A 57671-nucleotide genomic window follows, 5' to 3' on the forward strand; every position below is an offset into this window, starting at 1 on the left:
TAAAGAGCAGTGCGACCGGCCTGAGCCTGCTGTCGCGAGGTGGCGTATACTACGCTTTCCTCATGAAGAGTCAACGCTTTTTTCGTTTTCTCTTCCTGACACCGCGCTGCGTTGCCGCTGTTGCCGTGTCAGTGGATGCGCATTATAGGGAGTTCTTCTGGCCTGACAAGCGTAATTTTCAAAAAAGAGCACGACAGCTCATTTTTTAAACCAAAACGCAATCTCATGACGATTTACTGCTCATTATGGTGAGAAAAAAGCCAAACCCCGACATCATCCGGGGTTTGGTATTAAAGACTCGCGTTATTGACGGGCAACGATGGTTTCGTTTTCCACATCCAAAGTAACCGATTTTCCAGGAACTAAGGCACCAGACAATATCTTCTGGGCCAACGGATTTTCGATCATCTGCTGGATAGCCCGTTTCAGCGGGCGAGCGCCATATACGGGGTCAAAACCAGATTTGCCGAGCAACTCCAGCGCAGCATCAGAGATAGACACGGTATAACCACGCTCTTCCATTCGTTTATAAAGGCGCTGCAATTGGATCTGCGCAATTGATGTAATGTGGCTTTGACCTAACGGATGGAATACAACGACTTCATCAATACGGTTAATGAATTCGGGGCGGAAATGATGGCTGACAATACCCAACACCATATCGCGCATCTGGCTGTAATTCATTTCGCCGAACCGCTCCTGAATAAGATCGGATCCCAAGTTGGATGTCATGATAACCACCGTATTGCGAAAATCCACCGTGCGGCCTTGGCCATCAGTCAAACGTCCGTCATCCAGTACCTGAAGCAGAATGTTAAAGACATCAGGATGCGCTTTTTCCACTTCGTCCAGCAAGATAACCGAATAAGGGCGACGACGTACCGCTTCGGTCAGATACCCGCCCTCTTCATAGCCGACATACCCTGGAGGAGCACCGACTAAACGAGACACCGAGTGCTTTTCCATAAATTCGGACATATCAATACGCACCATGGCGTCATCGCTATCGAACAAGAACGACGCCAGCGTCTTGCATAACTCGGTTTTCCCCACGCCAGTCGGCCCCAAAAACAAAAACGAACCGATAGGACGATTAGGATCCGATAATCCGGCCCGGCTACGACGAATCGAGTTCGCGACGGCCTCTACCGCTTCGTTCTGCCCAATAACCCGCTGATGCAGTTCCTGCTCCATGCGCAGCAGCTTTTCCCGCTCGCTTTCCAGCATCCGGGAAACAGGGATACCGGTCCAGCGGGCAAGCACTTCGGCAATCTCAGCGTCTGTCACACGATTACGAAGCAGGTGCATAGTCTTGCCTTCCGCCTGTGTAGCGGCAGCAAGTTGTTTTTCAAGTTCAGGAATTTTGCCGTACTGTAATTCCGACATCCGGCCCAAATCCCCCTGGCGTCTCGCCTGCTCCAAAGAGATTTTTGCCTGTTCCAACGCCGCCTTAATGTTTTGCGTGCCGGTTAACGACGCTTTTTCCGCTTTCCACTCTTCTTCCAGTTTTGAGTATTCGCGTTCTTTTTGCTCCAGCTCAGCATTCAGAATCTCCAGACGCTTCAGGCTGGCTTCATCAGATTCTTTCTTCAATGCCTGCTGTTCCAGTTTCAACTGGATAATCCGCCGGTCAAGGCGATCCAACGGTTCCGGTTTAGAGTCTATCTGCATACGGATACTGGACGCGGCTTCATCAATCAGGTCGATCGCTTTATCCGGCAATTTCCGATCGGAGATATACCGATGTGACAACATGGCTGCAGCAACAATCGCCGGATCGGTGATTTGCACGTGATGATGCAATTCATACCGCTCTTTCAAACCACGCAGAATAGCGATGGTATCTTCAACGGTCGGTTCGGCAACAAACACTTTCTGGAAACGGCGTTCAAGGGCAGCATCTTTTTCAATGAACTGCCGGTATTCATCCAGCGTCGTCGCCCCTACACAGTGCAACTCACCACGCGCCAGAGCGGGTTTAAGCATATTACCGGCATCCATGGCACCATCAGCCTTACCGGCACCGACCATGGTATGCAGTTCGTCAATAAAAAGAATGACGTTGCCTTCCTGTTTGGACAGGTCGTTCAACACGCCTTTTAGACGTTCTTCGAACTCACCACGATATTTGGCCCCGGCAACCAGTGCGCCCATATCGAGTGACAGCACGCGTTTATTCTTCAACCCTTCGGGGACTTCACCATTGACGATACGCTGCGCTAGCCCTTCGACAATCGCAGTTTTACCGACACCAGGCTCACCAATTAAAACCGGGTTATTCTTGGTTCTGCGTTGCAGTACCTGAATAGTACGACGAATTTCCTCATCACGGCCAATAACCGGATCCAGCTTGCCTTGTTCAGCCCGCTCGGTGAGGTCGATAGTGAATTTTTTCAACGCCTGACGCTGATCTTCAGCACTCTGATCATTGACTTGCTGCCCGCCGCGAACCTGTTCAATGGCTTTAGCCACATTCTGTTGCGTGGCTCCCGCATTCTTTAACAGATCGCCTAACGCGCTGTGCGATTCGAATACCGCCAGCACGAATAATTCTGAAGAAATGAATGTGTCGCCCTTTTTCTGCGCCAGCTTGTCACAGATATTGAGCGTCCGTACCAGCTCACTGGACGGTTGAACATCGCCACCGGTGCCCTCAACCTGTGGTAAGCGACTGATTGCCTGTTCAATTTCATTTTTAAGACGGCTGATGTTTGCTCCGGCGGCCGTCAGCAGAGGGCCGACGGTACCGCCTTCCTGGTTCAGAAGGGCACTCATCAAATGCAGCGGCTCAATAAATTGATGGTCTCGTCCGAGCGCGAGGGATTGGGCATCAGCGAGGGCAAGCTGGAACTTGTTGGTAAGACGATCCAGACGCATAACTCCTCCCATACATACTGGTCAAAATTGCTACTGGAGATTAAATGAGGTCATCCCTCAAAAATTCAAGATGATTTTGCCAGTAATAATAGAAGGAAAAACGTTAATCCTCCGGATCGTCTTAATTCAATAGGTTATATCAGCCAAATCAAAGTTGCCATACGTCCGGTCACGCCATCGCGCCGATAGGAGAAAAACCGATGCGCATCACTGACCGTACAATACTCGCCGCCAAACACTTGATTGACGCCAGCAGCCTGTAAACGTAAACGAGCCAGCTGATAAATATCGGCGAGGAATTTACCATTCTGGGGAGCGAAAGCGCAATCGGCCGCTGGGTCTACGTGTAGAAAAGCCTCACGAACCTCGCTCCCTACTTCAAATTTCTGCGGGCCGATCGCCGGCCCCATCCATGCCATAATGTCCGCCGCTCCGGCTCGGAAATGACGTAACGTCTGCTCCAGAATACCGGCTTGCAGGCCACGCCAGCCGGCATGTGCCGCCGCAACCTCTCGGCCATCGGCGGAACAGAACAGAACCGGCAAACAATCAGCAGTCATCACCGCACATACGCGATCCAAACGAGTGGTATAAACCGCATCCCCCGTCAACGCATCAGGCAATGCCTGATCAAGGTTAATCACCTGTGTGCCATGCACCTGCTCCAGCCAGTGCGGCATGGCCGGCAATCCGGCTGCAGCAACCAAATGTTGACGGTTGTTTTGCACATGCTGAAGCTCATCCCCTACATGATTACCTAAATTCAGCGAATCATACGGAGCATGGCTGACGCCGCCAAGACGAGTGGTGCTGCAGGCACGCACCGTCGCCGGTGCAGGCCAGTCGGGTATTAACATCATGTTGCCAGGCGCCATGCCATCACCAGTCAAGTTGATCTTTAAACGCGTCGGTATCCGCTTTCAGTGCGGCAATGAGGTCTACCATATCCTGCGGCAATGCGGCGTGCCACTCCATTTCAATACCACTAATCGGGTGATAAAGCCGTAACATGGTGGCGTGCAACGCCTGACGATCAAAATTGCGCAGCGTCTCGATAAATGTATCGGACGCCCCTTTCGGCAGACGCGGACGACCGCCATATAACGGGTCGCCTATCAGCGGATGATTGATATGCGCCATGTGAACGCGAATCTGGTGGGTTCTCCCGGTCTCCAGCCGCAAACGCAGGCGGGTATGCGCACGGAAATGCTCCATGATGCGATAGTGCGTCACGGCTGGCTTACCCATCAGATGTACCGCCATATGTGTACGCTTGGTGGAGTGACGAGCGATCGGTTCATCCACAGTGCCGCCGGCCGTCATCGTGCCGATGGCTACCGCTTCATATTCTCGGGTGATCTCACGCGCTTGCAACGACTCGACCAGCCTGGTCTGTGCCGGCACGGTTTTCGCAACCACCATCAAACCGGTGGTATCCTTGTCTAAACGGTGAACAATGCCGGCGCGCGGAACATCAGCAATCGCCGGATAATGATGTAACAGCGCGTTCAGCACCGTGCCGTCGGGATTACCGGCGCCAGGATGCACCACCAGATCGCGTGGTTTGTTGATAACCAGGATATCGTCATCTTCATACACAATATCCAACGAAATCGGCTGCGCTTCCCAGCGCGCTTCTTCCTCGATCAGAGCATCAATGGCAACGGACTCTCCACCAAGCACTTTCTCTTTTGGTCTGTCGACCGTATTACCGTTAATCTGTACCCGCTGTTCCAGAATCCACGTTTTTATGCGAGAACGGGAATAATCAGGGAACAATTCGGCCAAAGCCTGATCTAAACGTTGTCCAAGTTGAGATTCGGCCACCGTCGCGGTGAGTTGTACTTGTTGGGACATAGTATGCTGCTTCTTATTAACGTTGGGTTTTAACGGCGATGCCGTTTAAAATAATGTACCATTGTAGCTGGTCTTAATCGGGAGCTTAACGGACAGTTTCCCGGAAAAACACTCTGAGGATAATCAAATCGTCATGACGCGTATGAAATACCTGGTGGCTGCTGCCACGTTGAGCCTGACGCTGGCTGGTTGCTCCAATTCCAAAGATGCGGTTCCCGACCGTCCACCTTCAGAACTGTATGCCACCGCCCAGGAAAAACTGCAGGACGGCAACTTTAAAGCAGCCATCACGCAGTTGGAAGCGTTGGATAACCGTTATCCATTCGGCCCTTACTCCCAGCAGGTCCAGCTAGACCTGATTTACGCCTATTACAAATCCGCCGAGTTGCCGTTGGCTCAGGCGTCGATTGATCGTTTCATCCGCCTGAATCCAACACATCCAAACGTGGACTATGTCCTGTATATGCGTGGGCTGACCAACATGGCGCAGGATGACAGTGCGCTGCAAGGTTTCTTTGGCGTCGATCGTTCCGACCGCGATCCTCAGTATGCCCGTGCGGCATTCAAGGCGTTCAGCCAGTTACTCCAGGGCTACCCGAACAGCCAGTACGCTACGGACACCAGCAAACGCCTGGCATTCCTGAAAGAACGTCTGGCCAAATATGAACTCTCCGTTGCACAGTATTACACGAAACGCGGCGCCTATGTTGCGGTGGTTAACCGTGTAGAGCAAATGCTGAAGGACTATCCTGACACGCAGGCGACACGTACTGCGTTACCATTGATGGAAAACGCCTACCGGGAATTGCAACTGACTGCGCAGGCCGACAAGGTAGCCAAGATAATCGCCGCTAACCCTGCCTGAAGGAATATACCCGAATCCTTTAAATTATCACGGCAACTTCGGTTGCCGTTGTTCTTTGTATGGCCGGGAATACTGGATTTAGCCGCACAATCCCGTCAATACATCTAATAGATAATGGCACACCCCTTATAAGGCGACAAGCTTGCTGCGCCGATTCCCCAAAGCCGCTCACAAATCAATTCAGATGACGGAAAAGCGACCAAAAAAAGTGATCAAAATCACCCACTTTGCATCAGCTAGGGGTATGCTGAAATCACCAAGACGGAAAAGGCAGAGAGGTAAGTTTTTATGACTATCAACATTACCAGCAAACAGATGGATATTACCCCCGCAATACGTCAGCATGTCGAAGACCGTCTCACCAAACTGGATAAATGGCAGACCCAGTTGATTAATCCGCATATCATCCTGTCTAAAGAGCCTCAGGGGTTTGTGGCCGACGCTACCATCAGCACGCCGAATGGCCCACTGGTCGCCAGTGCCAAACACGAAGATATGTATGCCGCCGTCAATGAGCTTATCGCGAAACTGGAACGGCAGTTGAATAAAGTTCAACATAAAGGCGAAGCACGTCGAGCTGATACAGGCATCAAGGATGTCAATTTACAGGCTTCGGCAGAATGACGATGGCGGATGGTGATACGATTCACCTGCCGTTATTGTGATGACAGATTCTGTTAGTTGTCTGAAACGCGCCGCCCGGCGCGTTTTTTATACCTGTCTACAGACGTTTTTACACTATCGATACGCGCTTACATTACCGGGAAGCCGCCCGCATTGTTCACGACTCGCGGTGATTTTGTGTTGACAGGATGAAAAGGCAACAGTTACCTTAATTGATATTCTCAACAAGGATTTTCCTGCATGACGCACCACCTGTTCTTCTTCGTATTTTTCTTTACTCTCCCCAACGCGGGGGCCGATTTGTCGTGTGAGTAAAAATACGAAGACGAACAAAAAAAGCCTCCTCACTCAGGAGGCTTTTTTATTGGACAGCAACCAGGTACACACCATGACCGATAACCCATTACTGGCGCTACGCGAGCGCATTACCGCGCTGGATACACAACTGCTCGACCTGTTGGCGCAACGGCGAGAACTCGCGCTTGATGTGGCGAGAGCCAAGCAGCATTCTCACCGCCCCATTCGCGACAAAGAACGCGAGCGGGATTTGCTATCCCGGTTGGTTGAAGAAGGGAAAAAACGGCAGCTCGACGGTCACTATATTACCCGTCTGTTCCAGCTGATTATCGAAGACTCCGTTCTGACCCAACAGGCGCTACTACAGCAGCACCTTAATGCTGGCGAATCTCACTCTGCCCGCATCGCTTTTCTCGGACCCAAAGGATCCTATTCCCATTTAGCTGCACGTCAGTATGCTGCGCGCCATTTCGACCAGATCGTTGAATGTGGCTGCCAACGCTTTCAGGACATCATCAATTTGGTAGAAACCGGGCAGGCGGATTACGCCGTGCTGCCGATAGAAAACACCAGTTCTGGTTCCATCAACGATGTTTACGACCTATTGCAACACACCGGTTTGTCCATCGTCGGTGAACTGACTACCCCGATTGATCACTGCGTGCTGGTTGCAGTGGATACCCAACTGGACCAGATCCAGACCGTTTACAGCCACCCGCAACCTTTCCAGCAATGCAGTAATTTTATCAACCGGTTTCCGCACTGGAAAATCGAGTATTGTGAGAGCACCGCGGCTGCCATGGCAAAGGTCGCCGAGCTTAACTCCCCACATGCCGCTGCGCTGGGTAGCGAAGCCGGTGGCATACTCTATCAGTTGCAGGTGCTGGAGCATAACCTGGCCAATCAGGTGCAAAATATCACCCGGTTCATTGTCCTGGCTCGCAAACCGATTGAGGTCACCGAGCAGGTTCCCGCGAAAACCACGTTGATCATGGCGACCGGGCAGCAATCCGGAGCACTGGTAGAAGCACTGCTGGTTTTGCGCGAACACGGCATTGTGATGACAAAACTCGAGTCGCGACCAATAAACGGCAACCCATGGGAAGAGATGTTTTATATTGATGTGCAGGCTAATCTGCGTAATGACAATACCCGCAAGGCGCTACAAGGCTTGGCTGCCATTACTCGCTCACTCAAGGTGCTTGGCTGTTACCCCAGCGAAAATGTGGTGCCGGTAGAACCATCATAAAACGCGCCATACCCGGCGAAACCAAGGTATATGCGTTACTTTCTCAATAAAAAACCACCATCCGAGGATGGTGGTTTTCCAGGAAACCCACGCGACTAGCGGATATCATTCGCCTGACGCAACAGAGTACGGCTTTCCGCCATAAATCGCCGCGAATAATCACCAAACCAGTGTTCGACTTTCTTGAAACTGCTGATAAAGGCAGCTTTATCTCCCGCTTCCAGCAACGAAATCGCCTCGCCAAAACGCTGGTAATAGCGCTTAATCAACGCAAGGTTGTTGCCAGAGGACATGATGATATCAGCATAGAGTTGCGGATCCTGTGCAAACAAACGCCCTACCATCGCCAGTTCAAGGCGATATATCGGCGAAGAAAGCGCCAGCAATTGTTCCAACTGCACATTCTCTTCTGCCAAATGTACGCCATAGGCAAAGGTCGCAAAATGCCGTAAAGCCTGGATGAATGCCATATTCTGGTCATGTTCCACGGCACTGGTACGATGTAACCGGGCACCCCAGACTTGAATCTGTTCCAGTAACCATTGATAAGCTTCCGGCTGGCGCCCATCGCAATACACCACAACCTGTTTCGCCAGACTACCGATATCCGGGCCAAACATCGGGTGCAGACCTAACACCGGGCCGTGATGCGCCGCCAGCATCGCTTGTAATGGGCCATTCTTGACTGAAGCTAAATCCACCAGAATACAGTCATCCGGCAATCTGGGCAGACGGGTTATCACGTCTTCAGTGACATGAATTGGAACACTGACAATAACCATACCGGCATCCGCCAGTAGGATTTCCGCTTGCGGCCAATCCTCTTGCTCCAGAATACGGACCTGATAGCCGGATAGCGTCAACATCCTGTCGAACAGGCGCCCCATCTGTCCACGTCCTCCGACGATCACGATTGGACGCAGTGACGGAGAGAGCGTTTTGAACCCTTTGTCATTCTCACTGGCGTAGGATTCCCGCATCACCCGACGCAGAACATCCTCAATCAAATCCGGAGGAACACCCAGCGTTTCGGCCTCTTTACGTCGTGAACTCAGCATCGCTGCTTCCCGATCAGGTGCATAAATTGGCAAACCATAACGGCTCTTTACCTCGCCGACTTCCGCCACCAGACGTAGCCGACGTGACAACAACGCCAATAATGCTTTATCTACCTCATCTATCTGATCACGCAGTGCGGTCAGTTCAGCGACCATCTGTTCTTCTCCTTACTGATTGACGCTTATCGCACTCAGCTCTTTATGAACCGAGCGCAACAATGTTTCTGTGCTTTCCCAACTGATGCAGGCATCGGTTACCGACACGCCGTAGCGCATGTTTGCGCGCGGTTGTTCGGAAGACTGATTACCTTCATGGATATGACTTTCCAGCATCAGCCCGATGATAGAGCGATTGCCGGACTTGATCTGCTCAATCGCGGACTCCACTACCAGCGGCTGCCGACGGTAGTCTTTGTTGGAATTACCGTGGCTACAATCTATCATCAGCGCCGGATTCAGTCCTGCATCGCGCATCTGTTTTTCACACTCAGCGACGTCTTCCGCACTGTAGTTCGGCTTCTTGCCGCCACGCAAGATGACGTGTCCATCAGGATTACCCTGTGTTTGCAATAAGCAAACCTGGCCGCTCTGGTTGATACCAACAAAACGATGTGGCATTGACGCCGCTTTCATCGCGTTGATGGCGGTTCCCAAACTACCGTCTGTACCGTTCTTGAAACCTACCGGCATAGACAGCCCGGAAGCCATTTCACGATGCGTCTGTGATTCGGTAGTTCTGGCGCCGATTGCCGACCAACTGAACAAATCTCCCAGATATTGCGGGCTATTGGGATCCAATGCCTCGGTCGCCAGCGGTAACCCCATGTTTACCAATTTCAGCAGCAGATCTCGGGCGATGTGCAACCCCGCTTCCATATCAAAGGAACCATCCATATAGGGATCATTGATCAACCCTTTCCAGCCGACGGTGGTACGGGGTTTCTCAAAATAGACACGCATAACAATGTACAGCCGATCGCTCAATTCAGCAGACAAGGATTGGAGGCGACGCGCGTATTCCAGTGCGGCATCGGTATCATGAATAGAACAGGGACCACACACCACCAGCAGGCGCTTATCATTACCATGAATAATATCGGCGATGGTTTTACGAGATAGAGCAATCGCCTGCTGTTCTGGTTCATTCAGCGGGAATTTAGCTTTCAGCTCGTCAGGAGTGATAAGAATCTGTTCGGCGCTGATATGAATGTTATTGAGCGTGTCTTTTTGCATGATGGTGATCCTGTTTGTTCCTTTGGTATGAAGGGCTCGATCGTCATTGTCTGTCGCAGGTTCACACCTTAACACATGGGTCGTAAATTTTTCAAGCCATTAGTGTAAAGTTAAAGTTACTACCATAAAACAGTATCAGAATCACAAAATGGATGTCGTGAACCCGGAAGCCTTATCTTAATTACCGGGAAAATCAGACAAGGACGTTTGTCAACCGAGTGTCTCTTTTTAGGAGACAGGAGCTTTAATCACGATAAATGGTCTTCATTGGCTTATCGGATAGGCCATGCAAGGTAGCTATCACCGTATCCACAAACGAATCCGCTCGCTTCGTCATAAGCATACTGAGATACATCGGCTAAAATGACCGGATAAACGCCACATCTCAATCGTAAACAAAAATATACACACCCTGTTGTTTAATCTGGATAAGCGGACCCCTTAAATGTCGGCGTTATCGCGAGAAAGGTAACACCAGTCTTTCTCCAGCCTGTAAATACGGTTTGCTATCTGAAATCATTAAAGAAAAAACAGAGAATTGCGTAATATTAACGGTATTCCTCTACCCAGAAGAGAGTTGCATAGGTTCAACCATGAAACACGGCATAGTACTGATAGGATTGCTGTTACTTACCGGATGCCAATCCGTTCCATCAATCTCACCGACTAGTAGTGGGCAGAACTTTTGGTATGACGCGGGGTATAAAGATGCCGCCAACGGATTGATCGTTAAAGATAATGAAACTCTGTCGGAGTGGTTCGGCAACCCGGATGTAGATCGCCATGCTTATTTGAACGGGTACCAGGCCGGTCAGACAGCGTGGTGCCATTCCGATAATGTCGAAGCCTGGGGACGAGCCGGAAAGCCGTTTCCTGCTAGTTGTGATAGTGCCGGTGATGCCGATGGGTTAAAAAAAGTCTGGCAACATGCGGCAGATAGCCTTCCTGTTGCCGTCGGCTCCGCCCACTAACGCACACACCTCGCATAACACCGTGTTATAGAAAAGGTTATTCCATACGGAATTATAGCCCCTTACGTTACACCGCAAGGGGATCTGGATATACAGCCTGTTTGATGAGCAAATCATCAGGCTTTCAGATAAATCGCCTACCCACAAAAACAAACCATATTTATAATAACCTTTATAAATAATAACTAAACACAATAAAACCTGCACAAAATGAAAGTGAATGCACACGTTTATCTTGTCTTGCCATCATTGCTCTGGCTGAACTTTCACCGCATTTATGCACGCAATAAGCCGGCAAACAGGATCTAATTATGAAAAACACGTCGCTATATTCTGGACAAGGGCAACTGCTGTCACATCAATTACATGCAAAGGATGATCTCGACGCGACGCTTAATGCAGTCAAAATCAGGCTACAAGAGGCGGGGGATCTTCCCGGTGCTACAGTAGAAGAGCAAATCGCGATCGCCGAAGAGCTGTCGACATTCGATTTGGGCCGTTTCTTACTGGCGCACAGGGGATTGAATGCCTACTGGACTCATCATCTGGTCACCTACTCATCCGACAATGTAACGCTCCCTTCTCATAGTGATCTGGAACGATTGATCTATGAACGGTTACCAGCCGTACTCGCTACCCGTGAGCGGTTTCGCATTTTTCGCCAGCAGTTGCAATCACGGCTACATGATGGAATGGTTCTCGCCTCGGTCCCTTGTGGGCTGATGGGTGATTTACTGTTGCTGGACTATTCTCACCATCAGAATGTACGGTTGATCGGCGTAGATTTGGATCATCAGGCGCTGGAAGCAGCGGATTCGCTAGCGAGACAACAGCATTGTGATAATCACATTACATTGTTGCAAGGTGATGCCTGGTCATTACAACTCCCTGAACCGGTAGATATTCTCACCAGCAACGGGCTTAACATATATGAGCAGGATGATGAACGCGTCACCGATCTTTATCGCGCATTCAATCACGCGCTAAAACCAGGCGGTATACTGATCACCAGCTTTCTGACACCGCCCCCGGTGTTGTCGTCGGAGTCGCCCTGGAAAGTCACGGAGGAAGAACAGCGCTTACTTCCCTTACAACATTTGCTGTTCTCACGCATTCTGGAAGCAAAGTGGACGGCATTTCGTACCCACCGTCAAACACAGCGCCAGTTGGAAAACGCAGGGTTTCACGACATACACTTTATCGATGACCGCATGGCTATGTACCCTACCGTTATCGCCCGGAAAACGGAAAGCACGGTATAGCACAGAGGAAGTACCAAAGAAAAAGGGGTGGCAAATGCCACCCCTTATCGCTTTCGGATGTTGCGAAAGCGTATGCTTAGTTAAGACGCTCTTTGATACGAGCAGACTTACCAGCACGCTCACGCAGGTAGTACAGTTTGGCTTTACGCACAGCACCACGGCGCTTAACGGTAATGCTATCCACTACCGGAGAGTGCGTCTGGAATACGCGCTCTACGCCTTCGCCGTTGGAAATCTTGCGAACAGTGAATGCAGAGTGCAGACCGCGGTTACGAATTGCGATAACCACGCCCTCGAATGCCTGCAGACGTTTTTTGGAACCTTCAACGACCCATACCTTCACTTCCACGGTATCACCCGGACGGAACGCAGGTACGTCTTGCTTCATCTGCTCTTGTTCAAGCTGCTTGATAATATTGCTCATAATATGTCTCTTACCCTAGGTAAACTGATATTTGGGTTCGCCGGCATTGCCTCAGCGGCCCCCTAATACTCGTGTTGTCCAGACTGATATTCCCGTTGGAACTCAGTCAACAACGTTGCTTGCTCGTCAGTCAGAGCTAGGCTTTTCAGAAGTTCAGGTCTTCTAAGCCAGGTTCGGCCCAGCGACTGCTTCAAACGCCAGCGGCGTATTTCCGCATGATTGCCCGACAACAATACTGCCGGTACATCCATGCCTTCCAACACTTCAGGCCGGGTATAGTGAGGACAGTCCAGCAATCCATCGGCAAAAGAATCTTCCTGTGCCGAAGCCTCATGACCCAGTACGCCGGGGATAAACCGGGCAACCGAATCAATCAGCGTCATTGCCGGTAGTTCGCCACCACTGAGAACGTAGTCGCCGATTGACCATTCTTCGTCAATTTCGGTTTTAATGACTCGCTCATCAATGCCCTCGTACCTTCCGCAAACCAGAATCATCTTCTGATTTGCAGCGAGTTGACGTACGCCTTGCTGATCCAGTTTGCGACCCTGCGGTGATAGATAAATCACCCGAGCCCCTTCGCCTGCCGCTGCTTTCGCTGCATGGATAGCATCCCGCAAGGGCTGCACCATCATCAACATACCGGGACCGCCGCCATAAGGGCGATCGTCCACCGTGCGATGTCGATCGTAAGTGAAGTCGCGAGGACTCCAGTACTGTACGCTCAGCAGGCCATTTTTTACTGCCCGGCCAGTGACTCCATAATCAGTAATGGCGCGAAACATCTCAGGAAATAGGCTAATCACCCCAATCCACATAGCACCGTTCCACTCTCATTAACTGCAGACATTACAGAGTTCAAAAACCAGGATCCCAATCTACTTCAATACGATGAGTAGACAGGTCAATGTGCTTGATAACCTGTTCGGTCAGAAACGGAATCAACCGTTCCTTGACCCCGTAAGCATCTTTCAGGTTGGCTCTTACTACCAGGACGTCATTCGAACCGGTTTCCATCATGTCTATGACTTTTCCCAGCTCATAGCCACCGATGGTGACAACGTCGCAACCAATAAGATCCTTCCAGTAATAATCGCCTTCATCCAGTTCAGGTAATTGGGCTGAATCCACGACAATTTCGCAATTGGTCAATAAATTCGCCGCTTCCCGATCATCAATACCTTTCAGTTTAATGACCAGGTCCTGATTATGGTGCCGCCAGCTCTCGATCTCGATCGGTTGCCACAGCCCTTTATTCCGGATGAACCAAGGCTGATAATCAAAAATGCTTTCGGCGTCTTCGGTGGATGAAAACACTCTGAGCCAACCTTTAATGCCGTACGTCGACCCCAATTTTCCCAATACAATCGGGTTGACCGGGGCTTTCGGGCTGAGTTGCTTGCTCATTACCACCACCGCAACAGATTACGCTGCTTTTTTCGCGTCTTTGATCAGCGCAGAAACGCGATCAGAAACGGTAGCGCCCTGACCAACCCAGTGCTCGATACGGTCAAGATCCAGGCGCAGGCCTTCTGCTTTACCGGTAGCGATTGGGTTGAAGAAACCTACGCGCTCAATGAAACGACCGTCGCGCGCATTGCGGCTATCGGTCACAACGACTTGATAGAACGGGCGTTTTTTAGCGCCGCCACGTGCCAAACGAATTGTTACCATAACATCCTCTTTAGTTAATAAAACAACCGGGCCCCATCGAGGAACGGGGCCCAGTGTCATATAAAAAGCCCGAAGATTTTACTCATTTTGGTGCAAAAAGCAATCTAAAACCATGCGTTCGCACCATCGACTTTTCTGCCGAGGTCATGCGCCCCGACTTAACGGCCCGGAAAACCCGGCGGCATCATTCCTTTCATGCCGCGCATCATCTTGGCCAAACCGCCGTTCTTCATCTTTTTCATCATGCGCTGCATATCATCAAACTGTTTCAACAGCCGGTTGACGTCCTGCACCTGCATACCCGAACCCATCGCGATGCGGCGCTTACGTGAACCTTTGATGATTTCCGGTTTGGCGCGCTCCTGTTGCGTCATGGAGTTGATGATAGCCTCCATCCGCACCAACACCTTGTCATCCATCTGCGATTTTACGTTATCCGGGATCTGCCCCATACCGGGCAATTTGCTCATCATGCTGGCCATGCCGCCCATGTTGCGCATCTGCTTGAGCTGATCCAGGAAATCGGTCAGATCAAAACCATCACCTTTCTTCAGTTTCTTGGCCAGTTTTTCAGCCTGAGAACGGTCGACCTTGCTTTCCAGCTCCTCAATCAGCGAGAGCACATCGCCCATACCAAGAATGCGCGAAGCGATACGGTCTGGGTAGAAAGGCTCCAGCGCATCGGTCTTCTCACCGACACCTAAGAACTTGATCGGTTTACCCGTGATATGGCGGATGGAGAGTGCGGCACCACCGCGAGCGTCACCATCGATTTTGGTCAGGATCACCCCGGTCAACGGCAACGCTTCGTTAAATGCTTTGGCCGTATTCGCCGCATCCTGACCGGTCATGGCGTCAACCACAAACAGGGTTTCTACCGGATTGATCGACGCATGTACCTGCTTGATTTCGTCCATCATGGCGTCATCGACATGCAGACGACCGGCGGTATCCACCAGCAGAACATCGTAGAACTTCAGTTTGGCATGCTGTAGCGCGCGATTGACGATATCAATCGGCTTTTCATGTGCTTCCGAAGGAAAGAAGTCAACACCGACGGTTTGCGCCAGCGTTTCCAACTGCTTAATCGCCGCCGGGCGATACACGTCCGCCGAGACAACCAGCACTTTCTTCTTCTGCTTTTCGCGCAGGAATTTACCTAACTTACCAACGCTGGTGGTTTTACCCGCCCCTTGCAGACCCGCCATCAGCACTACCGCTGGCGGCTGGGCAGCCAGATTAAGCGCCTGGTTGACCTCGCCCATGGCGGCCACCAGCTCATTCTGGACAATCTTGACGAATTCCTGCCCCGGCGTCAGGCTCTTGTTGACTTCATGACCTACCGCCTGCTCTTTGACGCGGTTAATGAAATCACGCACCACCGGCAGCGCCACATCGGCTTCCAGCAGCGCCATACGGACTTCACGCAGCGTATCCTTGATATTGTCTTCCGTCAGCCGCCCACGGCCGCTGATATTGCGCAGAGTGCGCGATAGTCGATCGGTTAAATTTTCAAACATATCTCATGCTCAATGTGAAACTGGCCGCTACCGCGACGCGAATGGCGAAGAGTATAACACGAAAGCCAGACCAATCTGCGTGCGACGGCACGGATAACTGGTTGGTGACGGTGGCGACTCCGGCTATACTGACCTTTCATTTTACTCAGTTGATATCGAATAACCCATCGCTATGTCTGTGTTCGCCATTGTAGCTTTAGCGGCCTATTTCCTCAGTCTGGGCTTGATTATTCCCAGTCTGGTGCGAAAAAACGGAACCTACCGCCGTCTGGCAGTAGTATCCGCCACGATCGCCCTGGTCTGCCATGCAGTGGCCTTGTATCAGCGTATTTTCGATGTGCAGGCCGGTCAAAACCTGAGCCTGTTAAATATTGGCTCTCTGATAAGCCTGATTATCTGTACCGTAATGACCGTTGTGGCATCGCGCAATCGCGGCTGGTTCCTGTTGCCTATCGTCTATACCTTTGCCTTCATTAATCTGGCGTTTGCCAGCTTTATGCCCGGCGAATTTATCACCCACCTCGAAGCGATGCCGGGCTTGATGGTACACATCGGTCTGGCGCTGTTTGCTTATGCCACACTGATGATCGCCGCGTTGTATGCGCTGCAACTGGCGTTGCTGGATTACATGCTGAAAACCAAGAAACTGGGTTTTGCCGCCGACATGCCGCCATTACTGGGTATCGAGCGCAAGATGTTCCACATCACCCAGGTTGGCGTCATTTTATTAACGTTGACGCTATGCACCGGGCTAATCTATATGAATGACTTGCTCAGCAATAAAGAGAATCTGCATAAAGCGCTGTTCTCGCTGCTGGCATGGTTTGTTTACATTCTTCTGCTTTGGGGACACTACCATGAAGGCTGGCGCGGACGACGGATTGTCTGGTTCAACCTTATCGGCGCGTTGCTGCTGACGCTTTCCTACTTTGGCAGCCGGGTAATCCAGAACTTCCTGGCCCAATGACGATCGCTATCTCTCGCCTGGAATACTGCGGACACAAAAGCGGACACAAAAAAAGAGAGCGAAGCTCTCTTTTTTTACAGCGATAGGCTTTACGTTGCTTAGATGTGCAACTCAGCCAGTTTGTCTTTCGGCAAGGCCAAATCGTCGTTTTTATTAACGAGAACATCACTATCTAAAATATGGCGAGCAATATCCTGCGCTTCAGTCAGGGAATGCATCTCATACGTACCGCACTGATATTCGTTCAGCTCTGGAATTTTACGCTGATCAGTGACGTTCAGGACATCAGCCATCGCCGCTTTCCAGGCATCGGCAACGCGTTGCTCTTCCGGCGTACCAATCAAGCTCATGTAGAAGCCGGTACGGCACCCCATAGGAGAGATATCAATAATTTCCACACCCTCTCCGTTGAGGTGATCACGCATAAAGCCGGCAAACAAATGCTCCAGCGTATGAATACCGCGTTCAGGCATGATCTCATAGTTAGGACGACAGAAACGCAGATCAAACACGGTAATCGTATCACCATGAGGGGTTGTCATGGTTTTGGCCACTCGAACAGCAGGTGCAGCCATACGAGTATGATCGACAGTAAAACTATCCAGTAATGGCATATTGCCACCTCCTCATGAAAAATTTATTTCTCGTTTCCAGGAAACTTTTTTTACCGATACCGGTCATAACATATGAAAGACGCGCATTTATTATCATCATCCCTATTATCAGAGATGTTTCTTTAGCCACCCGGTGACAATCGGGTGGCATTTTCTTTTATATCGCATTCACTGCCCGGCCAGATAAGCCTCAAAACTCAATGTATCCTCAGATTCGAGCTGACGCTGGTGCTGCCATGAACGTTCACACTCCAGGGCAAATTGAGTTTCAGACAGTACCTCCAGGGGCTCTTGCAGCAGTTGTTTGCGGTATTGTTCAGATAGCTGAAGACCGACGCCACCGCTGCCATGTTCCAGCATCATCGCCAGAATACGGGCCGAGAAGGTTTTTTCCGGATCATAAAATCCTTCAACCAACTGGTCACAAACCTGCTGATAATACGGCTTCGCCTGTCCCTGATCCAACAATTCTGCAACACGCCTTAAGTCAGCAAATAGCGCTCGGCCAACCTCAGCAATAGGCTGACGTGCCGTATCACACCCCATTCCTATCGTCTGCCCCGGTTTGCGCCCTTCTAAAATGACCTGGTTCCAGTTTTTACGTGTACACAGCAATTCGGCTTCGCTCATTTCCGGCGCATCGGCCAGCGCGCACCAGATAAGGAACAGATCAAGGAACCGAACCTGCTCAGCGCTGACACCCGTAGCCGAAAATGGATTGATATCCAGCGAGCGTACTTCAATATACTCAATACCGCCGCGCAGCAGCGCATCAGAAGGCGATTCGCCTGGGCGGGTCACTCGCTTGGGACGAATCGGCGCATACAATTCATTTTCAATCTGCAACACGTTGGTATTCAACTGCAGATAACGTCCATCGTTCTTGAGACCAATGTTGGCATACTCTTCTGAAGGCGTACGTATCGCTTTTTTCAGTGCCGAAACATAACCTTCCAGACTATTGAAGGTAATCCCAAGATTGCTCTGCGACTTATTGGTATACCCCAAATCGCTCAAGCGTAACGATGTCGCATACGGCAGATAAAGCATTCCTTTAGAACGCTCAAACGGCAGGTGAGTTTCTTTCCCTTGCAGGAAAGAAGAACAGATGGCGGGAGAGGCCCCAAATAGATAGGGAATGACCCAGCCAAAGCGGTAGTAATTACGAATCAGTTGAAAATAACCGGCGGAAATGACTTCCTTGCCGGTGATGGCATCACTAATACCGTCACGGGTTTGCCAAAATGCTAACGGCAGTGAAAAATTATAATGCACACCAGAAATGGTCTGCATCAATGCTCCGTAGCGATTCTTCAAGCCTTCGCGGTACAGCGTTTTGAAGCGGCCAATGTTCGATGAACCATACTGCGCCAGTTCGATATCCTGCTCTGCTCCGATAAAGCAAGGCATACTCAACGGCCACATACGCTCATCACCCAAATGACGCGAGACATAGCGATGAATATCACGCAAAAAGGTGAGAAGGTGATCGACATCCTTATCAACCGGCGTAATGAACTCCAGTAGCGCCTCAGCAAAATCCGTCGTAATCCAGGGGTGGGTTAGCGCAGCCCCCAGTTTCTCCGGGTGCCCAGTAGTCGCGAGATGCCCATTTGCCATCACACGCAGTGTTTCACGCTCAATACCACGCTGGATCCCTGCTACAGACTGAGGATTTTTTTCCAGCCAGGACAGCGCCTTTGATACGTCCGGGATCAAATTGACCTCCCGCTATGAAGATGTAGTTATGTTAATTAAGGTATATGGGGGCAACTATCGTCATTACAACTCACCCGGCTCCCATCGTCCATTTCAGCGTCACACCTGTGATTATCAGGTAACGCACCGCTTTTCCGATAAAAATACAGATTATTGAACTGGCCCACGGCATCCTCAGCCATCCGGCCAGTACACACAATATATCGCCGACTACCGGCACCCAGCTAAACAAGAGTGCAGCCGTACCATAACGCTGCAGCCAGTAACGTGCAGTGTTTAATCCTTTTTGCAGCTTAATTTCAGGCGCCAGACGCCCAATAATAATATTGGTCATTCCCCCTAGCGTATTGCCGATAGAGGCAATAAAAACCAGCAATAGCGGGCTGGCGCTGTGGGTTAATAATAACGACACCAGAACAACTTCCGAACTGCCCGGCAACAACGTAGCACTCAGGAAACTGCTCCAGAACAAAGAAAATACTGCCCAGAACTCACTCACAATGTTCTGACGTCAACCACTGCCATACCGGCACTGGTAGCTGCCTGGATGCCAAAATCAGCATCCTCGAACACAATACAATGCTCAGGAACCACCTGGATTAATGCGGCACAACGCAGAAACGTATCAGGAAATGGCTTATGGCGTTGTACATCGTCGGCACCGACTAATGCAGAAAAATACTCACGTAAGCCGAGATGGCGTAACAAACGCTCCGCCAGGCCGTGTGTACTTCCCGTACCAACAGCCATCGGTCGACGGCCATGGTATGCCTTGACCACCTCGATCAAGGGCAACGGTTGTACCGTATCCATTAGCATGGTTTCAGTCAGAGAGGCTTTTTCTGCCGCCAGCACATGAGGATCAAGATCAGACTGGTGCTGATTGATAATGACCTCGGCAATACGCCAGGTCGGTGCACCATTCAGTGCGGCCATGGCATCGCTGTCATAACTCATACCGTACCTTGCCAGCACCTGCAGCCAGGCCTTGCTATGGGTTGGTTCCGTATCAAGAATGGTGCCATCCATGTCAAATATGAGGCCTTGATAGCGATCGTACATCATGATTCCGTACCCATCGAAAAGAGACGATTACTTTAGCGCAAAGTAAAAACGTTGTCGCTTACTCAATAAGCTTATAAAAAACAGTGAAATAGATTTACAACACCGCAGGAATACGCGAGTTTCTGTAGCAGATTGATTAACAGTGAATGAAGATGAAGAAGATATGACAATAAGAATGGTGCATCCGGGAGGATTCGAACCTCCGACCGCTCGGTTCGTAGCCGAGTACTCTATCCAGCTGAGCTACGGATGCATATTAATGGCGGTGAGGGAGGGATTCGAACCCTCGATGCAGCTTTTGACCGCATACTCCCTTAGCAGGGGAGCGCCTTCAGCCTCTCGGCCACCTCACCTTGCCGACTTGTAATCACTGAATTTTTTCTCATTCAGCGCTCACCTGTCTGCGTGGCGCACATATTACTTTCCCGGTCTTATAAGTCAAACAATTTTTCCGATATCAGTTCCGTTTGAACACTTCGCACCCAACCAGAACAGATTAACAACAAAAAGCATGTTTTATCGCCAATAAAACAACCAGTTATTCCCATTCACAACAACAAACATCAGGGCAACCATTTACTGGCAGAAAACAGAAACACGGGAGCAGATAAAAAATACGAACAACAGCGCCTCGCCGATACGAGACGCTATTCAATTCAGTAGGAGGTAGGCTGAGACTTCTCTGCCTGAATACGCTGGTAAATCTCTTCACGATGTACAGATACTTCTTTCGGTGCATTCACACCGATACGGACCTGATTGCCCTTTACTCCTAGTACGGTAACCGTGACCTCATCGCCGATCATGAGGGTTTCGCCAACTCGACGAGTTAAAATAAGCATTCTTTGCTCCTTGAAAGATTATAAAGAGTCAGGTCTCTCTGTTCTCCCGTCATTATCCATCATGGTTAGGGAAGACGTAAACCTGGATGACGAAAATGTCTCATCATCGCACTCATTGTTTGTTACTAGTGTTCAGTTTAGTCGATATAAGACAGCTTGCGCTTTTTGTTATCACAACCAGACATCGCGTTAAAGGCCATCTACGACACGCCACAGATGGCCTATTCATCAGTCTTGTTTGCGGCAATCCTTACCGCAAGCCAAAAACGCCAAAACTACGCTTAGTCATGACGTTTTTGCCTAGATAACACGTATTTAGTATTTATAGCTTATCAACCACCCAGGCTTCAATGCTGGTCAGCGCCGATGGCAACGCATCAACATCACTACCGCCTGCCTGAGCCATATCCGGACGTCCCCCGCCCTTGCCACCGACCTGGTTTGCCACAAAACCAACCAACTCACCCGCTTTGACGCGATCGGTCAATTCTTTGGTTACACCCGCGATCAAGCTGACCTTGCCGTCAGCTACCGTCGATAGCACGATCACCGCGGAACCCAGTTGGTTCTTCAGATCATCAACCATCGTGCGCAGCAGTTTAGGTTCAACGTTGTTTAGCTGCGTCACCAGCAGTTTTACGCCGTTGATATCTTTTGCCTTGCCAGACAATGAAGAGCTTTCCTGAGCGGCTTGTTGTTCCTTCAACTGCTGCAATTCTTTTTCCAGCCCACGAGTACGCTCCAGCAAAGAACGGACTTTATCGGCCAGATTGTTGCTATCCCCCTTCACCAACTGTGTTACTTCATGCAGCACATCACTTTGCTGGTGTAAGGCAACAATGGCATTCTCGCCGGTCACAGCCTCAATACGGCGAACACCGGCAGCCGTACCTGATTCAGACACAATCAGGAACAGACCGATATCGCCAGTACGACGGGCATGTGTACCGCCACACAACTCAATGGAAAAATCACCCATTGATAACACACGAACCTGCTCGTCGTATTTCTCGCCAAAGAGCGCCATTGCACCTTTCGCTCTGGCCGCATCCAGCGCCATTACGTCTGTGTCTACCGGCAAATTGCGACGAATCTGGGTATTGACGATATCTTCTACCTGACGAATCTGCTCCGGTTTCATCGCTTCCGGATGAGAGAAGTCAAAACGCAGGTAGTTGTCATTGACCAAAGAGCCTTTCTGCGCCACATGGTCGCCCAAGACCTGACGCAAAGCGGCGTGCAGCAGATGGGTCGCAGAGTGGTTCAAACGAATACGATCGCGGCGAACATGATCCACTGCCGCATCCACCTTGTCGTTGACCCGCAAAACGCCCTGAACCAATGAACCGACATGCCCGATAGCCTGACCATATTTCTGCGCGTCGACAACAGAAAAACGAGCGGCGGCCGAAACCAACGTCCCCTGGTCGCCAACCTGTCCACCCGATTCACCATAGAACGGTGTCTCGCTCAGGATCACAACCGCATCGTCACCCGCCTGAATTTCCTGCACGGATTCACCCTGACGGTAAATCGCCACAACCGTAGACTGCTGTTCGGTACGCTCATAGCCACAGAACGTTGTCGACTCATCGACCCGAATCAGGCTGTTGTAATCAGCACCGAAACCGCTGGCATCACGCGCACGCTGGCGTTGAGCTTCCATCGCACGCTCAAAACCGGCCTCATCAACTTTCAGATTACGCTCACGGCAAACATCCGCCGTCAAATCAACCGGGAAACCATAGGTATCATAGAGGCGGAATGCCGCTTCACCACTCAACGTATCGCCCTTAAGCTGCTTAATCTCTTCATCCAGTAACAGCAAGCCGCGCTCCAGCGTGCGGGCGAACTGCTCTTCTTCGTTCTTAAGCGCTTGTTCAACCAGGCTCTGCTGGCGTTTCAGTTCTTCGGCGGCAGACCCCATAACATCAATCAGCGGCCCCACCAGCTTATAGAAAAAGGTTTCCTTCGCACCCAGCATATTACCGTGGCGAATAGCGCGGCGGATAATGCGACGCAATACATAACCGCGGTTTTCATTCGACGGCATCACGCCATCTGCGATCAGAAACGCGCAAGAACGGATGTGGTCGGCGATAACGCGTAACGATTTATTGTTCAGATCATCGGTTCCTACCACACGGGCGGCTTCAGCAATCAACGTACTGAACAAATCGATGTCGTAGTTGGAATTGACATGTTGCAGAACTGCGGAAATACGTTCCAGTCCCATGCCGGTATCAACCGAGGGTTTCGGCAACGGCAGCATTGTACCGTCAGCCTGTCGGTTGAACTGCATGAATACCAGGTTCCAAATCTCAATATAGCGATCACCGTCTTCTTCCGGGCTTCCTGGAGGTCCGCCCCAGATGTGATCGCCATGATCGTAGAAAATTTCAGAGCACGGACCACAAGGGCCGGTATCACCCATTTGCCAGAAGTTATCCGACGCATACGGCGCACCTTTATTGTCCCCGATGCGGATGATACGCTCGTGCGGCACACCTACCTCATTAGCCCAAATGTCATAGGCTTCATCATCGGTGGCATAAACCGTGACCCATAATTTTTCCTTGGGCAACCCAAACCATTCAGAGCTGGTTAACAGTTCCCAGGCATAAATAATGGCGTCGCGTTTAAAATAATCACCGAAGCTGAAGTTACCCAGCATTTCGAAGAAGGTGTGATGGCGCGCAGTGTAACCCACATTTTCCAGATCGTTATGTTTACCGCCGGCACGGACACAACGTTGAGACGTCGTAGCGCGTACATAGTTACGTTTATCCAGCCCCAGGAACACATCCTTGAACTGGTTCATCCCGGCATTGGTAAACAGCAGCGTGGGGTCATTGTTTGGCACCAGTGAACTACTGGCGACAACCTGATGTCCTTTACTATGGAAAAAGTCGAGAAACGCTTGACGGATCTCAGCGGTGCTCTTGCTCATAATTGTCCTGAAATCAAGCTAAAAGAACAGTCGCGGGCAAGGTGGGTGCAACATACGGACGTGACCGAGCCAAACGCGAACAAAAAAGTGGGAATAAGATAAATTTTCTTCGGGGGGAAGTAAAATCCCGTATGCGTTCAATCGGAAAAATTCATATATACCGACTGAATTTCGTCGTGGGAAAAGCCGCGATAAAGCAAATAGCGCTGAACTTTGGCTCGCTCCTGCCAATTCGTCGGCAAAGGGGAGCCGAATTTACGGTCCGCGACGGTCTTCGCCTGCGAATACCAGTCAATATCACAAGATTGAAGCGCCATACGCTGGATGGATTTATCAATGCCGCGCTGGCTGAGTTCGACACAGATACGCTGAGAACCGTATCCTTTACGACAGCGACTGCTGATATAACGCTGGGCATAGCGCCCATCATCCAGCCACCCTTGTTGTTTGCAGCTTGCTATCGCCTGCTCGATTTGGGTATGAATTTCGGATGGCGCAGAACAGGCATCTGCACCATCACACTCAGGATTTGCTTGCAAATACATCGCAATCTTGCGACGTAATTCCATTTCACTGTGATCCCGTACAGCCAGCACATTCATTACATAGCGGAGTATGTTAGGCATACCTGTTATCCTGAGAATATGCTGCCTGCACAACGCCGACGATTAAAAATCGTCGTTAAGTTCACCTGCCGCAGCTTCGTCGTACTCTGCGCTTTCACCACTGATAGTCGGCACCGCGTCATTGTCTTTATGCAACAGTGATTCGCGCAACTTCTTATCCAGCTCAGCGGAAATAGCCGGATTTTCTTTCAGGAAATTACAGGCATTCGCCTTACCCTGACCAATCTTGTCGCCGTTATAGCTGTACCAGGCGCCAGCTTTCTCAATCAGTTTGTATTTGACGCCCAGGTCTACCAACTCACCGAAGGTATTAATCCCTTCACCATACAGAATCTGGAACTCGGCCTGTTTGAACGGAGCAGCCACTTTGTTCTTCACAACCTTAACCCGGGTTTCACTCCCGACGACTTCTTCACCTTCCTTGATTGAACCGATACGACGAATATCGAGACGGACGGAAGCATAGAATTTCAGGGCATTACCACCGGTTGTGGTCTCCGGGTTACCGAACATCACGCCAATTTTCATACGGATCTGGTTGATGAAAATCAGCAGGGTATTAGATTGCTTCAGGTTACCAGCCAATTTACGCATCGCCTGGCTCATCATGCGCGCAGCCAGCCCCATGTGTGAATCACCGATCTCCCCTTCGATCTCTGCTTTTGGAGTCAAAGCAGCGACAGAGTCGACGATAATCACATCCACGGCACCGGAACGAGCCAGCGCATCACAAATTTCCAGCGCTTGTTCGCCGGTATCGGGCTGGGAACACAGCAGATTATCGATATCAACGCCCAGTTTCTTGGCGTAGATAGGGTCCAGAGCATGTTCCGCATCGATGAATGCACAGGTTTTTCCTTCACGCTGCGCTGCGGCAATAACCTGCAATGTCAGCGTCGTTTTACCGGAAGATTCCGGACCATAGATTTCGACAATACGCCCCATTGGCAGACCGCCAACACCCAGTGCGATATCGAGCGACAAGGAGCCAGTGGAGATCGTTTCAACATCCATTGAGCGATCTTCGCCCAAACGCATGATAGAACCTTTACCGAATTGTTTTTCGATCTGGCCCAGCGCCGCCGCCAGTGCCTTTTGTTTGTTCTCATCAATAGCCATTTTTACTCCTGTCGCGCAGCCTGCCGCTGCCTCTACGCCGTTGCTTATTCATGATTCACCGAACCGATGCACGCATTATACTGTATACTCATACAGCATCAAGCCCATTTTATAAAAATCTCTCCAGCAGCGTCTGCAGAGCAAAAGCGACGGCCTGCAGACGAACGTCGCGGCGATCACCCTCAAACTGCATACGCAGGGCTGCACGGTTGCCCGCTTTATCACAAAAACCGAACCATACGGTACCGACCGGTTTATCTGGCGATCCCCCGTCGGGCCCTGCAATCCCGCTGACGGATACGGCGATATCCGCACCGGCGCGACTCAGCGCCCCCGTTGCCATTTCAGCGACCACTTCGCGGCTCACCGCACCAAACTCGGCCAGCGTCTTTTCCTGTACGCCGATAAGCATTTGCTTCGCCTGATTACTGTAAGTAACAAAGCCATAATCAAACCATGCCGAGCTTCCCGCGACATCGGTAATAGCCTTTGCCAGCCAGCCACCGGTGCAAGATTCAGCACAGGTTATTTTTGCCTGATGCGCCTTCAGGCGCTCGCCTAACTGTTCGCTCAGTCGCAATATGTCTGTTTCTGTCATTACGGTATCCCGTTTTATCTATCGCACCTCATTTATCACCGCTCAATAGTAATGGTCGCCGTCTTCCTCGGGGTAGTATTTTTCCTTTCTCCACGTTCTTGCATCACAGGAATGCGAAGTCGCACGCAACATAACGCAACAGACTGTCGTATTATCGTCATCGTATCGGTATATGCTCGACACACAATAATAACGGTGATAGCGTTTTTTACGACATGCATGCCCCGCCTCGGGGCTTTTTTATTGGTACAACTGCAGAACACCGCAATGATTATTCGTAAGCTCTCCCCCGACGACCTTGCTGAATTGCGGCGTATCAGGCTGGAAGGCCTGCTGAACGCAGCTCACGCTTTCGGCAGCAATTGGCAAAAAGAGCAGGCCGAACCCGATAGCCTGTTCCTGGCCCGACTGGAACATAACCATATATGGGGCGTGTTTACGTCTGGTTATGCATTAGGCGGCATTGCCGCTTACAGCGTAAACGATGATGAAGAAGGCACGATCTGGGGTGTTTACGTTGCCGAATCGCTACGCGGCACCGGTGCGTCTTACCAGCTAATGAGTGCATTGATTAATGACGCTCGTCTTCGCTTATCCCGCCTGACATTGACCGTCATGAATAATAATGCTCCGGCAATACAGCTTTACCGACACCTGGGGTTTGTACACAAGGCCGCTCCTCCGTCATCGTCGGCAGGCGATAGTGCACTTCAACAATGGTATTTGAAGCTAAAATAATGCAGGCCTGTCAGTTGAACCGACAGGCCTGATGGGAACGGAATCCCAGAAGGAAATAACACTCTTGGGATCGAAACCAATTATGTCTGCTTTATTTATCGGAAATAAACACATTAACATCACCTCTGATGAAAAATACTTTTACTTCCCTGCATGATTGTACCCTGCTAAATTATTTAAATTGCGAATCGAACCGATGATACTAAAAAAAAGCCCACCGACAGGTGGGCGAAGCTATTGATTTTCTCAACAGCAAGGGTTTAGTAGTACTGGCACGACAGTTGTCCATTGACTGCCTGGTTATAAATTAGCTTTCTTTTCTTAAAATAACCTTAGTTTTATCACCGCTAACGAAATTTAATTAAAAACACTATGATGAAATCACATTTATACCCAAAATAATTCGAGTTGCAGGACAAAACGCGCTGCGTTTTGAACAACGCAACGCGTTGGCCCGTCAGGGCAAGGCCCCGGGATGGGCCGAGTAATAAAGCCAACATACTTGCAACGTGAAGTATGACGGGTATATCACTCTCAAAAAAAAGCCCACCATCAAGGTGGGCAAAAAACACTATTCTCTGGCATGAAGCATCCTGAAGACACAGGTTGGCGGTTTTCCTCCGCCTGAAAAAAATTCTACGACATTAATATTAAGCCAACATTAGGAAAACCAAAAAATACCTAAATCATTAAAATTTTTTGGAGAACAGTGTTTCATTTTGTGGAAATGAAACACACAGCGAATAAACAATATGCACTCTTACGAATTAACAGTCCAGACGCATAAAAAGGAAAGCCCACCGAGTGGTGGGCAAAAGGAACATCTTTATAATAAATAAAACCCTGGTGTTTGGCACTACAATGAGATTGACTGAAAACAAAATTACACCAGAGAGATTAAATCAACCTTAAAAAAACGAATGTAATCTATTTTTTCTGTGATAATGACGACAGAAAAAAATCAAACACAAATAATAATACTTGCCGTGACCATCATAATAAACAAAAAGCCCATCAGAAAGATGGGCTAAAAAAGAATGAACATCGAAAATAAAATTCCTTACTCTAATAACATGGCACAGCAGTCAATTAACACTAAGTTAAAGTGTAACAGAAACCCGCCAGACTGCCCAAAAATCAGCCATTATTCTTTGTTTTTGTGAATGTGCGCATTCTCCCGGATGCACCAGTGCCCCCTATCCTGCAGCCTGAGCAGATTTTTATTTCCTCGCATTTGCAGGTTTCCACGGCCATCACGTACACTCGCCAGAAGAGATAACGATACCTCGCGCCACAATCGGCTGCAGATAAACGTTCAGTACCGTAATGACTAACGGCAATAGCGGGGTATTGTCTGTTGCATTCGGCATTAAAGGGAGAAGACAACGTGCCATCATCATTTTTACGCGGACCTGGCATGATGGATAGCCACACCGATCGGCTTAGCAGTTCGTTGATCATTCACCGATCGGCTGACGTGCTATTTGATTTGTGGCGTAACCCCCAAACATTGCCCGTATTGATGAACCATGTCGCCCATATTGACATCATTAACCGTACGGATTCTTTATGGAGAATGAAAGCCCCCTTCGGCCAGTATATCGAATGGAAGGCACGCATCGAGGATGAACAGCCGGGCGAGTTTATCTACTGGCGTTCATTGCCGGGCGCCAGAATTCCTAATGAAGGCAGTCTCTCGTTTCGGCCGCTCCCAAACAGCGAGAGTACCGAAGTCACCCTCAGCATTCGGTTCAATCCTCCCGGCGGTATTCTGGGAAGAACTCTCAGCCAGGTGTTTCAACTGCTACCTAAAGAGATGTTAAACAAGACGTTACTGCGTTTTAAACAGATGGCGGAACATCCTGAATCTTAGCTCCGGCACATAAAAAAACGGGCGGCAGGAAAGCCCTACCGCCCGTCGTCGTTATATCGACGATATTATTTTTTGTCAGGCATCATGCGCAATAGCGTATCGTCACGCACCACATAGTGATGATACAGCGCAGCAACGGCATGGAACCCCACCAGGAAATAGCCGGCATTGGCAATCAGCTCATGGATGTTCAGTAAAATTTCTTTCATGTCTTCGTTCGGCTCTGCCGCTATCGGCATCGCAATACCGAATACTGACCAGTCGGCGCCACGGTAGTACATTCCCACCACACCTAATATCGGCAGCGCCAAAAACATCAGATACAGAAAGCCATGTACGGCATGGGAAGCGATCACCAGCAACCGATCCGGTCGAGGGGTGATGGGAGGGGTCGGATAACGAAAGCGCTGCACCACTCTCAGGATCATCAGCACCCATACGGAAACACCACAACTGTAGTGAATCGTCGACATTAATGCTCGAGCACTACTTCCACGCGGAGCAAAACCACGCAGTTCCATCGCGGCGTAGGTGACTACGACCAACAGTAATGCCAGCCAGTGCAATGCTATCTGAGATGAATGATACTTAGTCTTCATGGAATTCCTTCTCTGTATGGACATACAATCAATGTGAATATATACCCAAAATAATTCGAGTTGCAGGACAACACGCTTGCGTGTTGAACAACGCAGTGCGTTGGCCCGACAGGGCAAGGCTCGTTAAGAGCCTTGTAACGCGGCAAGAGAGTAAATCCCGATGAGCTTACTCAGGTAAGTGATTCGGGTGAACGAACGCAGCCAACGCACCTGCAACTTGAAGTATGACGGGTATGGACGCATACAGCCTAACGTCACTCTATTAAGCCAACCTTAGTTTTAATGATTACCGCGTTTTAATGATTACCGCGCGACTTTTTAGCCAGGCGCTACTCCTTCTATACTGTACTGCAGACAAAAAAATCCCGCCTTAAGCGAAGGCGGGAAAAACTACTCTCTGACAGGGATGAATAACACAACATCAACAAGGGTTGAGACAAACATTACCAGCCCCAGTGTATAGAACTGTCATCCGTCAGTAAGGTTGGTTGGCAGGATGTAAGTCGAATTTGGTGCGGATAACATCACCTGACAGAGGGAAATCCACGGAAAAAGGCCGCAAAGTTACGGCTACGCGCAGGTAGGAAGCAGCGGTCATGTCATATAGAACAAAAACCCAACACCACGCCAGATAACGATACCAGACCGGCTCTGCGCCCCTGGCACACCGTGCGCGAGAGCAGGTAAATCATATTCGGGCCGGGTGTCAGCACCAGACCTAAAGCAATCGCAGCAAACGGCAACCACTGGGATAGACTGACCATCGTTAACCTCGTTGATCCACTCAAAATCGTCACTGTTCCCAGCATCGGGTTCAGGCGTCTTTTATGTTATACCGCACTCAGGCACCGCAGACGCAACCACTCACTCCGCCGGAGGATAGTGATAATCCCAGCGGAAAAAACCGTGATCCTGAAACGAACCAGACTGTAACGACTGCTTGCGCGTTTTGACATAGTTTGGCGGCGGGCAGGTTACGTTGCACATCCAGTAGCCGGGAAACCAGCCCTCCATGCCGGGTAACAGCGCTATTTGCGTATCGAACGGATTCAGTTCAGGTAGCGAGTAGTAAACGAATTCACCGATAGAGTGTTCAATCCACTCTTCGGCACTGCCCAATTCCGTTAGCGGGTTGGGATGCAACGGTGAACGGGCCAGATCGACAAACTCTTTGACGTGGTTCATGGACCAGCCGCAGAACTCCAGCGAACGCGGCCGTTCCGCCATTTCATACAGTCGATCTACCGAGATTTCCGGCAACGGATCAGGCTGTTCGGGGAAAAACTCGTTGTGCTTTTGCAGGCATAGCAACAGGTAGGATGCAACCAGCGCCCCCAACTCATGGATCACCAGCGCCGGGTGCTCACCCGCACCGCCGCCGATAATCAAATTGTCTGGCGTACATGAAAAATCATCCGCTCCCCAGGGAGAATCCGTCACGTCCTCCAGCGGATGATAGATTGGCAATCCGTTCAGAAAACCAACCAGTTCGTGTTTGATGGTATCGATGTAGCTCATGGTTACCGGCTTTTAAACAGTCATATAAGACAGATATCGGCGGGACATGGCCCGGGTGATGTTCTTCGCAGGGTACACTGTGTTTATCGCCTTCTCCAGACCAATCTTTATCACCTAAGCGGCGATCCCCCGACATGCCACATCTCTCTTCGGCAGCATAAAAAATCAAAAATACCACCGTCTATAGATGTCATCAGCACATTTGTTTTTAAGTGAGAATAGTTAGTCTATTAAACTGATAGTCTTCGATATTTACTATAAGTTTTCATTCCCGTTACTACGCGCTAGCCTGCCCGCAGAAGCTGTTCTTTCATTCACAACACAGGAAAAGACCATGAAACAAAAAGTCGCATTGGTCACTGGCGCAGGTCAGGGAATCGGCCGGGCCATTGCTCTTCGTCTGGCAAAAGACGGTTTTGCCGTCGCCGCCGTGGATTATAACGGTGATACCGCCGGCCAGGTAGCGCAGGAAATCAGGCAGCACGGCGGCAACGCCATTGCACTGATTGCGGATGTCTCCGACCGCGACCAGGTATTCCATGCGGTTCGTACCGCGCACAAACAACTGGGCGGCTTTCACGTGATCGTCAATAACGCCGGTATCGCCCCGACGACGCTAATCGAAGATATCACGCCGGAAATCGTTGATAAGGTATACAACATCAACGTGAAAGGCGTCATCTGGGGCATACAGGCTGCGCTGGAGGCGTTTAAAGCTCAGGGGCAAGGCGGGAAAATTATCAATGCAGCATCCCAGGCAGGCCACGTCGGCAACCCGGAACTGGCGGTTTACAGCTCCAGTAAATTCGCCGTACGTGGTCTGACGCAAACCGCTGCACGCGATTTGGCGCCGCTGGGCATTACCGTCAATGCTTACTGCCCAGGCATCGTTAAAACGCCAATGTGGGAAGAGATTGACCGCCAGATTTCCGAAGCGGCGGGCAAACCGCTCGGCTACGGCACGGCCGAGTTCGCCAAACGCATCACATTGGGTCGTTTGTCCGAGCCGGAAGATGTCGCCGCCTGCGTCTCCTACCTTGCCGGCCCTGACTCCGACTACATGACCGGCCAGGCGTTGCTGATCGACGGCGGTATGGTATTTAACTAAGTAGGATATTTCACTATACCCAAAATAATTCGAGTTGCAGGAAGGCGGCAACGCAGCGAATCCCCAGTCACTTACTCAAGTAAGTGACTGGGGTGAGCGACAAATCTGCCGGGAGCAGATTTGAACGCAGCTTGCTGCGGCCCTGAAAGGGCGAGGCCCCAGGATGGGCCGAGTAATAAAGCCAACGCACCTGCAACTTGAAGTATGACGGGTATAAATAGGGTATTTCACTCAATGTGCACGACGGCATAGCTCGTCGTGCGTTTTATACCGTTATGCCGGCAGGCTTCAACACATCTCGCCATACGGCGAGGGGTGTTTCTTCCCTTCCCCTCTTCCGGCCCGTGCGTAATGCAAACAGCAGTAACACCGTCGCGGCCGGTGCTATCGGTTTTTCAACCTTGTCTATGGCGGCCTTCACCCTTTTAGCGACTCCCTACTCAGGGAATGCCTATTAATTCGATAGAAACAACTGCCGTTATCCATTTTGTCAAAAACGGTAAAGTAGCCACTGTTGCTGTAGGCGTTGAGACTCTCCAGTAACAGCGGCGGTTAACCAGACTACCGACCATGAGCGGAAACCTCTCACACCCCGTCATGACGACAGGGAGCGAACGATAGATAAACCGCATTCACCAACAGGGCATCGGTATTATCAAGGTCTCTGATGGAGAATCTTCTCTGCTTATAGCTTCGAGCAGTGCAATGGAATCACAGCAATAACCAAACCCTATTGTTGATAATAATCATACGGAAGATGAGGAAAGTTATGAGCAATCGCACCTCCACATATCGTGTCCCCGGCTGGAAAAAACCGCTGGCGATCATCATTTCACTCTTAATCGCCTCCCCGGTATTGGCGGATACCCTGACCCGCGATAATGGCGCACCGGTGGGCGACAACCAAAACTCGCAAACCGCGGGTCCCAACGGCCCGGTTTTACTGCAAGATGTCCAACTGTTGCAGAAGCTGCAACGTTTTGATCGTGAACGTATTCCGGAACGCGTGGTACATGCCCGCGGCACCGGCGCACATGGGGAATTCACCGCTACGGAAGATATTTCGGATCTGACTATCGCCCAGGTGTTCAAAAAAGGCAGTGAAACCCCCGTATTCGTACGTTTCTCAAGCGTAGTGCACGGCAATCACTCTCCGGAAACCCTGCGTGACCCACGCGGCTTCGCCACCAAGTTCTATACCACACAAGGCAACTGGGATCTGGTAGGCAATAATTTCCCGACTTTCTTCATTCGCGACGCCATTAAATTCCCGGATATGGTGCACGCGTTCAAACCCGACCCGCGTACCAATCAGGATAATGACGGACGCCGGTTTGATTTCTTCTCTCACGTTCCGGAATCTATTCGTACCCTGACCTTGCTCTACTCCAACGAAGGCACGCCGGCCAGTTATCGCAACATGGACGGCAACGGCGTTCATGCCTACAAGCTGGTTAATGCCAAAGGTGAAGTGCATTACGTCAAGTTCCACTGGAAGACGCTGCAAGGCGTGAAAAATCTCGATCCCAAACAGGTAGAGGACGTTCAGGGCAAGGATTACAGCCACATGACCAACGATCTGGTCGCGGCTATCAACCGTGGCGACTACCCGAAGTGGGATCTTTACATCCAGGTGCTGACGCCGGACGATCTGGCTAAATTTGATTTCAACCCGCTGGATGCCACCAAAATCTGGCCCGGCGTACCGGAACGTAAAATCGGCCAGATGGTGCTGAACAAGAATCCGGACAACTTCTTCCAGGAAACCGAGCAAGTTGCCATGGCGCCGGCCAACCTGGTTCCGGGTATCGAACCGTCTGAAGATCGGCTGTTGCAAGGCCGCCTGTTCTCCTACGCCGATACCCAAATGTACCGCCTGGGCGCTAACGGCCTGAGCTTGCCTATCAATGCTCCGCTGAAAAAAGCCAATAATATCAATCAGGATGGCAGCCTGAATAGCGGTCATACGCAAGACAAAGGCGTTAATTACCAGCCAAGCCGGCTGTATCCACGCGAAGAGTTGGCTTCCGCCCGCTACAGCCAGACGCCGCTGAACGGCACCACGCAGCAGCGTAAAATCCAGAAAGAGCAGAATTTCAAACAGACCGGCGAACTCTATCGCTCGTACAGTAAAAAAGATCAGGATGATCTGGTGCAAAGCCTTGGGTCCGCACTGGCGATGGCCGATACCGAAAGTAAAACCATCATGCTTTCTTACTTCTATAAGGCTGATGCAACCTACGGGACTCGCCTGACCAGCGTCGCCAAAGGTGACCTGAGTAAAGTGCAGTCACTGGCCGGCAAACTGGCCGACTAAGGGAATATCGCCGCCCGGCGCCCTCATCCGGGCGGCGATAATGACAAGGGAGTCGTCGTCATGAAACCGATTCATGTTCTTTTTTGCTTACTGGCGTTCACGCAGGCAACCGCACAGGCACAGCCAGCGGCGCTGCCGGTAACGCCGCCGGCCTCGCACATCGCGACAGCCACACCGCCAAGGGCGAATGAGCAGCAGATAAAAAGCCAGCTCAACCAATATTTATGGGATGCCGCCCGCACCGGCAACAACGCCGTCATTCAGGAATTTGCCGACGCGGGCTACAACCTCAATGCCCGGGATGAAAAAGGCTACACCGCCGTCATTCTGGCGGCTTATCACGGCTATTACGATACCGTATCGCTGTTGCTCAACCGCGGCGCCGACCCTTGCCTGCAAGATAATCGCGGTAATACCGCACTGATGGGCGCCGTATTTAAAGGTGAACTAAAGATTGCCCACTTATTGCTGAATGCAACATGTAATCCGGATACCCGCAATAACGTCGGGCAAACGGCGGCAATGTATGCATCGCTGTTTCAGCGCACGGAAATTCTCAAAGCGTTGCAGGAAAAAGGGGCGGATATGAACGCGACCGATGCGCTGGGTAATAGCGTGCAGGCGCTCGGAAAAGGTGAAGTAAAAGGGCAGTAGCCAAAACGTGCCGACTAAAACGACACGCCCCGCATGAAGCCATTATATTCAGGCGGGGCGTGTGATATCAGACTGGGTTAGCATGGATTCAGTCATCCCATTTGGGGCTTAGAAATGCGGCCAGAAATCCCGGTACAACAATCACGGCCAGAATCGCCAAATAAACAGTAATCTGTTCGAACATAACAACCTCCTACGTCAACATGTCAAGCAACCTCATGGTTCCACCGCACATTCATCGATCAGACATTCACTCATTACACACAGATTTTATCGTCCGAAAGTTAAGCGAACATTAACGTTTTATTGAACATTAAAAAATAGGACCAGGACGAAAGCCCCAAAACACCCCTCTTCTCGCCTCTCTCAACCGCTACTTTCAATGAGTCACATCCCGATGCATAACACAAAAAACAATAACCAATTGTTTTTAAAAATCTAATCACTTTTAGTCACGAAGGGAATTATACGCGAGCATATATAAAAATAGTGTAATGAATTTTATTGATAATAATAAAAATCTATATTTATTGTCAGTAATGCCGTGCAATAAAACCCGCCCACATCCGTCAGTAGACATAAGAAAAATACACTATTCGTATGACGTATTCTTTACCTGATGCTGGAGCGAACCATCAGGGACACCTTAAATATCCATATTCCGGGTGCATTCCTGAAAAATAAAACAGACCATCGGGAAATCAGCCGATAGTCGTTATATTTATTCAGTCTTAATCAATACCCTTATTAAAAAATGACGTCGTTAATAGAAAGCCAGGCCGTCCTCTCCCGTTGTGAAAAAATGACCTAAAACAATATTTGCGTGGGGTCACAGATTCTTCGCTGACGGCTATTTTATCCATAAGATCAGCGAATACGCCCTGACCCTCTTCCGGCGGCAAAAACTACTGTTTTGTTATGAGCGTTTAGCAGAGGAAAAATCCCCCCGCCTGCCGTACCCCAGGATCGGGGCAATCCTGAATACCGAATAACACCGTTATCCCCAAGAATGAAAAACCGATAGCCAATGATAACCAGAGAGGACACTTTTATGTGGAAACGCGTCATTTTAGCTTCAGCTGTGTGTGCGTCCTTGTCATCGGTCGCGCTGGCCGCGCCGTTAACGGTGGGATTTTCTCAAGTCGGCTCGGAATCAGGCTGGCGCGCGGCGGAAACCACGGTCGCGAAAGAACAGGCAAAAGCGCGCGGTATTAACCTGAAAATAGCCGATGCTCAGCAAAAACAGGAAAACCAGATCAAGGCGGTACGTTCCTTTATCGCACAAGGGGTGGATGCTATTTTCATTGCCCCCGTCGTGGCGACCGGCTGGGAGCCGGTGCTGAAAGAAGCCAAAGAAGCCAAAATCCCGGTGATCCTGCTGGACCGCGGTATCGACGTCAAAGATGACTCGCTGTATCTCACCACCGTACGTGCCGACAATATCAAGGAAGGAGCATTAATTGGCGAGTGGCTGATTAACAATGAAAACGGTAAAAACTGTAATGTCGTGCAGTTAGAAGGCACCGTCGGTGCCAGCGTCGCCATTGACCGTAAAAAAGGCTTTGAAAGCGCTATCGCCAAAACACCCAATATTAAAATTATCCGTTCCCAGTCCGGCGATTTTACCCGCAGCGGCGGCAAGCAGGTAATGGAAAGTTTTATTAAGTCAGAAAATAACGGCAAGAATATCTGCATGGTTTTCGCCCATAACGACGATATGGTGATCGGTGCTATTCAGGCTATTAAGGAAGCCGGGTTAAAACCGGGAAAAGATATTCTGACCGGTTCGATTGACGGCGTACCGGATATTTTCCGCGCCATGCTGGCCGGTGAAGCCAATGTTTCGGTCGAGCTAACCCCCAATATGGCAGGACCGGCGTTTGACGCGCTGGAAAAATATAAAAAGGATGGCACATTGCCGGCCAAACTGATTCTGACCCCCTCCACCTTGTTCAAACCCGACAGCGCACAGACCGAGCTCGATAAGAAAAAGAACATGGGATATTGATCGTTTATCGTCATCTCCGTCCTGCCACTGCCGTGGCAGGACATTGCCGGTTTTGTGAGGGGGAATCCCATGAACAATTTCGACAACCAGGACATCCTGCGTACGGAAGGGCTGAGCAAATTTTTTCCCGGTGTAAAAGCGCTCGACAACGTCGATTTCAGCCTGCGGCGTGGTGAAATCATGGCGCTGCTGGGGGAAAACGGCGCAGGGAAATCCACATTGATCAAAACGCTCACCGGGGTGTATCAACGGGATGCCGGCGCGATTTACCTTGAAGGGCAGTCTATCTCGCCGAAAAATACCGCCCACGCCCAGCAACTGGGGATCGGCACGGTGTATCAGGAAGTGAATCTGCTGCCCAATTTGTCGGTGGCGGATAACCTGTTTATCGGCCGCGAACCCCGGCGCTTCGGATTATTGCAACGCGCCGAGATGGAAAAACGCGCGGCGGCGCTGATGTCTTCCTACGGTTTCGAGCTGGATGTGCGCGAACCACTGAACCGCTTTTCGGTAGCAATGCAGCAAATCGTCGCCATCTGCCGCGCTATCGATCTTTCCGCCAAGGTATTGATCCTTGATGAACCCACCGCCAGCCTCGACACGCAGGAAGTGGAGATGCTGTTCACCCTGATGCGTCAGTTGCGCGATCAGGGCGTCAGCCTGATCTTCGTCACCCATTTTCTCGACCAGGTTTATCAGGTGACCGACCGCATCACCGTGCTGCGCAACGGCGCGTTCGTCGGCACCCGCGATACCGCCTCACTGCCGCAAATAGAACTGGTGAAAATGATGCTGGGGCGCGAACTGGAACAAAACGCGCTGCAACGCGCCGGGCGCACGCTGCTGAGCGACAAGCCGGTGGTGGAATTCACAGGCTACGGCAAAAAAGGCGTGATTGAACCGTTTGAACTGGCGGTACGACCGGGTGAAATCGTCGGCCTCGCCGGGTTGCTGGGCTCCGGGCGCACGGAAACCGCCGAAGTGATCTTCGGCATCAAACCGGCCGATCGCGGCGAAGCGGTGATCAAAGGCAAACCGCAGACGCTGCGCTCGCCGCATCAGGCATCCTGCCTTGGCATCGGCTTTTGCCCGGAAGATCGTAAAACCGACGGCATCATCGCCGCCGCCTCCGTGCGGGAAAATATTATTCTGGCGTTGCAGGCGCAGCGCGGCTGGCTACGGCCGATCCCGCGCCGGGAACAGATAGCCATCGCCGAGCGGTTCATCCGCCAGCTTGGCATCCGCACGCCGAGTTCCGAGCAACCCATCGAATTACTGTCCGGCGGCAATCAACAGAAAGTGCTGCTATCCCGCTGGCTGCTGACCAAACCACAATTCCTGATCCTCGATGAACCGACGCGCGGCATCGACGTCGGCGCCCACGCCGAAATCATCCGGTTGATCGAAAGCCTGTGCGCCAACGGGCTGGCGCTGCTGGTGATCTCGTCCGAACTGGAGGAACTGGTGGGGTACGCCGACCGGGTGCTGATTATGCGTGACCGGCAGCAGGTGGCGGAAATCCCGCTCGACCAGCTATCCGTTTCCGCCATCATGAATGCCATCGCGGCATAAGGAGAGCAGGGTGATGCCTCGATCACTGATCAAGCCGGGCTCCGATAAGCGCCCGTTTCGCTGGCCGGCGCTGCGGTTATCACAAGGTACGCCGCAGATTGCCGCGCTGGTGCTGGTGTTGCTGGTAGACAGCCTGGTCGCCAGCCACTTTTTCCAAATCGTGGTGCAGGACGGCCGCCTGTTCGGCAGCCCCATCGATATTCTCAACCGGGCAGCGCCGGTGGCGTTGCTGGCGATCGGCATGACGCTGGTGATCGCCACCGGTGGGATTGACCTGTCGGTCGGCGCCATTATGGCAATCGCCGGCGCGGTGGCGGCGTCGCTCACCGTGCAGGGCTACAGCCTGGCGATGGTGCTGCTGGCCGCACTCGGCGTCGGTATGCTGGCCGGACTGTGGAACGGTATTCTGGTGGCGGTTCTGAAGATCCAGCCGTTCGTCGCGACCTTGATCTTGATGGTGGCCGGGCGTGGTATCGCTCAGTTGATCACCGCCGGGCAAATCGTCACGTTCAACTCGCCACCGCTGGCCTGGCTCGGCAGCGGTTCGCTGTTCTGGTTTCCCACGCCGGTGATCATCGCGCTGGTCACCTTGATTCTGTTCTGGCTGCTGGTGCGGCGCACCGCGCTGGGGCTGTTTATTGAATCGGTGGGGATCAATATTCGGGCGGCGAAAAACGCCGGGGTCAGCACCCGCATCATGGTCACGATGACTTACATGCTGAGCGGGCTATGTGCCGCCATCGCCGGGGTGATCGTCACCGCCGATATCCGCGGAGCCGACGCCAACAACGCCGGTCTGTGGCTGGAGCTGGACGCCATTCTCGCGGTGGTGATCGGTGGCGGCTCGCTGATGGGCGGGCGCTTCAATCTGGTGCTGTCGGTGGTGGGCGCGCTGATTATTCAAGGCATGAACACCGGCATTCTGTTGTCTGGTTTCCCGCCGGAACTGAATCAGGTGGTGAAAGCCATCGTGGTGTTGTGCGTACTGGTCGTCCAGTCGCCGCGTTTCATGGCCTTGCTGAAAGGAGCTGGACATCATGGTAAAGCGTAACCTGCCGCTGATGATCACGTTGGCGGTCTTCGTGCTGGGCTACCTGTACTGCCTGACGCAATTTCCGGGCTTTGCCTCCACCCGGGTGATTTGCAACATTCTTACCGATAACGCCTTTCTTGGCATCATCGCCGTCGGCATGACCTTTGTGATCCTCTCCGGCGGCATCGATCTGTCCGTCGGATCGGTGATCGCGTTTACCGGCGTGTTTCTTGCCAAAGCCATCGGCGTGTGGGGGCTGTCGCCGCTGGTGGCGTTCCCGTTGATCCTGCTGATGGGATGTGCTTTTGGCGCGTTCATGGGGCTACTCATCGATGCGTTAAAAATCCCGGCGTTTATTATCACGCTGGCGGGGATGTTCTTTCTGCGCGGCGCCAGTTATCTGGTGTCGAAAGAATCGCTGCCGATCAACCACCCGATCTATGAAACGCTCTCCAGCCTGGCGTGGACCATCCCCGGCGGCGGTCGGCTTAGCGCCATGGGGCTGCTGATGTTGATGGTGGTCGCCGTCGGCATCGTGCTGGCACGCCATACCCGCTTCGGCAATCAGGTTTACGCCATCGGCGGCAACAGCACCTCCGCTAATCTGATGGGCATTTCCACCCGCAGCACCACCCTTCGCATTTATATGCTGTCCACCGGGCTTGCGACCCTCGCCGGGATCGTATTTTCCATTTATACCTCGGCGGGGTATGCGCTGGCCGGGGTCGGCGTCGAGCTGGATGCCATCGCCTCGGTGGTGATCGGCGGTACGCTGCTGAGCGGCGGCGTCGGAACCGTGCTCGGCACGCTGTTCGGCGTAGCGATTCAGGGGCTGATCCAGACCTACATCAATTTCGACGGCACGCTGAGTTCCTGGTGGACCAAGATCGCCATCGGCGTGCTGTTGTTTGTGTTCATCGCCCTGCAACGCGGCCTGACCGCGCTGTGGGAAAACCGCCAGAATGCGCCGGTGCGCCGTATCGCCCCGCACGGATAACGGCAGCGCCCGCCGGTGGCAAACTTGCCATCGGCGGGAATACGCCTATGTTTGAATACAGGGATAGCGCATGTTGTCATCGGGCAACGACCCGACATCATCCCCGTCATACTTCAAGTTACAGGTGCGTTGGCTGCCCTCGCTCACCCCAGTCACTTACTTGAGTAAGCTCCCGGGGATTCGCTCTGTTGCCGCGTTACAAGGCTCTAATGAGCCTTGCCCTTACGGGCCAACGCGTTGCGTTGTTCAACACGCTAGCGTGTTGTCCTGCAACTTGAATTATTTAGGGTATATACCCATAGCGCTTTTCACCCTTGCCACCCTTCGCTTTCCTTTCTTCACACCACCAGGTTGTACGTTGTTCGAACATAACGAGACGAGGCTACCGTCAGCACGGCAGCAGCCTGTGCAACGGTCTTTTCCGGGTGGCGACACATTCATGGTTCGAGATTGACACGTTCTATCGAGAGGAAATGCTATGACTCACACCAAAAGCCACACAGCAAGCACACCTGAAACAGAGCAGTCGCCACATTACGAAAGCAGCGGGCACAGCCTGCTGACCCTGGATAACGCCGGGCCGATCCAGATGGGATTTTGGGTGCCCAACCGGGTATGGGCTACCGCCAAATTCCTGATACCGCTGCGCGAACATATCGCCAACAAAAAACAGACCAATACCCTGACGCCGATGCAGCCGGTGCTCCAGAACTTTAAAAACTGGGTCACCAACCATAGCGTCTACCGTATGTGGCTCAATAGCATGATCGAACAATCCAACGCTTATGTGGCTTCGCTGCCCGAATCCACCCGTAAGGAGATCAGCGACGATGGCGACGTCACCTGGATAGACAGCTATGACAGCTTCTTCGAGATCCTCAACGAAATCATCACCACCTCGCCGTCGTTCAACACCACCGCACAAGTCGGGACGCCGATGAATGCATTTCTGGCGGTCGCAATGGGCACAGAAGCAGGCGTGGCGCTATTCCACGATGCGACGTTCAACCAGCAGTTCCGTCAGGTGCTGGACGCCTGGAACAGCTTCCTGAAAAGCAGCGCCTCGCTCGACAAACTCGATATCGCACAACCAGAAAAACCCGGCTCCTGGATCTCCAAAGGCGCGTACCAAGCCGGCGTCTGGAACCAGATGCAGCACGACCCCAACCTGCCGGGTTACGGTTTCGCCAGTTGGAACGATTTCTTTATCCGTCAGTTCGTCCCCGGCGCACGCCCATTCCAGGGCGATCCGAATACCCAGATAGACATCGGCTGTGAAACCACGCCGTGGCGCTATGCCGACCAGTTGCAACTGGAGAGCCGGTTCTGGGTCAAAGACATTCCCTATTCGCTGCTCGATCTATTCGGTGGTCAGCGGCAATGGGCCAAACTGTTCGAGGGAGGGCAGCTCTATCAAGGTTTCCTCTCCGCTACCCATTATCATCGCTGGAACGCGCCGCTGGACGGTTTTCTGGTGCGTTCCTGGGTTGAACCGGGTACTTACTTCGCTCAACGTCCCGGACAGGGCGAAAATCAGGGCACCTGGGAAGGCACCGAGTCGCAGCCGTACCTCGGCCATGTGGCCGCGCGCGCGGTGTTTATCTTCCGGCACAAGACCTGCGGCTACGTGGCGCTCATCTGCATCGGCATGGTGGAAGTCTCCAGCTGCGTGATCGAACCCAGCACCTTTATCGTTGAAGAGAGCGCCGAACCGGTCGGCATCACCCGCGGCGTCGAAATCGGTCACTTCGAATTCGGCGGCTCGACCCACATGATGATCTTCCAGAAAGATCGGGTGGCGTTGGAAAAATGGGCCATCGACGCCGTTAGCCACCGCAACGATAAAAATCCCGTCCCGCTGGGCAGCGTGATCGCCACCGCGCTGGATAGCAAAGGCCAATAAGCGCCCGCTCCGGGCTCCGGCTGCGGTCGGGGCCCGTTTATCCACTCGGGCCGAAGCCCGCTCCTGCGTGCATCGGCTTCATTTAAGGTCAGGTAAACCATGTGTACCACAATGATTATCACCCGCGGCGCCACCGCCGATGGCTCCACGATGGTGACCCATTCGGACGATGACGAACTGTCGGATCAGCGCTTTATCTATGTACCGGCGCAGCACCATGCGCCGGGCAGCCGGCGCGGGATCATCGACGGCACCAACGTCAGCTATCCGCGCATCGTCAGCCAGGACCGGGGCGCCGGCTACCAGACGCCCGGTTGGCCGGAAACACCGATAATCGGCACCATTGCGCAGGTTGAGCACACCTACGCCTATTTCGACGGCAACTACGGCATCATGAACGAACATAATCTCATGTTCGGCGAATGCACCAACGGCGCCAAGTACGAACCGGCGCACGTCACAATGCAGCAAGCCGCCGAAAGCAACACCCACTGTCGCCTGTTCTACAGCGCCGAGTTGTCGCGCATTGCGTTGGAACGCTGCAAAACCGCTCGGGAAGCGGTGGAATTGATGGGGGCGTTGATTGACGAATACGGTTATTTCTCCACCGGCGAAACCTTGTTGGTTGCGGATGAAAGCGAAGGCTGGGTATTTGAAATGTGCGCGCTGCCGGATGAAATCTACCACTCGGCCTGGGTCGCGCAGCGCGTCCCGGACGGCACCGTCTTCGTAGCGGCCAACGAATTCCGTATCCGGGAAATCCGGCAGGACTCGCCGGATCAGCTGTTTTCCAACCACTTACTGCCCGGGTTGAAAAAAGTCGGCTGGGCAACGCCGGAACAAGGCCCGGTCGACTGGCTGAAATCGGTCAGTTGGGGGGAATACAACCACCCCTACTATTCGCTGCGCCGCGTCTGGCGCATCTTCGATCGCATCAATCCGGATCTCGGCCTCAGCCCGTGGGTGAACGGCGGCAGTTACACTACCGACTACCCGTTCTCGGTTACCCCCAAAACCCCGCTGGTCGCTCGCGACCTGTTCGCGCTGTACCGCGACCACTACGAAGGTACCCCGTTCGACCTGACCAAAGGCGTCGCGGCCGGACCCTATGGCGATCCCAACCGCTACGTCGGCCCCTACGACGGCAACCAGAACAATGTCTCCGCCGACCGTACGCTGCTCGGCGCCTGGGAACGCGCCATTTCGGTGTTCTATCAAGGTTATACCTACGTGGCGCAAACCCGCCCCGCGGCGCCGGAGCTGACCCGCGGCATTGTCTGGTTCGGCCCGGACGTGGCTTACACGACCTGTTTTGCGCCCTTCCCGACCAAACTCCCCGACCTGCCCGCCGCCTACCAAAGCGGCGATCCCCAGCAATTTGATCGCCGGGCGGCATGGTGGGCGTTCGATTTCGTTGCCAACTGGGCCCGACTCAATTATCAGCGGATGTACCACGTGGATATCCAGCCGTTGCAGCACACGCTGGAAGCGCAGCAAGACGCGCGCGTGGCACAGTGGGACAACGCCATGACGCAGCAGCCGGACCCGGCGCAACTGGCCCGGCTGTGCGAACAAAACACCGACGAGGTACTCGCCCGCTGGTGGGCGCTGGCGGATAGGCTGATCGCCAAATACTCCGATGGTTATATCAATTCACCGCCGTTGCGCCCGCAAAACCCGCCCGCCATTCCCATCGGTTACCCGGCTGACTGGTTGAGCATCACCAACTATTGCGACGGGCCGATAAGCTACGACATGCCGGTCACCCTGGCGGCACACCGCCGATGACGGCGCTACGGGGGCGTCGCTCCGCCCCCGTCTCATCCCGACGATTTCCGTTCTGTTAATCAGGCGTTTTTTTTTCGTGATCTCTTTCACCCTTTATGTCGACTTGCCGAATTTTGTTATTCGCTTTGGCGAGCCGTTGCCACAATAACCATAAGTCAACACAGGAACCACAAGTCAACACAGGAACCGAAAGCCAACACAGGAACCGCAAGCCAACACAGGAAACACCGGGCCGCCGCCATCCGTACTGGCGCGGCATAAATAATGGAAGGGTTCTCTCAAGGATGAGATTCCCCCGTCGCGACGCAGCCAGCCATGCCGGCAGCCTCTGTGCATACCGAGCCACACGCGGCCCGGCCTGCATAAGACACTGAATCCGCATCCGTACTTTTGACCACTGCACGTTTGATCAATCCGCTCCAGACCGGTGATCAACGACGCGTAACCAGGTGACATAACTAGAGGATAAGCCCTATGGAACACTCCGTGATCGAACCGACAGTACCGATGCCCCTGCCAGCGATGTTTGACGCGCCGAGCGGTATTTTCGACTCGCTTGACGACGCCGTTCAGGCCGCAACGCTGGCGCAACAGCAACTGAGCAGCGTCGAATTGCGCCAACAAGTCATTAAGGCCATTCGGGTCGCCGGCGAGCGCTATGCACAAGTGCTGGCGGAAATGGCGGTCGCCGAAACCGGCATGGGCCGCGTAGTCGATAAATACATCAAAAACGTATCGCAGGCGCGCCATACCCCCGGCATCGAATGCCTGTCGGCGGAAGTGCTGACCGGCGACAATGGCCTGACGTTAATTGAAAATGCGCCCTGGGGCGTCGTTGCGTCGGTCACGCCTTCGACCAACCCGGCGGCGACGGTGATCAACAACGCCATCAGCATGATCGCGGCCGGCAACAGCGTGGTGTTCGCACCCCATCCGTCGGCGAAAAATGTGTCATTACGCACCATCAGTCTGCTGAATAAAGCCATCGTCGCTACCGGTGGTCCGGAAAACCTGCTGGTTAGCGTTTCCGACCCTAACATCGAAACCGCGCAACGTCTGTTTCGCTACCCCGGCATCGGCCTGCTGGTGGTGACCGGCGGCGAAGCGGTGGTGGAAGCGGCACGCAAGCACACCGACAAACGGCTGATCGCTGCCGGCGCAGGCAACCCGCCGGTCGTGGTGGATGAAACGGCGGATATTCCGAAAGCAGCCCGCGCCATCGTTAAAGGCGCTTCATTCGACAACAACATTATCTGTGCCGATGAGAAAGTGCTGATCGTGGTAGACCGCGTAGCCGATGCGCTGTTGGCGGAAATGCAGCGCAACAACGCCGTGCTGCTCACGCCGGAGCAAACCGAACGCTTGCTGCCGGCACTGTTGAGCGACATTGACGAGCAGGGTAAAGGCCGCGTCAACCGCGACTATGTCGGGCGCGATGCCGCCAAACTTGCCGCCGCCATCGGCCTGGAGGTCAGCGAGCACACTCGCTTGCTGTTGGCGGAAACCGACGCCGACCACCCGTTTGCCGTCACCGAGCTGATGATGCCGGTGCTGCCGGTTATCAGGGTGAAGAACGTGGATGACGCCATCGCGCTGGCGGTGAAGCTGGAGAGCGGTTGTCGCCACACCGCCGCGATGCATTCCACCAATATCAGAAACCTGAACCGCATGGCCAATGCCATCAATACCAGTATTTTCGTGAAAAACGGCCCTTGTATCGCCGGTCTGGGATTGGGCGGCGAAGGCTGGACTTCCATGACGATTTCGACGCCGACCGGCGAAGGCGTGACTTCGGCGCGCACCTTTGTACGTCTGCGTCGCTGTGTGCTGGTGGATATGTTCCGTATCGCCTGAATACGTTCATCTCGTTATTGCCGTTGGCGAATTGCCGTTGGTGAATCGCCGACGGCAATCCCCCCCGCCACAGCCACAAGGGAGAGAAACCAAGGAAGTGATACGAGGACGGGCCTGCCAGCGAGAAGGTAAAGTGTGCTTTAGCGCCTGTTCCTCCAAAACCGAATGCCGTATAACGGGTGATGCTTTGCAGACCCTGCCCGACATTGTCACGGAGGTGAGCTGACGATGAAACACAATCCGGTCAACCTGCACCATCTGGATGCAGAACGCCGTTTCCCGGCGGCAACGGCGGTATCGCCGGACGATAACGTCCATCAGCGACAGACACAGGATGTCTATGCCCAGTCCCGCACCATCACCGCCTGGCAACAGATTTACGATCAGGTTTCGCCGGGCCACTTTCAGGGGGAATTACGCGAAATCCTGCTCGACGGCATCCAGCTCTGCCACGAATACACCAATCTGGCGTTGCGCCAGTCCTGCATGATATGGCCGGACTCTTTCTGGTTCGGCATTCCCGCTCGCCATGCCGGCACCGGCTTCATCGGATCTCAGCCCATCGGCAACGGCGCGATTGCCGTCAGCCCCGGCGGCAAAGAATTCGAACTGAACACGCCGGATGATTACGCCATTCTGGGCGTGGCTATCTCCCGCGACGAACTGTTGCAATACACCGATGTGCTTGAAGAGCCGGAACAACTCACCCGGCTGCTGGCGCAGAGCGCCACCTTGTTGGTGGAACCGCACAGGCGGGAAATCCTCTGGTCATTCGTACGCGAAGCGCTGTGGTATGGCTGCAACGAGCCGCAACGTTTGCAGCATAGCAACACGGCCAAAGTAATGAAGCACAACCTGCTGACCACGGTAATCTCGTTTCTGGAAAGCGCCCAGCCGGCCGACGCCAGCTCCGCACATACCGATAAACGCATCGGCTATCGCAGCCTGATCGGCCGCGCCAGAGAATACGTACTCAGCCAGCAGTCGGAGCCGGTCACGGTGCTCGATCTGTGCCGCCGCCTGCACGTCAGCCGCCGCACGTTGCAAAATGCTTTCTGCGATGTCATGGGGTGTGGTCCCAACGCCTGGCTGAAGATGATCCGCCTTAATGCGGTTCGCCGCGAGCTGGTCAGCCCCTACTCCCGTCATCACACCGTGCAGGACGCCGCAATGCAGTGGGGGTTCTGGCACCTGAGCCAGTTCGCCTGCGACTACCAGCGGCTATTCAATGAAAAACCATCGGTGACGCTCAAAGCACGGCTGGCAAGGTAAGGAAGAAAACAACGATAGGCTGAAACAAGGAAGGTGGGGGTTGCCGGATGCGTTATCACCCGGCAAGCATTCATGATGCATTCAGCGCATCGAATGCGCGGCGGATATCGTCTTCCGGCAGCCGGATGCCGATAAATACCATCACGCTTTCGCGCGGTTCGTCCGCGTTCCATGGGCGATCCCAATCGGCGCTGTAGAGCCGTTGTACCCCCTGAAACAACAAGCGGCGATCATCATCGGCGATCGCCAGCACGCCTTTATAACGCAACAGGTTGTCGGCGCAATTCACCAGCAGTTGCTCCATCACCGCCGATACCGCCGCCATCTCCACCGGGCGCGTCAGTTGCACCACCAGTGAGGTGATGGCGTTATCCTGTTCGATCAACGGCCGGAAACGCGGCAGAGATACCGGCAAACGGTCGTTGAGCATGAAACCGTCCACCCCGAAGATCTGCCGGTGGTCGATCTCGCCGTTGAGCACCCGATGCAGCGTGGCACGCGCATTGATACGCGCCAGTCTCGCTTCCAGCGCCTGGGTATCCCCCGCCAGATCGGTCTTGGTCAGCAAAATCCGGTCGGCGTAGCCTACCTGCGCCTGCGCCACGGTATGCCGGTTCAGTTGATCGTCGGCATGAACCGCATCGACCAGCGCGATCACCCCGTCCAGCAGGAAACGCTGGCTCAGGCGTTCGTCGGAAAAAAAGGTTTGAATCACCGGCCCCGGATCAGCCATGCCGGTACACTCGATCACCAGCCGCTCGAATATCAGCTCGCCGCTGTCGACCCCATCCAGCAGATCATGCAGCGCATCCGACAGTTCATTGGCGCTGCTGCAACAGATGCAGCCGTTGCTCAGGGTGGTGATACGCGTGGCCCGGTCGCCCAGCAAGGCATCATCAATCGCCACCGCGCCGAATTCATTTTCAATCACCGCGATCTTTTCACCGTGATCGACATGCAGCAGATGCCGCAACAGCGTCGTTTTACCGGCACCGAGAAAACCGGTGAGAATCGTCGCGGGTAATACGTTAGCCATCATCAAAAAACTCCTTATCGCGCTCAGACGTTCAACAGCATCGGAAACCGCCTTTGCCGCTGCCGCCATAGCGGGCCTGCTGGCGCTCGCGGAAAAACTCCTCGTAGCTCATCACATCCTGGTCCGGGTGGTTGGTCTGCATATGCTGCACGTAGTTATCATAATCCGGGATGCCCACCAGCATTCTGGCGGCCTGCCCCAGATATTTTCCCGCTTTCCCAAGGTTTCCGAACATATCGCCCTCTCTTTGTGTGAGCGCCTGATAGATATGAGCATCGACAGACATGAACGCCGACAGGCCCATGCAGGCGCCTGTCGGCGGTATTGTCCTCGCTCCCGCTTAGTGGTGAGAGGAGATCTTCACGCCGCCTTCCGGCACCGGCACATAAGGTGTTTCGCGATCGGAACGTTCCGCCTGCTGACGCCCCTGCAACGCCGTGCGAATACCATAGAAGATTATGCTATACACCACCACCAGGAACAAAACGCTCAGCACGGCATTGGTGTAATTGTTCACGACGATGTGATGCATGTTGGCAATCTGCTGAGCGCTCAGATCGGTGCCTTCGGCAATACGCTGCTTGTAAACACGCGCCAGATACAGGAAGCCTTCCATCTGCGGGTTATCGCTAAACAGCTTCAGCCCCAGCGCCCAGGTGGTGCAAATCAGCAGCCAAATCGCCGGCAGCATCGTTACCCAAATATAGCGCGTACGTTTCATCTTGATCAGCACCACTGTGCCCAGCACCAGCGCCACGGCGGCCAACATCTGGTTGGAGATGCCGAACAGCGGCCACAGGCTCTTGACGCCGCCCAGCGGATCGACCACGCCCTGATACAACAGGTAGCCCCACAGGCCGACGCAACCGGCAGTGCCGACGATACCGGCGATCAGCGAATCGGTTTTCTTCAGGAAGGGGACGAAGTTACCCAGCAAGTCCTGCAACATAAAGCGCCCGGAGCGGGTGCCGGCATCCAGCGCAGTCAGGATGAACAGCGCTTCAAACAGGATACCGAAGTGATACCAGAAGCCCATATTGGCGCTCGGGATGATTTGGTGGAACACATAAGCGATACCCACCGCCAGCGTCGGTGCGCCACCGGCACGGTTCAGTACCGACGGTTCGCCGATGTCTTTCGCGGTTTGCAGGATCTGCTCCGGCGAAATCACAAAGCCCCAGGAACTGATGGTCGCCGCCGCCACGGTGGTGACATCATGCAACTGCGTCATGATGGCGGGCGCGTTGGCGCCACCCAGCTCGTGCAGGTTAGGCATGGTAAAGCCCAGCCCGACCGGCGGGGTGTTCATGGCGAAATACAAACCCGGCTCGATAATCGACGCCGCGACCAGCGCCATGATGGCGACAAAGGACTCCATCAGCATCGCGCCGTAACCGATAAACCGGGCATCGGTTTCGTTCGCCAGCAGCTTCGGCGTCGTACCGGACGCGATCAGCGCATGGAAACCGGATACCGCGCCACAGGCGATGGTAATAAACAGGAACGGGAACAGTGCGCCCTTCCACACCGGGCCGGTGCCGTCGATAAACTGCGTCATGGACGGCATTTTCAGCTCAGGGTTGATGATGACGATGCCGATCGCCAGACCGACGATCACCCCGATTTTCAGGAACGTCGCCAGGTAGTCGCGCGGCGCCAGAATCAGCCACACCGGCAGCAGCGCAGAGATAAACGCATAACCGATCAGCGCAAAGGTGATGGTGGTATCTTTGAACGTCAGCGCCGGGCCCCAGTACGGATCATGCGCGATAACACCGCCAAACCAGATGGACAGCAGCAACAGCACGATACCGATGACAGACACTTCCCCAACCCGGCCGGGGCGCAGGAAGCGCATATAGATGCCCATGAACAGCGCGATCGGTACGGTGGAGCAGACGGTAAATACGCCCCACGGGCTTTCCGCCAGCGCTTTCACCACGATCAGCGCCAGCACCGCCAGAATGATGATCATAATCAGGAAGCAGCCGAACAGCGCGATAGTGCCGGGTATCGGCCCCATTTCCTCTTTGATCATTTCCCCCAGCGATACGCCGTTGCGGCGGGTCGACATGAACAGCACCATGAAATCCTGTACCGCGCCCGCCAGTACCACACCGGCCAGCAGCCACAGGGTGCCGGGCAGGTAGCCCATCTGAGCGGCCAGCACCGGCCCCACCAGCGGGCCGGCACCGGCGATGGCGGCAAAGTGGTGGCCGAACAACACATTGCGGTTGGTCGGCACATAGTTGAGCCCGTCGTTGTTGACTACGGCGGGTGTAGCGCGGTTAGCGTCAAGTTGCATCACCTTACGCGCGATATACAGACTGTAGTAACGGTAAGCGACCAGGTAGACCGCCACCGAAGCGACGACTATCCACATGGCGCTGACATGTTCGCCGCGGCGCAATGCAACCACGCCAAGACAGCACGCCCCGATGACCCCCAGTAAAGCCCAGGGAAGATGCCTGAGAAGTTTATCTTTCATAGCGTTTACTCTTCTTATTTGTGTATTACCCTAAATAATTCGAGTTGCAGCACAACCGGCTTGCATGTTGAACAACGCAAGGCCCAGGAAGAGGCCGAGTCATAACGCCAACACACCTGCAACGCCTGCAACGAAAAGTATGACGGGTATAGTTACTAATGATGTAGTCACGTACTGTTACTGTAGTCAGGCTAAAAGTCGGGTCATAGCGGATTTTGCGTCAGCGGTCGGATAAGCGGATGACCGGTCGCATACCGGGATAAGCGGTGAGAAATTTTTACTTAAGTTGACGAAAATTCACGCTGCGGCCAGGCGCAGTACCGAGGTCGGGAGCCGACGCGGAGCCCCGCGCCAGCCTCATCAATAGCGGCAATAAACGCAACGGCCGGGCTTTTAGCCTTTAAGACCAAGCAGTTGCTTGAGGGTTTTCAGGTAACGGCGGCTCACCGGCAACGCCTGGCCGCTTTTCAGCAGAATCTCCGCCTGACCGCTCTCCTCCAGCCGGATTTCACGCAAGTGATCCATATTGACCAGATACTGCCGGTGACAACGCACCAGCGGGGTACGGCTTTCCAGCGTTTTCAGGGTTAATTCGGTAAAGCACTCTTCACCCTGCGGCCCGGTCACATATACGCCGCTTTGACGCGAGCTGGCGAATTGTACTTCGCTGCTTTTCATCAGGTAGATCCGGCTGTGGCCGGTACAGGGAATATAATCCAACCCGCGCTGATGGTCGGACAATGTGTCGATATTCTGCGCGGGACGTTCCCGGTGCAGATTACGCAAGGTTTTCGCCAGCCGCTGCGGATCAATCGGTTTAAGCAGATAGTCGAACGCCTGTTCTTCAAACGCTTTAATCGCGTACTCATCGTAAGCGGTAATGAACACGATGTAGGGCATATTATCCGGATCGATCATGCCGATCATCTCCAGCCCGCTGATGCGCGGCATCTGAATATCCAGAAATACCACATCAGGGTGCAGCCGGTGAATGGCGCTGATCGCCTCTACCGCGTTGGCACACTCTCCCACCAGCTCCAGGCCGTCATCCTGCTCCAGCAGGCAACGCAGGTTGTCTCGCGCCAGCGGTTCATCATCAACAATCAGCACGCTCAACATCCGTGGCTTTCCTCGCAGGGCAACGTCAGATGGACATGGGTATAACGGTCCGGCTCGCATTCTACGTTCAAACCATATTCATTGCCGTAGCGGATGCGGATGCGTTTATCCACCAGATTCATTCCCAGCCCGGTGCAGTTGGTGCCCGGCTGGTACAAACCGGCGTTATCTTCAATGCTTAACAACAGGCGCTCCCCAAGCCGACTGGCGCTGATAGTGATGACTCCCGTCCCCAACAGGTGAGCGGTTCCGTGTTTAATCGCATTTTCCACCAGCGGCTGCAATGAAAATGCCGGTAATCGCATCGACATTAATTCCGCCGGCAGGTCAAAACGGATCTGTAGCCGCTCCTGAAAGCGCGCCTTTTCGATTTGCAGGTAAGCATTCACATGCTCGACCTCATCAGCCAGCGTCACGACTTCTTCCGAACGTTTGAGGTTTTTGCGAAAAAACGTCGACAACGACTGCACCAGCTTGCCCGCCTGGTCGCTATCGCGGCGGATCACCGCCAACAGCGTATTGAGCGCGTTAAACAGAAAGTGTGGATTGACCTGGGCATGGAGTAGTTTGATTTCCGATTGCGTCAGCATCTGCTTGCTGCGTTCGTACTGTCCGGCCAGGATTTGTGCCGCCAGCAAGCTGGCGATGCCTTCGCCGAAGGTGCGGTTGATGGAGCTGAATAGCCGATTTTTGGCTTCATACAACTTGATGGTGCCGATCACCTGCTGATTTTCGCCGCACAGCGGGATCACCAGCGTTGACCCGAGACGACAGCCAGACTGCAACGAGCACTGATACGGCGTCTCGTTGCCGTCGGCGTAGACCACCTCGTTATGCTCGATGGCGCGCCGGGTGTGACCCGAGGCGATCGGCGTTCCCGGCAGGTGGTGATCGTCACCGATGCCGATAAAGGCCAACAGTTTCTCACGATCGGTGATCGCCACCGCGCCGATATCCATCTCCTGATAGATAACCTGCGCCACCCGCATACTGTTTTCTTCGTTAAACCCTTTATGCAGGATACCTTCGGTGCAGGCGGCGATTTTCAATGCCCGGGCGGAAAACGCCGACGTGTACTTTTCAAACATGGCGCGCCGGTCCAGCAGGATGCGCATAAACATCGCCGCGCCGATACTGTTGGTGACGATCATCGGCGCCGCAATGTCTTTCACCAGCTTCAGCGCGTCATCAAACGGCCGGGCCAACAACAGAATGATCGCCATTTGCAGCAATTCGGCGATAAAGGTCACACCCGCCACGGTAAATGGGTTAAACAACCGGTCAACCCGTCCCCGGCGCATCAGCAAGCGGTGCGCCATGCCGCCCAGCAGCCCTTCAACGATGGTCGAGACCATGCAACTGAATGCGGTCATCCCTCCCAGCGAATAGCGATGCAACCCGCCGGTCATTCCCACCAGAATACCGACGCCGGGGCCACCCAACAGCCCGCCGAGCACCGCGCCGATCGCACGGGTATTGGCGATGGAATCCTGCACATGCAGGCCAAAATAGGTGCCCATAATGCAGAACATGGAAAACATGGCATAGCACAGCAGTTTATGCGGCAACCGGACCGTGACCTGCATCAGCGGGATGAACAGCGGCGTTTTACTGAGCAAATAAGCGATCACCAGATACACGCACATCTGCTGGAGCAACAGTAAAACCAGTTTGAACTCATACATGATAAAAACTCGGACGGGCAAAGAACCGGGAACCGGGCGACTCCCTGAGAAGCATACCCTAACACAAACTCACGAGGTTACCTTGACGAGATTCACTTATTTGTATACCCGAGATAATGCGGTAAGCGATGTTGCCGATATCGGCCGAACGGTCCCCATCGCTTATTCCGTTAACCGACGGGGCGTTTTGTTGCGGCATCGCGAGACGGGGCTACGTCTCCTGTTGCCTGCACAGGCCAATCATCACAGAGATTTCGCTTCCCCCGCCCAGCCGGCGTAAAAATGCCCCGAGCAAATTGCCGGTTCGATCGTTTTGATCTCGACGCGAACCAATCCCTGATGGACGAACGGATCATCCGATAACATCTCCACCACCGCCGCACTCTCCGTACCGTGCGCCAGAATAAATCCGCCGGTTCCGTCTTCTAATGGGCCGGCAAAAACCACCCGTCCTTGTTTAATATTCTCAGCGAGCCACTTTTTGTGTGCATCAATATATTTTTCAAGTTCATGTTTTGTGCCGGCGTATTCAAGTGTAATGGCATGTAACATAGCGACCACCTTAATCAATAAATTAGACAGCGATAGAATCAATCATTGACTGAATAGAAGATTGGGCATTTTTAATTTCACGACTTCTTATTTCATCGCCTTTTGACGCCCCTTCCGCGCGAATGAAATAAACATCGGTAATACCGAGAAACCGAAAAAACGCCTGAAGATAACGCTCCTGAAAATCCATACCGGCGAAAGGCTGCTCGGTATAAAAACCGCCGCGTGCAGAAACAATAATAATCGTTCGACCGCCGGACAACCCTACCGGTCCGTTTTCCGTATATTTAAATGTCCTTCCGGCCTGGGCGATTCTGTCCAGCCATGCTTTCAATTGGCTGGATACGGAAAAGTTGTACATCGGCGCGCCGATGACAATCACGTCATTAGCCAGAAACTCCGATACCAATTGCTCAGAAACCCGATGCTCCCGTAAGGTCTCACTGTCGGCCGGCGCAGAGTCTATCTGACGAAAGCCCGCAACAATAGCGCCGGTAAGATGGCGTATTTCATCGTTAACCACATCACGGTAAGACAGCGCGGCATCCGGATACTGTTTGACTAACTGTTCAATTACTTCAGCAGAAAGCCGCCGTGTGACTGAACTATCCGCAAGAATACTGGAATCGATATGTAATATATTCACGACAACCTCTCTTTTATATTTAAACGCGAACATCATTCAGGCATCAAAACATCAGCAACCGGATGACTCTCTGCAATGTGTATCAATACATCACCACAGACGAATCAGAAAAAATAACCCGCCATCAATCTGAATACAGGACGGGCATCATCACTTAATTGCTTTGGCTGCCTGATCAATAAATTTCGCAACAACATCAGGGTGGGACACAACAGACATATGGCTGGATGAAATCGACACCACGGTTGCACCGATATGCCCGGCTATTTTTTTCTGAACCGATGGATTTAATGCGTTGTCATTCTCCGTCAACAAATACCACGTGGGTTTATCTTTCCACGCCGCGTGCTGAACATTATCGCTAAACGCTTTGGCGGCGATGGGCTGTTGGGCTGCCGTTAATTGCCGCACTTGTTTTAACGGCACATCCGCGGCCATAACCGCACGATACTGTTTCGGGTTATCCAGCCAGATTAACCCATTTGAATCCGGCGCGAGCCCTTCCATCGGCGCTTGCAGACGCTGCAATAAATCGGCAACGGATTCTCCGCTATCCGGCACCAGCGCCGACAAATACACCAGCCCACGAACGTTCGGCGCATTACCGGCTTCGGTGACGACCGCCCCCGCCCATGAGTGCCCCACCAGCAACACATCCCCGTGCTGGCGTTGCAACACGCGCTTTGTCGCGCCGACGTCATCCGCCAGCGAGGTCAGCGGATTTTGAACCGCCGTCACCTGGTATCCCATGTCCTGCAATCTGGCCGTAACGGCCGACCAACTGGAGCCATCGGCAAAGGCGCCATGAACTAATACGATATTTTTAATTGTCGCGGCCTCCGCAATAGGTTGAACACTGGCAAAGAGAAGCAACCCCAGGCCGATAGCCAGTTTGCGCAGCCAGGCAGGACGGGAATGCGTCATAGACTCTCCTTTGGCAGATTAATGATGATCGCCGGGGCTTCCCTGGTGTTGTCGCCCTTGCGATACGGAATGGTTGAAGTGTAATCGGCATAAGTGTTGGCGGTAAGGTGGCAAACATGACATGGTTCATGCAAAATCAGCCAATATTCACCGACAAAGAGACATCGCGATGCGTATCTCCATTCTGGCTCTGCCCGGTAGCATGTCGTCGGCCATTGCGGGGCTGGCCGACATGTTCTGGATGGTCAATCAGGCGCTGATGACACGACCGGAAGGGAAAGCGCTGCCCGCGTCCGCCGGCCTGTGTTTTGAAACCGCGATTATCAGTGCCGATGGCAAGCCGGTGCGCGACGCGCAGGGACGGCTTATCTACGTCGACAGCTCGTTTGACGCTAGCGAGAAATCAGACATGGTGCTGGCCACCGGCATGATGCTCGGCCCCGATAAATTACCGGCGTCGGCCAGCTCCGTTGGCGAATCGGCGTGCTGGCTGAAACAGCAATACCAGCGAGGCGCGCAGATAGGCGGCGCCTGTGCCGGAAGTTTCATTTTAGGTGAAGCCGGGCTGCTGGATGGGCGGTTTTGCAGCACCACCTGGTGGCTCTACCACACCTTTAAGCAGCGTTATCCCAAGGCGAAACCGGTATGGGGAAAAGCGCTGGAAGAGCAGGACGGCATCATCACGACCGGCGGCCCGCTATCCTGGGTTGAGCTTGCGCTGCATATTATTCGACAGCAGGCCGGCCCCGACATCGCCAAACTGGCGGCGGATATCGCCGTTGCCGACAGCCAGCCGTTGTCGCAGCGCATTTATGCTCCGCAAGGGTTTATGAATACGGTGAATCCGTTACTGCTGCGCGCAGAACACCTGATCCGATACGAGAACCCGTCAATCACGGCGGAAGAGCTGGCTCGCGCCCTAAATTTTAGCGATCGGACACTGCACCGAAAAATCAAAGAGCTCACCAACGAGAGCCCGAAAAATTTTATTACGCGCGTTAGAATCGAAACAGCCTGTCTGTTGCTCGAAAACCCGATAGCCAACATCAAGCGGGTGGCGCAAGAGTGTGGTTACAGTGAAGATACGGCGTTCAGGCGCGCGTTTTCACAGTTGATGGGGATGACGCCCGTTCAGTATAGAAAATGGGCGATGCGACGAAACGATAAGGCCGCAACGTCGGCGCTGTCTGAAATAAAAAACCCCGGATGAAGCTATCCGGGGTCATAAAGACAAAAAACAATCGCCGTTTCAGGCTTAACCGCGAGGTTCTTCTTAACCGCGATGCTCTTCGATGTAACGAGCCAAATCCGCCGGGGTCTTCAGAACGTTAGCGACGTCGGTCGGCGCGATCATGCAGCCGTACACGTCCTGCACTTCCAGCACCAGATCGACCGCCAGAATCGAATCGAGGATGTCGGACTCGATCAGCTCATCGTTAAACCCCACTTTACGGGATAAGACCTTTTCAAACAGGGCGAGTATTTCTTGTTCCATCATATTTTCCTGGAGTAATTAATTAGTGCGGGCATGAGTATCCAGCAGTTTACGATCTATTTTACCGTTAGGATTCAGCGG

At 52.9% G+C, this 57671-nt stretch carries 53 protein-coding genes, 2 tRNA genes, 1 pseudogene and 1 other annotated feature (1 of these 57 running past the window's edge); of the genes and pseudogenes, 21 read left to right on the forward strand and 35 right to left on the reverse strand.

What is annotated here, in order from left to right; all coding sequences use genetic code 11:
• On the forward strand, positions 1-209 hold a 209-nt coding region (locus tag FDP13_RS21840), incomplete at its 5' end, for a hypothetical protein (RefSeq protein WP_234424432.1).
• 94 nt (positions 210-303) lie between these two features.
• Here FDP13_RS21840 and clpB read toward each other — a convergent pair.
• From clpB to rluD, 3 genes are all read right to left on the reverse strand, one after another.
• Entirely contained in the window at positions 304-2877 is a 2574-nt protein-coding gene (gene clpB, locus FDP13_RS17695; protein ID WP_012768755.1) for an ATP-dependent chaperone ClpB, read from the reverse strand.
• A gap of 134 nt (positions 2878-3011) precedes the next feature.
• Positions 3012-3737 (reverse strand): purine nucleoside phosphorylase YfiH, encoded by a 726-nt coding sequence (gene yfiH / locus FDP13_RS17700; protein ID WP_199886352.1) that lies wholly within the window; start codon positions 3735-3737, stop codon positions 3012-3014.
• 19 nt (positions 3738-3756) lie between these two features.
• The gene (gene rluD, locus FDP13_RS17705; RefSeq protein ID WP_143840043.1) at positions 3757-4734 is read right to left on the reverse strand and encodes a 23S rRNA pseudouridine(1911/1915/1917) synthase RluD; all 978 of its coding nucleotides are present in this window, start codon (positions 4732-4734) and stop codon (positions 3757-3759) included.
• Positions 4735-4867: 133 nt separating this feature from the next.
• Here rluD and bamD point away from each other — a divergent pair, with 133 nt between their 5' ends.
• The 3 genes from bamD (at position 4868) to pheA (ending at position 7769) form a co-directional block, all read left to right on the forward strand.
• Positions 4868-5599 carry an outer membrane protein assembly factor BamD gene (gene bamD / locus FDP13_RS17710; protein ID WP_033577845.1) on the forward strand — a complete coding sequence of 244 codons (732 nt, stop codon included), beginning with the start codon at positions 4868-4870 and terminating at the stop codon, positions 5597-5599.
• Positions 5600-5887: 288 nt separating this feature from the next.
• Positions 5888-6223 (forward strand): ribosome-associated translation inhibitor RaiA, encoded by a 336-nt coding sequence (gene raiA, locus FDP13_RS17715; RefSeq protein ID WP_012768751.1) that lies wholly within the window; start codon positions 5888-5890, stop codon positions 6221-6223.
• 239 nt (positions 6224-6462) lie between these two features.
• Positions 6463-6589 (forward strand) — a sequence feature (Phe leader region).
• A 22-nt stretch (positions 6590-6611) separates the two neighbouring features.
• The gene (pheA, locus tag FDP13_RS17720) at positions 6612-7769 is read left to right on the forward strand and encodes a bifunctional chorismate mutase/prephenate dehydratase (RefSeq protein ID WP_027711192.1); all 1158 of its coding nucleotides are present in this window, start codon (positions 6612-6614) and stop codon (positions 7767-7769) included.
• 95 nt (positions 7770-7864) lie between these two features.
• On the opposite strand, the gene tyrA is transcribed toward pheA, so the two are convergent.
• Together tyrA and FDP13_RS17730 are read right to left on the reverse strand one after the other, a co-directional pair.
• On the reverse strand, positions 7865-8983 hold the full coding sequence (tyrA, locus tag FDP13_RS17725) for a bifunctional chorismate mutase/prephenate dehydrogenase (protein ID WP_012768749.1): 1119 nt from the start codon (positions 8981-8983) through the stop codon (positions 7865-7867).
• 12 nt (positions 8984-8995) lie between these two features.
• Positions 8996-10060, reverse strand: a complete 1065-nt coding sequence (locus FDP13_RS17730; protein WP_012768748.1) for a 3-deoxy-7-phosphoheptulonate synthase — start codon at positions 10058-10060, stop codon at positions 8996-8998.
• A gap of 593 nt (positions 10061-10653) precedes the next feature.
• Between FDP13_RS17730 and FDP13_RS17735 the strand changes: the two genes are divergently transcribed.
• Positions 10654-11031 (forward strand): DUF2799 domain-containing protein, encoded by a 378-nt coding sequence (locus FDP13_RS17735; RefSeq protein WP_033577843.1) that lies wholly within the window; start codon positions 10654-10656, stop codon positions 11029-11031.
• A 311-nt stretch (positions 11032-11342) separates the two neighbouring features.
• Positions 11343-12293: a cyclopropane-fatty-acyl-phospholipid synthase family protein gene (locus FDP13_RS17740; protein WP_143840044.1), complete on the forward strand. Its 951-nt coding sequence runs from the start codon at positions 11343-11345 to the stop codon at positions 12291-12293.
• A 76-nt stretch (positions 12294-12369) separates the two neighbouring features.
• On the opposite strand, the gene rplS is transcribed toward FDP13_RS17740, so the two are convergent.
• From rplS to ffh, 5 genes are all read right to left on the reverse strand, one after another.
• Positions 12370-12717 carry a 50S ribosomal protein L19 gene (rplS, locus tag FDP13_RS17745; RefSeq protein ID WP_012768745.1) on the reverse strand — a complete coding sequence of 116 codons (348 nt, stop codon included), beginning with the start codon at positions 12715-12717 and terminating at the stop codon, positions 12370-12372.
• Between the two features lie 62 nt (positions 12718-12779).
• On the reverse strand, positions 12780-13535 hold the full coding sequence (gene trmD / locus FDP13_RS17750; RefSeq protein WP_012768744.1) for a tRNA (guanosine(37)-N1)-methyltransferase TrmD: 756 nt from the start codon (positions 13533-13535) through the stop codon (positions 12780-12782).
• A gap of 40 nt (positions 13536-13575) precedes the next feature.
• Positions 13576-14124 carry a ribosome maturation factor RimM gene (gene rimM, locus FDP13_RS17755; protein ID WP_012768743.1) on the reverse strand — a complete coding sequence of 183 codons (549 nt, stop codon included), beginning with the start codon at positions 14122-14124 and terminating at the stop codon, positions 13576-13578.
• Positions 14125-14142: 18 nt separating this feature from the next.
• Positions 14143-14391 (reverse strand): 30S ribosomal protein S16, encoded by a 249-nt coding sequence (rpsP, locus tag FDP13_RS17760; RefSeq protein ID WP_012768742.1) that lies wholly within the window; start codon positions 14389-14391, stop codon positions 14143-14145.
• A gap of 158 nt (positions 14392-14549) precedes the next feature.
• Entirely contained in the window at positions 14550-15911 is a 1362-nt protein-coding gene (gene ffh, locus FDP13_RS17765; RefSeq protein ID WP_012768741.1) for a signal recognition particle protein, read from the reverse strand.
• A 172-nt stretch (positions 15912-16083) separates the two neighbouring features.
• Between ffh and FDP13_RS17770 the strand changes: the two genes are divergently transcribed.
• Entirely contained in the window at positions 16084-16878 is a 795-nt protein-coding gene (locus tag FDP13_RS17770) for an inner membrane protein YpjD (RefSeq protein WP_033577840.1), read from the forward strand.
• A 98-nt stretch (positions 16879-16976) separates the two neighbouring features.
• Here FDP13_RS17770 and luxS read toward each other — a convergent pair whose 3' ends face one another.
• The 11 genes from luxS to pncC form a co-directional block, all read right to left on the reverse strand.
• On the reverse strand, positions 16977-17492 hold the full coding sequence (luxS, locus tag FDP13_RS17775; RefSeq protein WP_033577839.1) for an S-ribosylhomocysteine lyase: 516 nt from the start codon (positions 17490-17492) through the stop codon (positions 16977-16979).
• Between the two features lie 168 nt (positions 17493-17660).
• The gene (gene gshA / locus FDP13_RS17780; protein ID WP_143840045.1) at positions 17661-19211 is read right to left on the reverse strand and encodes a glutamate--cysteine ligase; all 1551 of its coding nucleotides are present in this window, start codon (positions 19209-19211) and stop codon (positions 17661-17663) included.
• A 70-nt stretch (positions 19212-19281) separates the two neighbouring features.
• Entirely contained in the window at positions 19282-19710 is a 429-nt protein-coding gene (locus tag FDP13_RS17785; protein ID WP_143840046.1) for a YqaA family protein, read from the reverse strand.
• Complete coding sequence (yqaB, locus tag FDP13_RS17790) at positions 19707-20273, reverse strand: fructose-1-phosphate/6-phosphogluconate phosphatase (RefSeq protein ID WP_012768736.1); 567 nt, start codon at positions 20271-20273, stop codon at positions 19707-19709. The genes FDP13_RS17785 and yqaB overlap by 4 nt, the downstream gene beginning before the upstream one ends.
• A gap of 179 nt (positions 20274-20452) precedes the next feature.
• Positions 20453-20529: transfer RNA gene (locus FDP13_RS17795), tRNA-Arg, on the reverse strand.
• Positions 20530-20536: 7 nt separating this feature from the next.
• A tRNA-Ser gene (locus FDP13_RS17800) sits at positions 20537-20629 on the reverse strand.
• A 303-nt stretch (positions 20630-20932) separates the two neighbouring features.
• A complete protein-coding gene (csrA, locus tag FDP13_RS17805) occupies positions 20933-21118 on the reverse strand; it encodes a carbon storage regulator CsrA (protein ID WP_005972168.1) in 186 nt (61 codons plus the stop codon).
• 322 nt (positions 21119-21440) lie between these two features.
• Positions 21441-24068 (reverse strand): alanine--tRNA ligase, encoded by a 2628-nt coding sequence (gene alaS, locus FDP13_RS17810; RefSeq protein ID WP_143840047.1) that lies wholly within the window; start codon positions 24066-24068, stop codon positions 21441-21443.
• Between the two features lie 137 nt (positions 24069-24205).
• Entirely contained in the window at positions 24206-24694 is a 489-nt protein-coding gene (recX, locus tag FDP13_RS17815; RefSeq protein ID WP_033577835.1) for a recombination regulator RecX, read from the reverse strand.
• 42 nt (positions 24695-24736) lie between these two features.
• Positions 24737-25813 (reverse strand): recombinase RecA, encoded by a 1077-nt coding sequence (gene recA / locus FDP13_RS17820; RefSeq protein ID WP_027711179.1) that lies wholly within the window; start codon positions 25811-25813, stop codon positions 24737-24739.
• 109 nt (positions 25814-25922) lie between these two features.
• Positions 25923-26411 (reverse strand): nicotinamide-nucleotide amidase, encoded by a 489-nt coding sequence (pncC, locus tag FDP13_RS17825; RefSeq protein WP_143840048.1) that lies wholly within the window; start codon positions 26409-26411, stop codon positions 25923-25925.
• 267 nt (positions 26412-26678) lie between these two features.
• On the opposite strand from pncC, the gene FDP13_RS17830 reads away from it, so the two are divergent.
• Together FDP13_RS17830 and FDP13_RS17835 are read left to right on the forward strand one after the other, a co-directional pair.
• Positions 26679-27149: a GNAT family N-acetyltransferase gene (locus tag FDP13_RS17830; RefSeq protein WP_143840049.1), complete on the forward strand. Its 471-nt coding sequence runs from the start codon at positions 26679-26681 to the stop codon at positions 27147-27149.
• Between the two features lie 1417 nt (positions 27150-28566).
• Entirely contained in the window at positions 28567-29022 is a 456-nt protein-coding gene (locus FDP13_RS17835) for an SRPBCC family protein (protein WP_012768730.1), read from the forward strand.
• 65 nt (positions 29023-29087) lie between these two features.
• Here FDP13_RS17835 and cybB read toward each other — a convergent pair whose 3' ends face one another.
• The 3 genes and pseudogenes from cybB to FDP13_RS17850 all read right to left on the reverse strand — a co-directional run bounded on the left by cybB (position 29088) and on the right by FDP13_RS17850 (position 31139).
• Entirely contained in the window at positions 29088-29621 is a 534-nt protein-coding gene (gene cybB / locus FDP13_RS17840; RefSeq protein WP_012768729.1) for a cytochrome b561, read from the reverse strand.
• A gap of 611 nt (positions 29622-30232) precedes the next feature.
• Positions 30233-30385 (reverse strand): annotated as a pseudogene (locus tag FDP13_RS17845) (LysE family translocator); the annotation flags it as partial.
• A 100-nt stretch (positions 30386-30485) separates the two neighbouring features.
• The gene (locus tag FDP13_RS17850; protein WP_027711175.1) at positions 30486-31139 is read right to left on the reverse strand and encodes a hypothetical protein; all 654 of its coding nucleotides are present in this window, start codon (positions 31137-31139) and stop codon (positions 30486-30488) included.
• Between the two features lie 334 nt (positions 31140-31473).
• Here FDP13_RS17850 and FDP13_RS17855 point away from each other — a divergent pair, with 334 nt between their 5' ends.
• The 3 genes from FDP13_RS17855 to FDP13_RS17870 all read left to right on the forward strand — a co-directional run bounded on the left by FDP13_RS17855 (position 31474) and on the right by FDP13_RS17870 (position 35218).
• Positions 31474-32247, forward strand: coding sequence for a (S)-acetoin forming diacetyl reductase (locus tag FDP13_RS17855; RefSeq protein WP_012768726.1), 774 nt, complete (start codon positions 31474-31476; stop codon positions 32245-32247).
• A gap of 769 nt (positions 32248-33016) precedes the next feature.
• Positions 33017-34564 carry a catalase KatB gene (gene katB / locus FDP13_RS17865; RefSeq protein WP_033575741.1) on the forward strand — a complete coding sequence of 516 codons (1548 nt, stop codon included), beginning with the start codon at positions 33017-33019 and terminating at the stop codon, positions 34562-34564.
• Positions 34565-34624: 60 nt separating this feature from the next.
• Positions 34625-35218, forward strand: coding sequence for an ankyrin repeat domain-containing protein (locus tag FDP13_RS17870; RefSeq protein ID WP_143840050.1), 594 nt, complete (start codon positions 34625-34627; stop codon positions 35216-35218).
• Between the two features lie 88 nt (positions 35219-35306).
• On the opposite strand, the gene mgtS is transcribed toward FDP13_RS17870, so the two are convergent.
• Complete coding sequence (gene mgtS / locus FDP13_RS17875) at positions 35307-35402, reverse strand: protein MgtS (RefSeq protein WP_012768723.1); 96 nt, start codon at positions 35400-35402, stop codon at positions 35307-35309.
• An 867-nt stretch (positions 35403-36269) separates the two neighbouring features.
• Between mgtS and ytfQ the strand changes: the two genes are divergently transcribed.
• The 8 genes from ytfQ (at position 36270) to eutR (ending at position 47645) form a co-directional block, all read left to right on the forward strand.
• The gene (ytfQ, locus tag FDP13_RS17880; RefSeq protein ID WP_143840051.1) at positions 36270-37226 is read left to right on the forward strand and encodes a galactofuranose ABC transporter, galactofuranose-binding protein YtfQ; all 957 of its coding nucleotides are present in this window, start codon (positions 36270-36272) and stop codon (positions 37224-37226) included.
• Positions 37227-37295: 69 nt separating this feature from the next.
• Positions 37296-38798: a galactofuranose ABC transporter, ATP-binding protein YtfR gene (gene ytfR / locus FDP13_RS17885; protein WP_143840052.1), complete on the forward strand. Its 1503-nt coding sequence runs from the start codon at positions 37296-37298 to the stop codon at positions 38796-38798.
• Between the two features lie 13 nt (positions 38799-38811).
• Positions 38812-39849 (forward strand): galactofuranose ABC transporter, ATP-binding protein YtfT, encoded by a 1038-nt coding sequence (ytfT, locus tag FDP13_RS17890; RefSeq protein ID WP_143840053.1) that lies wholly within the window; start codon positions 38812-38814, stop codon positions 39847-39849.
• On the forward strand, positions 39836-40828 hold the full coding sequence (gene yjfF, locus FDP13_RS17895) for a galactofuranose ABC transporter, permease protein YjfF (RefSeq protein ID WP_143840054.1): 993 nt from the start codon (positions 39836-39838) through the stop codon (positions 40826-40828). The genes ytfT and yjfF overlap by 14 nt, the downstream gene beginning before the upstream one ends.
• A 478-nt stretch (positions 40829-41306) precedes the next feature.
• Complete coding sequence (locus FDP13_RS17900; protein WP_033575745.1) at positions 41307-42731, forward strand: phosphatidylserine decarboxylase family protein; 1425 nt, start codon at positions 41307-41309, stop codon at positions 42729-42731.
• A gap of 99 nt (positions 42732-42830) precedes the next feature.
• Positions 42831-44519: a dipeptidase gene (locus FDP13_RS17905; protein WP_143840055.1), complete on the forward strand. Its 1689-nt coding sequence runs from the start codon at positions 42831-42833 to the stop codon at positions 44517-44519.
• Positions 44520-45026: 507 nt separating this feature from the next.
• Positions 45027-46373, forward strand: coding sequence for an aldehyde dehydrogenase family protein (locus FDP13_RS17910; protein WP_234424433.1), 1347 nt, complete (start codon positions 45027-45029; stop codon positions 46371-46373).
• A gap of 228 nt (positions 46374-46601) precedes the next feature.
• Complete coding sequence (gene eutR / locus FDP13_RS17915; RefSeq protein ID WP_033575747.1) at positions 46602-47645, forward strand: HTH-type transcriptional regulator EutR; 1044 nt, start codon at positions 46602-46604, stop codon at positions 47643-47645.
• 70 nt (positions 47646-47715) lie between these two features.
• Here eutR and yjiA read toward each other — a convergent pair whose 3' ends face one another.
• The 8 genes from yjiA to FDP13_RS17955 form a co-directional block, all read right to left on the reverse strand.
• Positions 47716-48681, reverse strand: coding sequence for a GTPase (yjiA, locus tag FDP13_RS17920; RefSeq protein WP_027711164.1), 966 nt, complete (start codon positions 48679-48681; stop codon positions 47716-47718).
• A gap of 31 nt (positions 48682-48712) precedes the next feature.
• Entirely contained in the window at positions 48713-48916 is a 204-nt protein-coding gene (locus FDP13_RS17925; RefSeq protein WP_012768713.1) for a YbdD/YjiX family protein, read from the reverse strand.
• Positions 48917-49021: 105 nt separating this feature from the next.
• Positions 49022-51169, reverse strand: coding sequence for a carbon starvation CstA family protein (locus FDP13_RS17930; RefSeq protein ID WP_012768712.1), 2148 nt, complete (start codon positions 51167-51169; stop codon positions 49022-49024).
• 393 nt (positions 51170-51562) lie between these two features.
• Positions 51563-52288 carry a two-component system response regulator BtsR gene (btsR, locus tag FDP13_RS17935; RefSeq protein ID WP_033575748.1) on the reverse strand — a complete coding sequence of 242 codons (726 nt, stop codon included), beginning with the start codon at positions 52286-52288 and terminating at the stop codon, positions 51563-51565.
• A complete protein-coding gene (locus FDP13_RS17940) occupies positions 52282-53973 on the reverse strand; it encodes a sensor histidine kinase (RefSeq protein WP_027711162.1) in 1692 nt (563 codons plus the stop codon). Before FDP13_RS17940 ends, btsR begins: the two co-directional genes overlap by 7 nt.
• 243 nt (positions 53974-54216) lie before the next feature.
• A complete protein-coding gene (locus FDP13_RS17945) occupies positions 54217-54525 on the reverse strand; it encodes a YciI family protein (protein ID WP_027711161.1) in 309 nt (102 codons plus the stop codon).
• A 22-nt stretch (positions 54526-54547) separates the two neighbouring features.
• Positions 54548-55171, reverse strand: coding sequence for an FMN-dependent NADH-azoreductase (locus FDP13_RS17950; RefSeq protein ID WP_012768708.1), 624 nt, complete (start codon positions 55169-55171; stop codon positions 54548-54550).
• 150 nt (positions 55172-55321) lie between these two features.
• On the reverse strand, positions 55322-56095 hold the full coding sequence (locus tag FDP13_RS17955; protein WP_143840057.1) for an alpha/beta hydrolase: 774 nt from the start codon (positions 56093-56095) through the stop codon (positions 55322-55324).
• A gap of 169 nt (positions 56096-56264) precedes the next feature.
• On the opposite strand from FDP13_RS17955, the gene FDP13_RS17960 reads away from it, so the two are divergent.
• Positions 56265-57305 (forward strand): GlxA family transcriptional regulator, encoded by a 1041-nt coding sequence (locus FDP13_RS17960; RefSeq protein ID WP_143840074.1) that lies wholly within the window; start codon positions 56265-56267, stop codon positions 57303-57305.
• A 63-nt stretch (positions 57306-57368) separates the two neighbouring features.
• Here the strand turns inward: FDP13_RS17960 and FDP13_RS17965 are convergent, their stop codons facing one another.
• Both FDP13_RS17965 and FDP13_RS17970 read right to left on the reverse strand, forming a co-directional pair.
• Complete coding sequence (locus FDP13_RS17965; RefSeq protein ID WP_012768705.1) at positions 57369-57590, reverse strand: acyl carrier protein; 222 nt, start codon at positions 57588-57590, stop codon at positions 57369-57371.
• Positions 57591-57608: 18 nt separating this feature from the next.
• On the reverse strand, positions 57609-57671 hold the end of the coding sequence (locus FDP13_RS17970; protein ID WP_012768704.1) for an AMP-binding protein. It continues 1374 nt past the right edge of the window; the window shows 63 of its 1437 coding nt (coding positions 1375-1437); its start codon lies off the right edge, out of view; it ends in the stop codon at positions 57609-57611.

Source organism: Dickeya sp. ws52 (assembly GCF_007210685.1).
In the GTDB taxonomy this organism is placed as follows: Bacteria; Pseudomonadota; Gammaproteobacteria; order Enterobacterales; family Enterobacteriaceae; genus Dickeya; species Dickeya chrysanthemi.

What these genes read in the sequence shown, in the direction of transcription:
- ytfQ (WP_143840051.1), top strand. Translation starts at nt 36,270, where the DNA reads ATGTGGAAACGCGTCATTTTAGCTTCAGCTGTGTGTGCGTCCTTGTCA.
- csrA (WP_005972168.1), bottom strand. Translation starts at nt 21,118, where the DNA reads ATGCTTATTTTAACTCGTCGAGTTGGCGAAACCCTCATGATCGGCGAT.
- ytfT (WP_143840053.1), top strand. Translation starts at nt 38,812, where the DNA reads ATGCCTCGATCACTGATCAAGCCGGGCTCCGATAAGCGCCCGTTTCGC.
- FDP13_RS17770 (WP_033577840.1), top strand. Translation starts at nt 16,084, where the DNA reads ATGTCTGTGTTCGCCATTGTAGCTTTAGCGGCCTATTTCCTCAGTCTG.
- FDP13_RS17900 (WP_033575745.1), top strand. Translation starts at nt 41,307, where the DNA reads ATGACTCACACCAAAAGCCACACAGCAAGCACACCTGAAACAGAGCAG.
- rluD (WP_143840043.1), bottom strand. Translation starts at nt 4,734, where the DNA reads ATGTCCCAACAAGTACAACTCACCGCGACGGTGGCCGAATCTCAACTT.
- FDP13_RS17960 (WP_143840074.1), top strand. Translation starts at nt 56,265, where the DNA reads ATGCGTATCTCCATTCTGGCTCTGCCCGGTAGCATGTCGTCGGCCATT.
- FDP13_RS17830 (WP_143840049.1), top strand. Translation starts at nt 26,679, where the DNA reads ATGATTATTCGTAAGCTCTCCCCCGACGACCTTGCTGAATTGCGGCGT.
- FDP13_RS17910 (WP_234424433.1), top strand. Translation starts at nt 45,027, where the DNA reads ATGCCCCTGCCAGCGATGTTTGACGCGCCGAGCGGTATTTTCGACTCG.
- recA (WP_027711179.1), bottom strand. Translation starts at nt 25,813, where the DNA reads ATGGCTATTGATGAGAACAAACAAAAGGCACTGGCGGCGGCGCTGGGC.
- yjiA (WP_027711164.1), bottom strand. Translation starts at nt 48,681, where the DNA reads ATGGCTAACGTATTACCCGCGACGATTCTCACCGGTTTTCTCGGTGCC.
- rpsP (WP_012768742.1), bottom strand. Translation starts at nt 14,391, where the DNA reads ATGGTAACAATTCGTTTGGCACGTGGCGGCGCTAAAAAACGCCCGTTC.
- FDP13_RS17945 (WP_027711161.1), bottom strand. Translation starts at nt 54,525, where the DNA reads ATGTTACATGCCATTACACTTGAATACGCCGGCACAAAACATGAACTT.
- FDP13_RS17905 (WP_143840055.1), top strand. Translation starts at nt 42,831, where the DNA reads ATGTGTACCACAATGATTATCACCCGCGGCGCCACCGCCGATGGCTCC.
- FDP13_RS17855 (WP_012768726.1), top strand. Translation starts at nt 31,474, where the DNA reads ATGAAACAAAAAGTCGCATTGGTCACTGGCGCAGGTCAGGGAATCGGC.
- katB (WP_033575741.1), top strand. Translation starts at nt 33,017, where the DNA reads ATGAGCAATCGCACCTCCACATATCGTGTCCCCGGCTGGAAAAAACCG.
- yfiH (WP_199886352.1), bottom strand. Translation starts at nt 3,737, where the DNA reads ATGATGTTAATACCCGACTGGCCTGCACCGGCGACGGTGCGTGCCTGC.
- yqaB (WP_012768736.1), bottom strand. Translation starts at nt 20,273, where the DNA reads ATGTACGATCGCTATCAAGGCCTCATATTTGACATGGATGGCACCATT.
- cybB (WP_012768729.1), bottom strand. Translation starts at nt 29,621, where the DNA reads ATGAAGACTAAGTATCATTCATCTCAGATAGCATTGCACTGGCTGGCA.
- raiA (WP_012768751.1), top strand. Translation starts at nt 5,888, where the DNA reads ATGACTATCAACATTACCAGCAAACAGATGGATATTACCCCCGCAATA.
- alaS (WP_143840047.1), bottom strand. Translation starts at nt 24,068, where the DNA reads ATGAGCAAGAGCACCGCTGAGATCCGTCAAGCGTTTCTCGACTTTTTC.
- FDP13_RS17740 (WP_143840044.1), top strand. Translation starts at nt 11,343, where the DNA reads ATGAAAAACACGTCGCTATATTCTGGACAAGGGCAACTGCTGTCACAT.
- FDP13_RS17930 (WP_012768712.1), bottom strand. Translation starts at nt 51,169, where the DNA reads ATGAAAGATAAACTTCTCAGGCATCTTCCCTGGGCTTTACTGGGGGTC.
- FDP13_RS17870 (WP_143840050.1), top strand. Translation starts at nt 34,625, where the DNA reads ATGAAACCGATTCATGTTCTTTTTTGCTTACTGGCGTTCACGCAGGCA.
- btsR (WP_033575748.1), bottom strand. Translation starts at nt 52,288, where the DNA reads ATGTTGAGCGTGCTGATTGTTGATGATGAACCGCTGGCGCGAGACAAC.
- yjfF (WP_143840054.1), top strand. Translation starts at nt 39,836, where the DNA reads ATGGTAAAGCGTAACCTGCCGCTGATGATCACGTTGGCGGTCTTCGTG.
- ffh (WP_012768741.1), bottom strand. Translation starts at nt 15,911, where the DNA reads ATGTTTGAAAATTTAACCGATCGACTATCGCGCACTCTGCGCAATATC.
- pheA (WP_027711192.1), top strand. Translation starts at nt 6,612, where the DNA reads ATGACCGATAACCCATTACTGGCGCTACGCGAGCGCATTACCGCGCTG.
- mgtS (WP_012768723.1), bottom strand. Translation starts at nt 35,402, where the DNA reads ATGTTCGAACAGATTACTGTTTATTTGGCGATTCTGGCCGTGATTGTT.
- bamD (WP_033577845.1), top strand. Translation starts at nt 4,868, where the DNA reads ATGACGCGTATGAAATACCTGGTGGCTGCTGCCACGTTGAGCCTGACG.
- FDP13_RS17955 (WP_143840057.1), bottom strand. Translation starts at nt 56,095, where the DNA reads ATGACGCATTCCCGTCCTGCCTGGCTGCGCAAACTGGCTATCGGCCTG.
- FDP13_RS17850 (WP_027711175.1), bottom strand. Translation starts at nt 31,139, where the DNA reads ATGAGCTACATCGATACCATCAAACACGAACTGGTTGGTTTTCTGAAC.
- FDP13_RS17925 (WP_012768713.1), bottom strand. Translation starts at nt 48,916, where the DNA reads ATGTTCGGAAACCTTGGGAAAGCGGGAAAATATCTGGGGCAGGCCGCC.
- eutR (WP_033575747.1), top strand. Translation starts at nt 46,602, where the DNA reads ATGAAACACAATCCGGTCAACCTGCACCATCTGGATGCAGAACGCCGT.
- rimM (WP_012768743.1), bottom strand. Translation starts at nt 14,124, where the DNA reads ATGAGCAAGCAACTCAGCCCGAAAGCCCCGGTCAACCCGATTGTATTG.
- clpB (WP_012768755.1), bottom strand. Translation starts at nt 2,877, where the DNA reads ATGCGTCTGGATCGTCTTACCAACAAGTTCCAGCTTGCCCTCGCTGAT.
- FDP13_RS17835 (WP_012768730.1), top strand. Translation starts at nt 28,567, where the DNA reads ATGATGGATAGCCACACCGATCGGCTTAGCAGTTCGTTGATCATTCAC.
- FDP13_RS17965 (WP_012768705.1), bottom strand. Translation starts at nt 57,590, where the DNA reads ATGGAACAAGAAATACTCGCCCTGTTTGAAAAGGTCTTATCCCGTAAA.
- rplS (WP_012768745.1), bottom strand. Translation starts at nt 12,717, where the DNA reads ATGAGCAATATTATCAAGCAGCTTGAACAAGAGCAGATGAAGCAAGAC.
- trmD (WP_012768744.1), bottom strand. Translation starts at nt 13,535, where the DNA reads ATGTGGATTGGGGTGATTAGCCTATTTCCTGAGATGTTTCGCGCCATT.
- FDP13_RS17730 (WP_012768748.1), bottom strand. Translation starts at nt 10,060, where the DNA reads ATGCAAAAAGACACGCTCAATAACATTCATATCAGCGCCGAACAGATT.
- ytfR (WP_143840052.1), top strand. Translation starts at nt 37,296, where the DNA reads ATGAACAATTTCGACAACCAGGACATCCTGCGTACGGAAGGGCTGAGC.
- FDP13_RS17735 (WP_033577843.1), top strand. Translation starts at nt 10,654, where the DNA reads ATGAAACACGGCATAGTACTGATAGGATTGCTGTTACTTACCGGATGC.
- FDP13_RS17940 (WP_027711162.1), bottom strand. Translation starts at nt 53,973, where the DNA reads ATGTATGAGTTCAAACTGGTTTTACTGTTGCTCCAGCAGATGTGCGTG.
- tyrA (WP_012768749.1), bottom strand. Translation starts at nt 8,983, where the DNA reads ATGGTCGCTGAACTGACCGCACTGCGTGATCAGATAGATGAGGTAGAT.
- pncC (WP_143840048.1), bottom strand. Translation starts at nt 26,411, where the DNA reads ATGACAGAAACAGACATATTGCGACTGAGCGAACAGTTAGGCGAGCGC.
- luxS (WP_033577839.1), bottom strand. Translation starts at nt 17,492, where the DNA reads ATGCCATTACTGGATAGTTTTACTGTCGATCATACTCGTATGGCTGCA.
- recX (WP_033577835.1), bottom strand. Translation starts at nt 24,694, where the DNA reads ATGCCTAACATACTCCGCTATGTAATGAATGTGCTGGCTGTACGGGAT.